The organism is Aliivibrio sp. 1S128, from assembly GCF_001691065.1.
GTDB lineage: Bacteria > Pseudomonadota > Gammaproteobacteria > Enterobacterales > Vibrionaceae > Aliivibrio.
On the sequence record NZ_MAJV01000036.1, the window covers coordinates 57672 to 110769 of the forward strand.

The following is a 53098-nucleotide window of genomic DNA, read 5'->3' on the forward strand; positions in this document are numbered from 1 at the left end:
GATAACACCAGAGCAAGAAACTGCTCAAATATTGGTGTTTGAATTTCAAGATCGTGAAGATGTATTTAATATTGTTGGTAATCTAAAGCAAAAGAGTGGCTTAGAGCCAGAGGTAGCTACAAAAGTGGGCGTAGCATTACGTTTATTAGGCCCAGTGATGATGCAAAACCGTAAACATGAATTGTTTGCTGATTTTATGCCGCACTTTAAAACTTTTATGCAGAACTTGAAGAGTAAAGTGAAAGCGGCATCATCTGTATAGCTGAGTGGGTTATGAAGGGCAAGTAAGCTTTAAATTTTTCGATATATAGCCTCCATACTAGCCGCCAATACGACGGCTAATAATGGAGTGATTTAATTTTTATTTAGACAGTTCAGCCGCCGTATCAACAAAAATACCTTGAATGTCTTTTGCTTCACGCTCTGTTTGTCCGCCATGTTTTAAAAATGCAGAGATAATAGCGGCTGTTTTTTGCTCTTTAGCTCGTTCTAAAAAGTAACGTAACTCTAACTCTGCACCCACGTCTTCATCTTTAATTGATGCCGCAATGATCTCTTTGTACATCACAATATCACGCACTTCTAATGTACTAATCACACCTAAAGTCATTGCTAGAAAGTTATCCATTTCCGCTTTAGGTACAAATTGAGTAATGATATTTAAGTTCTCAGCTTGCTGCGCTGTGAAATCGTTACCCAATAATAGAGCTTGTAATGCTTTGTTTTTGCCCATTCTTCTTGCGAACTGAACCGCACCTTGACCGCCAGTAGGAATATTCACATGAACTTCTGGTTGAGCAAACGCTGCATTCTCAGTGCCGTAAGCAAGGTCACACGCCATAACAAACTCATTACCGCCCCCACGAGCCACGCCATCAACCAAAGCAACAGATACTTGTTTCATCGCCTTGATGTTCATGATCATGTGGTTGAACTCAATAGACGCTGCTTGGCCGCCTTGCGTGCCGTTAATCACATTCAGATCAAGATGCGCTAAAAAGAAGGTTTCATGCAGTGATTTAAACACCACCACTTTAGTTTCTCGGTCATCTTTTAAAGAAAGTACATATTCATTAATTTCGTTGATTAGATTAATGGTTAATACATTCACTGGTGGATTGTTGATAGCAACCGTTGCGATACCATTTTGGTTAGTGATTGATAATGTTTTCATAATGTACTTCCTTTAAATCGCCTATTGGCTAGTTAAATATAATTACGTTGAGAGGGCGTCCTCTCCGTCAGTGAGATAAATATAAGCAATCTATTAGGTGAGAAAAATACCGTTACTGGCATAAGATTGATGCTAATATTGCACCAATACTGTTTTTATTTATTCTCATGAGGCTCATATGGACTTTTCTAATCGCTTACTTTTATTGCTAGAAGTCACTGAACTTGGCTCTTTTACTAATGTTGCCGAGCAAAAGAACCTAGATCGCTCGGTCATATCAAAGCAGATCAGTCGCTTAGAAGAAGAGTTAGGGGTTCGTTTACTTAACCGCACCACGCGCTCGTTATCATTAACAGCAGCAGGCAGTGAAATGGTGAGCCAAGCAAAATTGTTACGTGACTTATTGAATAACACGCACCGTTTAGCGCAAAACTACCATTCAGAGCCTAGAGGGATATTAAAGATCACGAGCTCAATGATGTTTGGCCGTCAGTACGTTCAAGATGCGATCTCTGTTTTTCAGAAGCAATACCCAGATGTGAAATGCGAAATGAGATTAGAAGATAGAGTGGTTGATATTGTGCAGGAAGGCTTTGATATTGGTTTTCGTATTGGTAGACCAAAGAACTCCAGTTTGATCTCTCGTAAGATTGCCCGAAGTCGTTTATTAATTGTCGCCTCTCCAGATTTCATTCAGGAACACGGTCAGATAGAGACAATTGAAACGCTGGAATCACTGCCAGCGACGATTTATGCTGCGCCTGGATTGTTCATTAATAAATTTAATTATCTTGATGAGAACAATATTGAACAGCAATTTCAACTTAATGTCGCTTATAAAGTGAATGATGTTGAGATGGTAGTAAAAAGCGCAGTGGCTGGTAATACGCTTGCTGTGGTAACAGCTCAAATGATAGAGAATGAAATCACTGAAGGGAAGTTAATCCCAATAATGACGCATTTGAATATTGAAGATTTTGGAACCTTTTATGCTGTGTACCCACACCGAGATGCGCCCATCAAAACTAAGTTATTTATCGATGTTTTAAAATCGATTATTGGAGAGGGCTCACCGGTGTGGGAGAAAAATATACCGAATTTTTCAACGCTGTATGGTGGTAATAAGTAAAGAACGGATTAACTTTTAATCATGGCCGGTATGAGTTAATGTGATTTTTAATCATAACTGTGTCACCTTATAGTTAATTCATCAAAGACAAAATGAGTAATCAAAGATGAATGTGATGAACCCTAAGAGAGACATTATGAGCCTTAATATAGTCGAAGTGTCAGCAGATCATGATGAAGAGTTAAGCTGTGTTATTAAATGCGTAGGCGAAGAATACGGAGCCGTCGGTGAGGGCTTTGGTCCATCGGATGCCGAAGTGGATGCAATGAGTTTGTCTTATACTAAAGAAAACCGCAGTCATTATTTGGTCGCGTTATTGGATGGAAAAGTCGTCGGTGGCTGTGGCCTTGCCCCCTTTGGTAATGATGAGAATACCTGTGAATTAAAAAAACTGTTTTTGCTTGAAGAAAGCAGAGGGTTAGGCCTTGGAAAGCAACTTGCTATTGCGTGTTTAGCGTTTGGGAAAGAGCAGGGCTTTACTCAATGTTATCTTGATACGCTTTCTAATATGGTTGCGGCAGTGCGATTGTACGAAAAACTAGGCTTTGAACATCTACCACAACCACTTGAAGAAACACTTCATGGGGCATGTGATGTTTGGATGCTAAAACAGCTGTAAATAAGAACTCAAGGATGAGGCATGAATAACTACAAACTGCTACGCCCGTTATACACCTTGCTACAAACACGAAGTTTGACAGGATCAGCGAAACGCCTAAACGTAACGCAATCAGCAATGAGTAGAACCTTAACTCAAATTAGAACCGCCTTTAATGATCCTATTTTGATCCGAGAGGGGAACCAGTTTGTGGTCAGTGCAAAAGGTGAAGCATTACTGAAAAAACTGCCATCAATATTGGCGACTCTTGATGACTTATATGACGTAGAGATATTCTCTCCTAAAGAATGCAGCCGAGAGTTTACACTGGCTTACACCGCCTTTCTTTCGGAATCGATTGTTCCCGTTATTTGCAAAGAAATAGTGGTTCAAGCACCTAATGCCTCGTTATATAGTCAGCTTTGGCAAGAGCAACACATTCAAGCGCTGTCTGAGAATAAGATTGAGCTTGTGGCCTCAACATTGGATTATTTCCCTGAGAATATTTATGGGAAAAAATTGATTGATGATGAGTACGTTATCATAATGGCTGATTCACATCCCTTAGCTAATCAAGCGGTGAGCCAAGACGTTTACTTTGAATCAAAGCACGTATTGGTTCATGGATTACGAGAAATGAAGCAGTATGTAGGAGAGCTATTTCAGCAACATAAGAAAAAAAGAAAAGTACTCGCAAAGACCCCTTCATTTACTTCAGCCATAGAGCTTATATGCCAGACCGATGCGCTTGTGACTGCACCATTGCATATTGCTGGTCAATTTATCGATAAACTGCCAATTACCATTAAACCGTTACCGTTTGAACTGCCCGTTCATAGTTATTATTTACTTTGGCACAGTAAATTCCAGAATGATCCTGCTCACCGTTGGTTTAGAGATCAAAGTTTCTTACTGCTACAACAGCACCTAAAAGAGACCTATGAAACTGGACGGTTTTTTAGTACCGCTTGAAATGGTAGTCTAAATAGGAACGCAGTTCATGTTCCTAACTTCAATGTTTGATGGAAGCAATCCATCGGAGGCGATGAGGCGTTATTCCGTTTTCCTTGTAACGTGTCTGTATTAACAGAGGCAACTGGCTCGCAGCTTTTGCATGCCGTTCTCACTACAGCACTTATTACCAATAGGAAACCAATATGAAAAGCTTAATCGCTATATCCATTGTAACGGCTCTATTTGCAGGCTCAGCGTTTGCTAATGAGAGCGTTAATGAATCATCCACAAACGTAGATGTTTACAACACTCATGACTTTTTCTTGGAAAAAGGCAACCGCGTTAAACTTCAATTTCCTATTGAACAATCTAAGTTTGCTTGGCAGAACCTAAGCCGTTTCTATCCTACGGCTCAAATTGAACGTGATGGACCTGTCTATCAATTCCCATATCAAATTGACAAAAAAATTGGTGAAATATCAGCGACTGTACACGGTGAAAGCAAAACATTAAATGAACACCTAGATTCTTACCCTGTCGATGCTTTTCTTGTTGTTAAGAGTGGAGAGGTTGTCTTTGAACGTTACAACACGATGCGAAAAACAGACAAGCATAATTGGTTTTCAAACTCGAAAATTACAGCAGGTATAGAGCTGGCTAAATTAGTCAATGAGGGCAAAGTTAACCCTAGTGATCCAGTTTCTAAATATATCCCTGAGTTGAAAGGTTCTGACTGGGATACGGTATCAGTTTCTGATACTGCAAACATGGCCACGGGTTTGAACGCAACAGAGCACGATGAGCCAGAGGCGGACTCACGTATAAACCCAGAACAACCTTGGTTTAAATGGGCGGTTTCCATTGGCGTGTTTGAAGGTGAAGGCAACCAAAGCCCACTTGAAGTACTTGCTGAAATGAAACGAAGAGCGCCGGGCGGAAAAACATTCGAATACAATTCAATTAATACGTTTGTTCTGGCTCGACTTATTGAGAATGTTCGTAACTTACCCATGAATGAGATTGTCAGTCGTGATATGTGGCAGAAAATGGGGGCAAATAATGACGCTTACACTGTCGTTTCTCCAAAAGGGGGATATCCTTTAATGTTTTTCTCAATGAACACCACAATTGAAGATATGACTAAATTCGGTATGTTACTTACTCCGTCAGCCGCAAAGTTGGGTAATGGTGGAGTTAGCAAAGAAGTCATTACGTTAATTCAAGACTCAGGTAACCCAGAAGCTTATGGTGGTGGTTATGTTGGTAAGATGATGGAACACTCTTTCTACAACGACACAAACATCAAGAATGGTTATCAATTTGATGCAATCTTTGAGGATGGCGACTTATACAAGGCAGGTGTTGGTGGTCAAGGTGTGTATATTTCACCAGAAAAAGACTTAGTTATATCTTTCTTTTCAACCAGTAACGGCAAAAACCAAGAAGAAACTTATGCTCGTGAGATTGCGAAATATTTTAGCCGCTAATAATGCTTGGTGGTTGCCACCTAATGTGATCAATCATTGATAGGTTTGGTCATTGAATAGAGTTTTATCTTTTTGTACGCCAGTCGCCTGACTGGCGTTTTTTTGTTTATTCAGTTTCGTTATTGATTGCCTGTGTGCTCGATTAAATATCACGATATCTTTGGTTCATCTCAACATCGCTATTCATTGCAGCCCTTGGTAACGCTTCTATGAATTATAGACATGTAGTTATATATCTACGTAATGGCATAAAGATGTTCACGCGATAACTATCATTACTTGTTTTAGCTCCTTTCTGTTACTCATTGTATCCAGACGATACATTTGAGATCAATATAGCTTGATTCAAACTAAGTCACTCTTGAGCCTATATCGCGCCCCAACACTACGCGCACTACTGATGAGTAGAGGGTAAAACATGTACTAGCAAGCGTAAATAGTTAAGTATCAATTAATAATGACATTGAAATGGGCCGCTAGAATAAGGTTTTGAGTGTTGAAAAAATATGGGATGTAGGCGTAATTTAGTAGAAGTAGAAGTAGAAGTAGAAGTAGAAGTAGATAGTGAATTCAAGGTAAGGTCGAGCTGAATAGTAAATGATGGCTATTTTAACAAAAAAAATTGAGAGGAAGTAAGGAAAAAACTAGAAACAAAAAAAGGCGAATTTCTCGATTCACCTTTGAACGTATTATGGATCCGGGTCGTTTTAAAAGAATACTTTGTATTGGAACCAAACAACCGTGTCGTCAATGTCTAATTTTTGATTGGTTGACTCCATGCTTCCATAAGTATTTTCAACCTTGACTTGCCCCCAACGTGTTTTGTCTGCCGAAAAAGGAGTCGCTGCGAGTAGAGTGGTTTTAACGGTACTCGTTTCAATATCACCATCCATGTACGTAAATTCAGGGTAGGCTGCAAAATAAGTACCATCGGCGCCCGGCTTCCAAACTGCATAAGCAGCGGCCATACCACCTACGATACTATTGTCTGTAACACCGAAGGCACTTGTTGTGCTGTCTGAATATTCACCGCCCATCACTGCTGCACGGCCAAAAAAGGTCAGAGAGTCGATTGGAGTTCTAAAAATAGCGACACCACCTACAGCTGCAGTAGTAAAGCTTGCATTATCAATGATGTCTAATGACGCGGCTACACGAGGTGTAACGGCATTATTTATATTGAATACATGGAAATATTGAGCTCGGCTGTCTTTATATTTCCCCTCATTATCCATCGAACCTTCCAATGTGACCATAGACATCTGTCCGTTGTCATAAGTATATGATAGAGCTCCCGATAGCTTTAGATCACCTATGTTGTTGGTTGCCACATACATATTAGTACTGGCACGAGTCATATCGGATGGGTCGACTTTTTGAGTATCATCAGCAAATGCAGAAATAGAAATGGTAGCAAGTAAAGCCGTAGACAAAGTGGTCATTTTTAGTGTGGTCATTGGACGTTCCTGAGTTATTTAAGTGCAATAACGCAACTTTACATAAGGTTTTTAGACTTATTAACTCTCTAGCGATGGGCTCGAACCATCGCTGTCATCCAAACATCGGTGGGAAAGGGGTATTTCGGTTTTTCGTGGTAAAAAATATTAATTCGTATGTTTAATGTGGACTCTGGTGGTAAGATTTATTATCGAAGATAAGGACTCGCAGGGCATGATATGAACTTTAGTCTTGAACAATTAAATACTTTCGTTGCGGTATATGAACAGCAGGCGTTTAGTAAAGCGGCGATAAAATTAACTAAGCACCGAACAACGGTTGCACAAGTTATCACGAGTTTAGAAGACCAGTTAGCGATCACTTTATTCAATAGATTGAGCCGCAGTGTTGAACCCACGGAAGATGCAGTACTTCTTTATCATTACGCAAAGCAAATACTAGAGCAGGCTAAAACTCTTGATAGATTTGCATTAAGTCTTTCATTTGGCGGGTTAGAGTCGGTGACGATAGCTTATGCGAGCTTTTTACCTCATCACGTTGTTTCTAAAATTCGTCGACAGCTTTATGAAGACTTCCCATCCATGCGCGTTAATTTTTTGGTCAGAACGAAACCAGAAATAAAAGCAGGGATTGAAGATGGAAGTATTCATTTTGGGATTGTGAATATATACGAAAGCAAAGTGATTAATAGTATTGATTTTACTTTTTTGGGGAATATGCCTTTTGTGCCATTTGCTCATGCAGGAAGTGAATTATCGACTAAGCCCTCAAGCGAAGCGCTCTCAACGATGAAATCTTTACGCCAGTTTGTACTCAAATCTATGGTCGACGATAAAATGACGGAGAAGGTTGTTGTTTCTTCAAAACATGAATATGTTGATCAATTAGCGGTCATTATTAAGCTTGTTCAAGATAATTTTGGCTGGGCTCTTTTGCCAAAGTCGATAATCGAGTCTGAATATGTGACTGAAAATTTGGTAGAGATAAAATGTGACGAGATCAAACAAGACATAATGGTTCCCATATCCCTTTGGTGTCCACATTCAAAACAGATTGCACAGGTAAAAAAATCGATCATCAAAGTAGCTGATTATTACATAAATAAATCAGCGAACTGAGGTGTGTAAATTTACATTTTATCGGGAGGACTTATCTGCCAGACAGATGCGCTTGTGACTGCACCACTGCATATCGCTGGTCAATTTATCGATAAACTGCCAATTACCATTAAACCATTAAACCATTAAACGGTTACCGTTTGAGCTGCCAGTTCATTCTGATATTTACTGTGCCAAAGTAAATATCAGAATGATCCTGCTCATCGTTGGTTTAGAGATCAAAGTTTCTTACTGTTACAACAGTACCTAAAAGAGACCTATGACGTGGGTAAACACAATTTACATACGATCAATGGTGATGAGGAATAACGATCAATTAACAATTTATATCTTGCTCTCTTAAATATGCTTAGTTAGACTAACTAAGTATATTTAAGAGAGCATGTAAATGAATACTATTCAGAGTCTGGAACTACTTGAGTTCGAACTATGGCGTCGCTGGCGTTTAAAAATAAGTGATCAAGTAAGTAATGATCTAACAAACAATGAATTAGACTACCTTTATGCACTTAATGGGTTAATAGAAAACGCATCACTTAGCTCTTTAGCCGAGAAGATGAATGTTAGCAATGCCTCTGCGAGCCATATGGTGAGTAAGTTAGAATCAAAGGGATATTTATCTAAAATAAAAAATCATACTGATGGCAGAGGGGTGAGATTAGTTCCAACCGAAAAAACTCAAGCATTGCGTGATTTAGAAGTAGATATCTATAAGCAGGTTGATAGTGAATTTCAATACGCTTTATCTGAGATTGAATATGAGCAACTTAACTCGCTCTTATCCAAAGCTATCGGTGCATTATTAAATCAAGATAGGTTATGAATATAATGAAATTCAATTATTTGGATGTGATGGCTAACCGCCTTTATAGTGATTTATCAAAATATTATGACTATGTAATTAGTCGAGATGATTATCAAGGAGAGGCTCAATTTTGGATAGAACTTATTGAGAATAAATGTGCTACAACGCAACCCAAGTTCCTTGAATTAGCTTCAGGGCCAGGGCACCTTCTCTCATATATCAGCCCTTATGTTGAAGCATTTGTCATTGATTTATCCCCAGACATGCTAACAAAATGTAAGCAATTTAACCCGAATGTGAATGCCATTCAGGGTGATATAACACAATTTAGTTTGCAGCAAGATTTCGACTTTATTTTACTGCATGACAGTATCGGTCATCTGTTTAATGTCGATGATATAAAAGCTACTTTTGAGAACGCTTACCAACATTTAAGATGCGGAGGTATTTTTGCCTTGTCTCCAGAGTTTGATGGGGATAGCTTCAATAAGCCTATTGTTGATCATCGCATAACATCATTACCTGAAAGCGACTTGACCGTCATTGATTATATAGAACGACACCCAATACATGAAAACCGACTTAATATCCTGACTTCGTACTATGAAAAAGATCAAGGAGTCACTCAAATAGAATTTGACCGAATGGAGTTAGGAATATTTAGTGTTGAGTTCTATAAAAAAATTATGGAAGACGTAGGGTTTAACGTTGAACTTTATACAAAACCAGAAAACTCGAGTACCGAATGCCGAACAGCAATTGTAGGTACTCGATTATCTTAAACTAACGTTTTTGTCTAAAAGTACTATGAGATGGAATAACAAATTAACAAGGTAAGACTTATTTTTAGCTACTGAAGTGCCAATCCGAGTTTATATACAAGGTCAATATACTGCGTAACGTGAGAATCAGAGATAAAATTAACTGCATTAGGTGAAGCGAAAATCCAATATGAGTGAATTTTTCACAAATTCTTTTGCTTCAGAGGAAGCTAATTCATATCAATTCTTCGTTTCATTTGATGCGCTTGTTTAAAGTACTTACGCTCTGCGCTTTTTAAATGCATACCAACCTGCACTTAGTAGAGTTTTAAATACCACCCCAAAGGCACTTAATTGAGGATCGGCTTCTTTTCCATCAGCAATACGCCACATTTGGTGTTCATACCAAACAAGCCCAACCATCGCCATTTTATCTAATGCAGGTTTGCCCGTTGTTGGTTCGGCTAGTGGCATTCCATGGCTTGGGTCTTCAATTAGTTTATTAGGAAAATCAGGGTCAACCGCCATGGTTCGTGCAATGCCAATAAAGTCAGTTGCAGAGGTATTTAAGGCTTCATTCATTGCAGGAGCAGTACGAAAACCACCGGTAACAACCAAGGGTGTATTGACCAGTTTTCTTACTTTCTCCATGTAATCCATAAAGTAAGCCTCACGTTTAACGGTGCTTTCTTTTACAGGTTTATTTTTATCTTTGGCTCCCATCATCGATGGACTCTCGTAAGTGCCGCCGGATATTTCGATCAAATCGATGCCGTTATCACTTAGAGTTTGTACAACCTGCATGGACTCATCTTCTGTGAACCCACCTTTCATAAAATCGGCACTGTTAAGCTTAATGCCCACCGGAAAAGCATCACCAACTTCTTTACGGATAGCACGATACACTTCGAGAACAAAACGCAGTCGATTCTCTAATGAACCACCCCATTTGTCGTCTCGTTGGTTGTGTCTTGAGGATAAAAATTGGCTGATAAGATAGCCATGAGCCCCATGAATTTGCACACCAGTAAAGCCAACTTGTTTTGCTAGTTTGGCACTGGTGGCGAACTTATTAATGATCTCATGGATTTCATTATCAGTGAGTTCTCGTGGGGTATTAAAGCCTTTTTCTAATCCGCGTTCTAGTGGGATAGCAGAGGGAGCAACAGGGTCTGCACATAAGAATTTAGGAATTTGTTTACCTGGATGATTAAGCTGCATCCATATGTGTGAGTCGTTTTGTTTTCCGGCATTCGCCCACTCAGTAAATAACGTAAGATCACTTTGTTCATCTAAAACCACATTCTTAGGCTCACCAAGGGCAGTTCTATCCACCATGACATTCCCCGTCATCGATAAACCAATACCGCCTTTAGCCCAACGTTGATAGAGGGTTGCTAAACCAGACGTGGGGTTATGCTGCTTATCGCCAAGCTGTTCACTCATTGCTGATTTGAACAAACGATTTTTAATCACTTGGCCATTGCTAAGCGTAAATGGGTTACTGATATTTATCGAATTCATGCGTGCCTTATGGTTATCTTTTTATGTGTTTGGTCAGTATGCCCTATTTTTTTGATAGTTCCGAATGTTGGCACTAAGTCTATTTCATTATGCTCACCGGTATGATTATTCTGGGGATGTAGTAGAAGAAAGGGTAGTATTCATTACCTTCTAAATTTGGTTGATGTTGTTATGCCTACTTTCTCTTTTTCACTGATCCCGACAGGGGTTAGATTTATGTTTCTTTCTGCACTTGGATTCGCGCTCATGTCAGCGTGCGTAAAATACGTGAGCAATTACGGCATTCCAGTATTTGAAATTGTGGCAGCAAGGGCGTTGGTGTCTTTGATCATTAGCTATGCAGATGTGAAACGAAAAGGCATTTCGATATGGGGGAACAATAAACCCTTACTTCTTGCTCGTGGGACAGTAGGCACAGCAGCGCTTATGTGTGTTTACTACGCAGTAACGACCTTGCCTTTGGCTGAAGCAACCATCTTACAATACGTTCATCCTATCTTTACCGCATTGCTCGGCGTCCTGTTTCTTAAAGAACACATTCAAAAATCAACCATGATATGCATTGCGTTTTGTCTTGTGGGCTTATTTGTTATGGTTCAACCAAGCATGAACAGTGGCAGTACAAGTGAACTGCCTGTTTTTAGTATCCTTGTTGCGTTGTGTGGTGCATTAGGAAGTTCGATTGCCTATGTGATAGTAAGAAAGCTCAGCCAAACAGAAGACAGCTCTGTGATCATATTTTATTTCCCATTAGTGGCACTACCTATCTCAAGCGTACTGATTTGGAATGACTTTGTATGGCCAAGTCTATTCCTTACTATGATCTTGATTTTAATCGGCATCTTCACGCAAATTGGACAATATGGATTGACCAAAGCCATGCAAACCCAAGCCGCAGGTAAAGCGTCTGCGTATTCCTATGTTCAGATCGTCTTTTCTGCGCTATTAGGCGTTTGGGTATTTAATGAGATCCCATCAATGTGGACTTATATCGGTGGTGGTTTGATTGTGACAGGTGCGCTCATTAACGTATTTGGTAAGCAGGCTGTTTCTATTCCTAAGAAAAATAACGCACTTAACTAAGCTGGGCTATGTTTATCCCTTTTATGTAACCAATCAACACCTGATCTTAGGCACATCGTTCCATCTTGTTGTATATTGCGGCGTTAATCTATCGCGCCGCATTCCCCATTTTTCATTAATCCCTTGAGCGCCTAAAAACAGCGCATCCGTGCCATATTTTTGGTTAATACCATCAAATACACTCATCAATTCCGTATTATTTGGGGTCGGGTTTAGCATATCAAATTGCTCATGATCGCCATCGCTTAAGTCCAGCAAACCAACGCCCACTTTGTAATAATTAACACCTGGCTGAAATAACGCTTTAGCAAGAGAGGTCGCGATGGAAGTCAGTTGTGTTGCATCTGCTGTTGGATACGCAAAGTTATGAATTAGTTTTCTATTTACTGGCTTTTCATCAAAAGGGGAGTTAGAAGCAAAACACATCATAATTTTACACAGCGAGCCTTATTTTCTCGCCTTATAAGAAGCAATCGCCGCGTGCTTGGCTAACGCTTGCTGCAGTGATTCTAAATCGGTAATTCGGTTACCCATGCTTCTTGTTGAGAATATCTGTTTCTTATCGGCTCGTGCTACGCCCCATGATTTACAGACTTGGCCATTTAACTCCAGAACCACGCGCTCTACTTCCACATTGAAATTCTTACGCACCAAACCAATCGGCATCGCGCACAATTGCAACGCGGTAAAAATTCCCATTGTGTTCATGCGTTTTGATAATTGGCGACCAATTCCCCATACATCACCGACGTCTAAAACCCCCAATACTTTTAAACGCTCTTGCTCTGAATCTAGAACGCAAACCCCATTGTATTGTTCTATTGTTATAACTACCATCTACAAATGGATATAATTCAAAATCACTTTTTAAGTACTTCTTTTGAAAGCCCATCAAATGGGCTTTATTCGCACCGAATTTTTGATAATTGGTAAACATCCCGTTCACGTAGAATATTTTAACTTTATCTACGTTTTCCTCACAAGATGCTGCGTAAGAAGAGCTAATAGAAAAAAGTGTGATAAATATTGATGCTAATACTTTATTCATTTTGAAACCCCTTCTAAGAACACATTACAATCAATCTCATAAATATCAGGCTCGTTTCCTTGTAAAGCTTTATACAGCTGAGTTGATGCTTCGTTACTTGCAATTGCACGTTCGATTGTGTCGTAATATAAGTCGATAGGGTTTACGAAGTCAGGGTTGGCTTGCTTGTAAATATCAATACAGTATTGAATTGTAATACCATCAATTGCCATTAACTGAGCATCTTCTACCGTAATTTCAATGTTATTTTCACTAAATTCGAGAAGTTTTCCGAACTCTTTACCAGCCTGAGTAGCTAGTGCAACTTCTTGTGTATTTGTATAAGTTTCTTCGACGGTAACTGCATAGTCGTCACGTAAGCCATCTCCATCACTATCTTTCCCAATTACATTTCCGTCGTCAGGAGTAGGGTCTGGGCTAGGTTTTCCCCCAACATCGAGATCTAATCTTTGCCACTCTGCTGAATCACTAGGAATCGAATTATTATTCCACCATTTTGCAATATAATACCCAACATTATATTCAACAACAGTACCACCATTGTACGGGGTTGATTGTTGCCAACGTTCAATCTCCTCAGTATTGATTGTTATCCAACCGTCCCAGCTTACTTTGTTATTTAAAGGTTCAGTGCCTTGAGTCCAGTGCGACGATATATATGTCAAGTCTTTCCACTGAACAACATCACCAGAATTGTATACTTTCTTTTCATCCCACTCTTCGGCTGAAAGGGCGACGTTAGGCAAACTAAAAATCGAAAGTAGAATGCCGAACTGAATAAACTTGTTTTTCATAAACCACTATGTCCTTAAAAGAAAATTTCCATTTGTTCCTTAGAAGATGAATAAGTTACTTCATCCAATAATTCTTCATATTTATTTAGTATTCTTATAGTGTCACCATTGTTGTTTAGTGTTACTCCTGATTGAATTTTATGAATAATTGTTTGTTGTTTAGCTAGATCGATTTCAATTACTTCATTTTTAAGTGAAGCATCTTGGATGATAATTTTTCTTGAAAACTATTACCGAAATTTTGGATTTTGATTAATTCGTTACCCGAGTCTGAGTCTAAAGGGTTAGGGAGCAACGCTGTGATTCTTAACTTAGGTGCATCACAATCAGGGCAGTGAAAATCCACATAAACAGGAAGGTGGTCTGAAGCTCGCGTGTCATCATTTCCATCAATACCAACGACTTCATCAAATATTTTGGCTGCGGTAGGTTGACTGAAAAGAGTAATTAAGGCGGGTGAAACTAAGATTTGGTCGTACAAAGCCTTTCTTGCTGGTATGTCGTTTAAGAAATTATCAATATTTTATTTTCTTGAACCTGGTATCGATGGATTGACTAATCTTACAGATAGAATCTGTCTTATCGAGGCTTTTTAGACCAAATGAAACATGTTCTTTTAACGTTAATGGCTCGGTAATGTTAATAAGAAAACTGCCATTAACATTCTCTATTTGCATAGGGGAGTCGATGCCACGTTCTAATGTGTTAAGCGATCTATCATCTGGTGTGTCGTTGAAGTCACCTAAAAGAGCAGCATATTCAGTAGGAGCTTGATATATATAATCAATAAGGTCTAATGCTGCATTTGTCCTCTGCTCATCCGTAATCATTCGACCGTTATAACGAGATTTTGCATGATGATTTAACAATAAAATTTCTTTACCTTTATACGAGATGAATAATTTTAAAACTCTTCTTTCATCAATAAAATTTGGGTTCGACTTAGGAAAGGCAAAGTCTATGTTTTTATCCACGTTCTTCAAATTCCCAGAATCCAATCTATATTGAAAACCTTTTCGGATGGCGAACGCCAAATTCATATCATCTGTGCTGTCATCATCGATAATTATGTTCCAATCTGTTGCGGGGAAATATCGTTCTACAGCGTACCGATCTCTAACTTCCTGCAGTGCCACAACATCAGCGTTCAGATTGTTTATAACGCTTTGATAATTAATGACACGTACCTTGTTCATACAAGCAGGCAGGAATTTTGAGTTGTACGTAGCTAGTCGAAGGTTTTCACTTGATATGGCATATGGGGTAACGATTAAAAGACAAAGTAAAATAATTTTCATAAGTGCAGTTATATAAAAAATAGATATGAAAATAGTATCGTAATTATATTTAAATTTGCTAATTCGCCAATTATTTTTCGATTAGACTCACCTCACTCACTCCTGTATGGACAATGATTTCAGCTGATTATGTGATTTTAGTTGCTCAAAATCAGGGTTGCATAAATGCGGTTTGAGAGCATTGAACTTATCTGTAGGCCAATCGTAAACTTTAAAAGATAACAGCTCTTCTATCGCGGAAGGCTCAAAGCGATATTTCACGTGTTTTGCTGGAGAGCCTGCAACCACGCTATATGGCTCAACATCTTTGGTGACGACTTCATGAAGTAACTGAAACTTTGACCAGTGCTTTTCTTGCATAATAAACCTTTAAACGTATATAAAAATAATGCGGTTGGCATTAATTTAAAATAAGTCAGTGGATTCTAGGCTGTTTACAGTGGTTTACTTTTGAGCATGTATAATTCGTAACGTATTAAAATATAAAGAAACATTACTCTGATATGTTGTATTACTTTAATAGTCAACTACACTAATACAACTTACCAACTCATATGGATATTTAGCTAATGAACACCAAAAAAAATCATGTCATTTCATTTTTATCAGTACTGTTTTTGGTTGTCGGTTGCTCGCCATCATCTGATGTACCTTCTACGACTATTAGCGATTACAGTGGTTCAGCAAGTATTACGCAAGGTGCCGCCAAAGCGGTAGAGTCGGATATTTTTGAGTGCAAAAATGGGCGCAGCCGAGTTGCAAGTATTGGTGATATCACTGATTTAGAAGGTAAGGTTTGGCGCGTTCCTGCAAAAAATAATTTTTCCACAGGTCCTAAAGCTGTCGATCTATATGAAGAATGTGCAAATATCACGCCTTCAAATATTTCTAATGTAGATGAAGCTTCAGTGCCTGTTGTCGTTATTGATCCAGACGGTGAAGAAATTACGGGGTATATTTTTGCTGATAACTATTTTGAATTGTATATCAATGGTTCTCTTGTCGCGGTAGATACAGTGCCGTTTACACCGTTTAATTCTAGTATCGTGAAATTTAAAGTTAAGAAACCTTATACGATAGCGGTAAAAGTTATTGATTGGGAAGAAAACTTAGGTTTGGGAACAGAGAATAACCGTGGAAAGAGTTATCACCCAGGAGACGGTGGTTTTATTGCTAGCTTTAGCGATGGTACTGTTACAGGCTCAGATTGGAAAGCTCAAACATACTATACGTCACCTATTTATGATCTTACGTGTCTAAGTGAAGTGGAAGAGGTACGCCTGTCTGAAACTTGTACTACAGAAGGTACAGATAATGGAGAGAATGCTTACGCCGCTCATTGGGAAACCCCAAATAACTGGATGGGTAAAGAGTTTGATGCAACATCTTGGCCTCAAGCAACGTTATATACAGAAGGCGACATCGGCGTAAATAACAAGAAGGCGTACATGAATTTTATTGATAAATTTAGTGGTGCGGGAGCGAGTTTTATTTGGTCAACGAATGTGGTGCTTGATAATGAAGTATTACTTAGATATGAGGTTAAGTAATATTTCTGGCTCTGTGTAACTATCTTTTAGTTATCTCAGGTATAGGCGATTTTGATAAAAAAACAAAAAAGGCGTTAGCAAATTATTCTCTGCTAACGCCTAAATCATTATGTATAACGAATATGGAACGTTTACTGATTATGCTTAGTTTAAGTCTTAATCAACGTTACATTCAGTACAACTTTGTAGTACGATTTCATGTTCAAATACTGCTGTATCATTACCGTCTTCTAGTAACTCAGCTATTTCATCCGCAACTTCTTGCTCATCTTCCGCTTTAACTTGATCTGCTAGTTGTTCTTCTGAGTAACCGTAGAAATTCAGCAATAAGTAATCACGAGCTTCTGCTTTAGTACAAGTTACGTTCACAGAAAGCTCTGACTCTGCGCCTTCTTGCGCGATAATTGCAGCCGCTTGTGCTACGACATCATCTTTCATCGTCGCCGTTAACCAGCCAAGATCCGTGTTTACTTTGGTTTTTTTACAGTTAAAACAAGGCAGTTGTTGAAAGTAATATTGAAAATTAGTCATGGGTAATCTCTCTTTGAGTTCTGTATAGCAAGATTATGCGTATTTTGGGGTAAAATACTATCTTAATTAGGTTATTACCCCGAAACTAATTATTTGCGGACTCAAAGATAAGCAAGTGAGCCTTTAGGGCGTTAATCTAAAGATGCCGATACTTTACTGTGACACTCTTGCTGTCACTAAAGGATAAATGCGCCATAAGTGTGACACTTTCATCCAGAAAAGTGTCACAATTAAAAGGGTATCTGTCATGAATAGGTTTGAAATTAAACGCAATATCGAGCGAAGATAAAGAAGATTGTTAAACAAGTCATACTGACGCCGGAATCTCAACCTCTTGATATAATTGAATCGTTTATTAGCAATGAACAAGAAACGGATAAGCAAAACATTATCGCCCTTGTATTAGAGGAGCTAGGACGAATTCACGAGGGAGTATTGGCACGATACGGCCTAAGACTGTCTCAGCTAGAAAAGTGGCGTTAATTGCATGGGTAATGAGCAACAAGGCAAGTGTGCAAGCGGGACAATAACCATGCGCAAAAAGCACAAACAACGTGCTTATTGCGGCCACGTTCCGCAACAAGTTCCATTGAAATGGTTTAATTCTTTGAATTTACTTTAATTTATTGTTTAACCTATACTAACATTCTATGAGTTTGAGTATATTAGCCATACCTTTCAGCCAATCCCGCTCTATCTCGCTAACCTTCTTAAAGCAAACAACGCTTAAACTCGATGGCTCGACAATGAAAGTTTCACCGCGTACGGTATTAGTAAACTGGTCTGAATCGAACCACTTAAAGATGACCGAGAAATGGATTTTGAAACCTTCTAAGGCATTGCATTACAAGCCGCGCTAAATAACCCAGAAGACGGTTATGATAAAACCAATATTGCGTGACGCTTGTTAGGCGACGGTGTTGAATAAAGTGTGAATAGGTTATTTATCTATGAATTTTTGCAATATGCTCATACTTATCGACTACGGATAATCCTAGTACATTTTTTTGTGCGGTTAATGCAACCTTTTGACCAATCGATATTTCCTGCCAAAATTTCTCTTTAACTCGTAGTTCTAACCGAGGGTAATTAACGGGTTGTACTGTAATGGTGTAATAGGCGCTTCGGCCACTACGGTGTGCTTTTTCAATGACAGGGGTATTGATAATAAAAGGAGAGCCAATTAAGGCATGCATGTTAATCGCCCCAACAAAGCCAATGCAAAGCACCATATAGATAGAACGGTATTTAAAAATATAGAACGGATGTTGGCGAACTTTACTGTTGTGATTTAATTTCTGAATATCATTGTAATGCGTTAATACTAACCAACCAAGTGCATAACCAAAAATAGCCACGGCAAGCATGAGGTAATAACCGTAAAAAGTTGTGTTGGTGGTTTCTAAGAAAAACCAACCACAAATCATAAGCGGTACGAACCAAGGGTGACCTATTGTTTCTATTATTTTATTCACCGGATTCTGTATTCCAAAAATAGAGAGCATTAAACAAGATTACCCCAAAATCATCACAAGAACACAATAAAACTGAAGTATAACTGTCATCTTCAATCCCTACTATGAGCATCACATTAACGGTTACTCATACTAAATCATTAGGGAATAAGATGAAAAAGCAATTGATAACAGGTGTTCTAGCGTCGTTACTTTCAACGACAACCATGGCAGAAACCAACATAACGTGGTGGCATGCAATGAGTGGTCAGCTAGGCGAAACAGTCAATACTATTGCTCGTGATTTTAATGCGTCACAAGATGAATACAAAATTACCCCAGTGTTTAAAGGCTCATACGTAGAAACCCTCACCGCAGGCATTGCCGCTTATCGTGCCGACCAAGCGCCGAACATTCTGCAAGTGGCCGATGTGGGTGCCGCAACCATCATCAATGCCCCTGGGGTTGCAAAACCTGTCGAAGATATTCTCGTTCAATCTGGTTATTCATTTAATAACAAAGACTACATTGCAGGGGTTCGTAACTTCTACGCAGACAGCAATGGAAAAATGATCGGTATGCCATTCAATAGCTCAACCCCAGTGCTCTATTACAACAAAGACATTCTTGCAAAAGCAGGGGTCGAAGCGCCTAAAACCTATGAAGAGCTAGAACAAGTCGCGAAAAAATTAAAAACGCAAGGCTACGCCACTTTCTCACAATCTTTAACGCCTTGGATCATGTTCGAAAACTTCAAGTCTCGCCATAACCTTCCTGTTGCTAATAAAAACAATGGCTTTGATGCGCCAGCGACCAACATCATGATTAATACGCCAGACATGGCAATGCACTTTAACAAGCTAAAAGAGTGGTCAGACAAAGGGTATTACAAGTATTACGGCTCAGATTGGGATGCAAACCAACAACCATTTGAGAAGCAAAAAGTAGCAATGTGGTTAGGATCATCAGGCTCGTTTGGTGGGTTACGTAACCGTGTTGATTTTGAGTTAGGTACAACGTATCTACCATATTGGAAATCAGTCAATAAAGAGGCCGGTCGCACCTTTATTGGTGGCGCTGCGTTATTTGCCATTGATGGTAAGCCAAAAGAAGAAGAGCAAGCCGTTGCAGCCTTTTTTAGTTATTTAACAAGTCCTGAGACACAAATGTTTTGGCATAAATCAACGGGTTATGTGACGGTTACCAAAGCCGCTTATAACATGACTAAACAATCAGGTTATTACCAAGAACAGCCAGATGCAGAAGTAGGCGTAAAACAGTTGAGCTTACCGGGTGGCGAATGGACGCGTGGTTACCGCTTAGGTTTCTACTCACAAATCCAAGAGGTAATGCATAGAGAGTTTGATAACGTATTTGCAGACCGAATTACGGTAGAAAAAGCACTCGCCAATATCGATAAAGAAAGCCAAGTGATGCTAAACCGTTTCGCGCGCTCAGTGCGATAACAAGGGTTCACTGTGGTTGATTTAGGTTAGCCACAGTGATTTTTTTCTTTTTAATGTAGTAGGTTATAACAGTGGAACAACGACAACAATTTACCCACTCGGCATTACCTTATGCGCTTTTAGTGCCACAAATCGCCATTATTGCGGTGTTCTTTTTCTATCCTGCAGCCGAAGCGGTTTATCTCTCCTTTATGCTAGAAGACCCTTGGGGGTTATCATCAACCTTTGTCGGTTTAGAGAATTACGACATTATTTTTAGCTCGGCAGAGTATTTAAGATCGATCTTTTTTACGGTTGGCTTTGCCATTGTTGTGTCATTTTTATCATTAGCCATCGCGCTTTTACTGGCGGTGAAAGCCAATAATATTTTGCATGGTAAGAGTGCTTATAAAATCACGCTCACTTGGGTATATGCGGTTGCTCCTGCGGTGGCCGGTATTATGGGCGGCTTTATTTTCAATCCTCATATTGGTGTTTTTACCGATATTTTTGCCAGTCTTGGTTGGGATTTTAGCTTATACACCAGTCCTTTTGATGCGACGTTAACCTTGGTTTTGGTCTCGGTGTGGAAGCAAGTCTCGGTTAACTTTATCTACTTTCTTGCTGGGCTACAGTCTATTTCCTATGCGGTGAATGAAGCGGCAATGTTGGATTGCGAGAGTGATCGCCGTCGCTTCTGGACTATTACTTTTCCACTGCTTGCTCCTACAGGCTTTTTCTTATTAGTCATCAACTTAACCTATGCCTTTTTTGAAACCTTCGGCGTTATCGATACTTTAACGTCAGGCGGTCCGGGTGGGGGAACGACCTCATTGGTTTATAAGATTTATCGTGATGGCTTCATTGGGACAGACATTGGTGGCAGTGCGGCGCAATCGGTGGTGTTACTGGTTTTAGTCTTAATGCTGACTTGGGTGCAATTTAAGTTTATTGAAAAGCGTGTGCACTATTAATTCAAAGAGATGTATTGGTACACAGCAATGATGAGAATTTTATTATGAAACAGAATCAATGGTTCGATCATGTGATCCTAATAGCAGGGGCGCTTTTTATGATCATCCCTATTTGGCTAATTTTCGCCAGCTCTACCCACAACCCAAACACCATTATTAGTGATGGATTGCAGTGGTGGCCGGGCGGTAACCTTTTTGAGGTTTACGGTGAAGTGTGGGACAAGAGCATCGGCTTTAGTACGGATGTGAATGCAAAATCGATGATCATTAACTCAATGGTGATGGGACTTGGCTTTGCCATTGGCAAGATCATTATTTCGATGATGGCAGCTTATGCCTTGGTCTATTTTCGTATGCCTTTTGCTTCGCTGTGGTTTTGGCTGATATTTGTCACGCTATTGTTGCCATTAGAAGTGCGCATCATTCCTTCTTATGAGGTGGTTGCGAACTTAGGGATGTTAAACAGTTTTTCTGGGCTCATTTTACCGCTAATAGCTTCAGCGACAGCGACGTTTTTCTTTCGTCAATTTTTTAGAACTATCCCAAATGAATTACTAGAAGCAGCGCAACTTGATAACGCGGGACCAATTCGCTTTTTTCTCGATATTTTATTACCGTTATCAAAAACTATGATCGCTGCGATTTTCATCATCATGTTTGTGGTGGGTTGGAACCAATATTTATGGCCAATCATGATGACCACCGATGAAAGTTACAACACTATCGTGATGGGCGTGAAGCAGTTATTGAGTGACATAAGCCAAAGCAGTCAACCGCGTTACGACCAAGCCTTTGCTCTGGTTATCTTCGCCATGTTGCCACCGATTTTAGTGGTTATTATTTTTCAGCGTTGGTTTGTGAAAGGCCTTGTTGAAACCGAGAAATAACCGTGCTGATGCGGCTATGAAACCGCATTGCCAATACCTAATTTGTGAAGAGATAGACTATGTTAGCACTTAAAAATTTAGTAAAAACCTACGACAATGGTCACCAAGCGGTAAAAGGTGTTTCTCTTGATATTAAGCAAGGTGAGTTCATTGTATTGGTTGGTCCGTCGGGCTGTGGTAAATCCTCTATCTTGCGCTCTATCGCAGGGTTAGAGTCGATCACTGGTGGCGAAATTGAGTTGAATCATCGTCGTATTGATACCGAAAAACCTGCCAGTCGTGATATCGCTATGGTATTCCAAAACTACGCGTTATATCCGCACATGACGGTTTACGAGAATTTGGCCTACGGGTTAAAAAATCGAGGTGTTGATAAGGCTACGATCACATCAAAAATTAAAAAAGTTGCTGAAACACTCAAAATTGCAGAGTATTTAGATCGCAAGCCTGCAAAGTTATCAGGTGGTCAGCGTCAACGTGTTGCCATGGGACGTGCGATTGTGCGTGATCCACAGTTGTTCTTGTTTGATGAGCCATTATCTAATCTAGATGCTTCACTGCGTGCCCACATGCGTTTAGAAATTAAAAAGCTGCAACGAGAGCTAGGCGTAACCAGTGTGTATGTGACTCATGATCAAGTGGAGGCGATGACCTTGGCGGATCGTATTATTGTGCTAAACCAAGGTGAGATTGAGCAAATCGGCACGCCATCTGAGGTGTATCACCAACCAGCAAGTACGTTTGTGGCGAGTTTTATTGGTAGTCCTGCGATGAACTTCCATCAAGCGGAAATTGTGAATGGGGTGATTAAGTTTGATCAACAAAGTGTGTTTCTGGCTGAATACGCCCATCTACCTGCTCAGACAATACAGCTTGGAATTAGACCTGAACACGCCTTGTTAGAGCCAGTAAATACAGGGTTAAGCTTTCCATTAAGTGTGCAAGCAGTTGAACCGTTAGGGCCGAATCAGTTAGTTCATGGTTTGGTTGGAGGCAAAACATTTACCGCGTTAACGCCAGAGTTAGACTTTGCCACTCAAGAATCACTGACGCTTAACGTTGCAAAGCAGCACTTGCATTTGTTTGATGAGGCGGGGAAGCGCTTATTGGCTGATACCAATGTGTTAGCGCAAGCAAGCTAGATCATTCGTTTCAGATTAGCTCACTTTAGCTGATGGTAGAGTGAGCTTAACAAAAATAGGACTTTATTTTTTCTCGTAACCACCGCAATGCAATTACTAGTAGAAACCATAGACATTAGTGACACAAGAGACGTACATTCAACCGCTCTATTGTGGGTAATGTAATGCCAGTCAGTTAAGTTGACTGGCATTTTTTAGTTTGATGAAGCAGAGAGAGGCGCTTATTGGCGATACGAATATGTTAGTGAAAGCAAGTTGGATCTCTCGTTTCATATTATCGAACTATAGTGTTAACTTAGGTTGAATAAAATCAATAAATGCTGAGATACGTTTTGCAACAGATGATGATTTATAGAACACCGCATTAATTTGTTCTCTCCCTGTATTTGTCAGCTTCTCACTCTCTAATAGCGTAATTAACCGTCCTTCTTCAATATCTTTCTTAACCATAAAACCTGATAAACAAGCGATACCATTACCAGCTAAAGTTAGTTGTCGAACCGTTTCTCCATTACTCGATGTCAGTATGGGATTTAACGATTCAAAACCTTTCAAAGGCCAGACATTGAGAATTTTAGGCCCTGCGAATCCAATTGTGTCATGCTTAACTAAATCACTGCATTTCTTTGGAATCCCCCTATGTGATAAATAATCAGGCGTAGCAACAATATATAATAAACTGCGTCCAAGTAATCGAGCATGAAGTGTCGAGTCATTGAGATCACCAATCCTAATCGCTAAGTCGGTTTTCTTTTCCAATAGGTCAACAAAACCTTCATTAGAAGTGAGTTCCAAATCGATATGTGGGTATTCTTGGTTAAATGCTTGTATTAGAGGTATGAGCTGATGGAAAACAAATGGACTGGCCGCATCTACTCGTAAGCGCCCTCTTGGTAACTCGCCGCGAGTGATGATCTCTTCCTCTGCTAGTTGGATCTTAATTAATCCAACTCGTACCGACTCTACAAATTGACGCCCTTCGTCCGTTAACTCTACTCGCCTAGTTGTTCGGTTAAGAATCGAGACCCCAAGTTGTTTTTCTACCTTACTCACCGCTCTTGATACACGAGCAACTTGAATATCTAATGCCTCTGCAGCTGCCGTAAATCCGCCACTATCGACTACCGTCAACAATATTTCTAAATCGTCAGACCGAGTTCTCATATCATTCCTTTTTCTGTTTTTTACTGTCTTTTATTGCATATATAACAAATATCTTTTGTTAAAGCCTCTATTTTTCTCAACTATTGTTCCAAGCATAATGCCTTCATTGAAACAGAACGCGGTATTACAGGTAATCAACTTCACCTCATATCGCTCTATATAATACTAAATATAAGTGAGTAAATTATGCCCTTAGCACTTCTTGCATTGACGCTCAGCGCCTTTGCTATAGGAACAACAGAATTTGTTATTGTTGGGTTGCTTCCAACAATGGCTACCGACTTAAACGTCTCTTTACCATCCGCAGGGCTTTTAGTTAGTCTTTACGCCCTTGGTGTTGCCATTGGCGCGCCAGTTTTAACTGCGCTTACGGGTAAATGGAATCGAAAGCACGTATTACTAAGCGTCATGTCTCTTTTTGTCGCAGGTAACCTACTCGCATGGCAAGCTCCTAGCTATAGCACCTTAATCGCAGCCCGAATTTTGACGGGTTTAGCACATGGTGTGTTCTTCTCTATTGGTTCAACTATAGCTACAGGTTTAGTTTCTAAAGAAAAGGCGGCCAGTGCCATTGCTATTATGTTTACAGGTTTAACTGTAGCATTAGTCACTGGTGTTCCACTTGGTACTTATATCGGTCAAGCTTTTGGTTGGCAGTCAACGTTCCTTATTGTGGCCGTTTTAGGTTTAGTCGCGTTAATTGGTAGTGCTTTCTTAGTACCGAATAACCTTAAACAACCTCCAGCGTCAAAACTATCTTCACAACTGAAGGTACTAACACAACCCCGATTATTATTGGTCTATGCCATCACGGCATTAGGCTACGGTGGTACATTTACTGCATTTACGTTCCTTGCCCCTATTTTAGAGCAAGTGTCAGGGTTCAACCCTAGCGCTATCAGTTTAATTATGTTGGTGTATGGTGTTTCTGTCGCTGTTGGTAACATTTTTGGTGGGAAAATGGCGGATAAAATTGGTCCAATCAAAGCGCTGACTATCATTTTTTCAGGTTTAGCTGCTATCTTAGTCGTATTTAATTTTACTGCAGTTCACCCTATTGCAGCGGTGGCGACTATCTTAGTTTGGGGAGCGTTTGCCTTTGGTAATGTTCCAGGACTGCAAGTGTATGTCGTAAAACTAGCAGAGAAACACACTCCTGATGCTGTTGATGTAGCTTCTGGACTTAATATTGCTGCTTTTAATGTGGGTATTGCTCTTGGTTCTTGGGGAGGCGGCTTGATTGTTGCGAAAGCAGGACTTATGCATACGCCATGGGTTGGCGCTGTTATTGTTCTTATTGCACTAGCTCTCACTCGTTATAGTGGTCGACTAGACCGTCGTAATGAAGAAAAATGCGAAGCGCTTAAATTAGCGTAAACAAAATTCTTCAAATTTGACTATCGTTTGTTGTTAATTTTGCAAGTGGAGTATGAGGAGGTGTTCCATTTTTAGTGGATAACAACTCTAAGCTATTTTGGGGTAGTGGCAGGTTAGCTATTACCCCGAAGCTTACATAATGTTAACCCTACACCTCTCCAGCCACCGCGCATTGGCCTTCAATCACTACCTTCTGTTTCTTCTCTAGCATTTCAAACACAATCAGCAACACAGCAGCTATAACTGCACCAACAAAGCATAAATACAGTGCGCTGTAGTAGTTGTATAACTCACCCACTACACCCACCATCACGCTTGATACCAAGACACTGATGTTCAACATGTTTGAGAAAAGGGTAGAGGCCGTGCCTAATCGGTCTTTCATCATGTCTTGCAGTGCGACCATTCCTAACGTTGCACACACACCAATGAAGAATCCATTAAGTATTTGAGCAATCAGCATCCCTGTAAAACTGGTGGTTGATAACATAACAAGAAAGAACATGGCACCAGATAAGACACCAAGCGTCATTACTCTGGTTGTGCCTAGTTTTTCTGCCATTTTACCTGCTCCTAGCATAACCGGAATTTCAAAAGCTGCCGCCATACCAAACATTAAGCCTAACCAACTGACATCAACTTGCAGCTCTTGTGAAAGATACAAAGGCATACTGGTGATGTATAAATTATTGGCAGAAAAAGCACACACAATAATAAAGCAATAAAATACAACCATGCGTCCTAACGGTTTATTCTCAACCGTTGCCGCCGTTCGTTCTTCTTTTGTTACCACATTATCGGGAATGAATTTAGCGACGATGAATATAGCGATAGATACAGTTATGGCAGATACCGCAAATGTAGCACTAAATCCAAATTGTGCTTTAAGCATAAATGCCGCAGGTGGGCCAAATACCCAAGCAATGGCAAGGCCTGCACGCATCTTCGCTAAAAAACTGGTGCTGTTAGCAACGTGTCTGTCGCCATATTCACGGCCTAATGCAAACAGTTGGCCGAAAGAAGCCCCACTAATACTGCCAAACCCAACAGCTATCGCAACGGCTAACCAATAGTCTCGAATAACGGTAAAACTAGCGACTAAAATTAAGTAGCTTGCTAATGAGGTGATAAGGATAGTTTTACGGTTCCAATGCGTGTCTGAACGTTTTGCAATAAAGTGAGATACGATCACTGAACTGCTGACAGCAAGTGTCATATACAGACTTAACATCATTGGTGACGCGCCCAGCTCCTCTACAATGAATAGACTTGATAGTGGGTAAAAAAACGCACTGCAAAGTCCTGTAATAAAAGCGGTAAAAATAAACAAAAATGACTTTTTGTTGTGTGGCATAGTAAAACTCCAGTGTACGAAATAGGTTTTTATTAACGATTTTATTTATGCGTAGTCTACTCAATGATTGTGGGGGGCATTGATGTTATTCGAGCTACATCTAATACTATTCATTCATTTTATCATCTTCCTTTGACAGATAATGCTTACCGGATTAGCCTGAGAGACTACTTAATCGTTGGGATAAAGAATGAAACCGTTTAAAGAGCACGTTCAAAATGTGCCGAGTTTTGATTGGATTGTTAGAGAGTTTCATTGTCGTGTAGAAGACAGTGAATTTGCTTGCTCTTGGCATTATCATTCTGAATATGAATTGGTGTTGTATCTTGACCCCGGCGAGGCATTTCAAGGCAGTTATTTTGCGGGAGATGCGATTGGCGATATCAATCATAATACCTTGTTACTTTATGGGCCCGGCTTACCGCATATGGTGGCAGGACGAAGTGTAAAATCAGTTAAAAATAATCATCATACGCTTATTGTGTGGTTTGCTCATCATTGGGTAGAGCGATTACAAACGTTGCTACCAGAGGCGAGAAACCTTAAGCGTTTATTAGATAACTCGGCTTACGGCCTCTCTTTTAGCACCGAAACCGCCCAAAAGGTATCGGCATTACTTAATGATGTGGAGCAACTAGATCGCCATTATCAAGCCATTAAAGTCATTGAAATATTGGTCAGTCTTTCTGATGATAGTAAAGCAAAAACCTTATCAACGACGCCTTATCGTAGCAGACCAATTTCAGAAGATACGGAATTAAACCAACGCTTTGAAAGAGCAACTCAGTATGTTGAAAAGTATTATGGTGATGCGATTAAAATATCCGATTTGTGTAAGAAACTGCACATGAGTGAAAGCTCGGCATATCGAATGTTTGAGAAGCATTATGGGATGAGTTTTTCTGATCATTTAAAGCAATATCGAATTGGTAAGGCATGTGAACTGTTAGCGAATACCTCCTTACCAATCGCTCTTGTTGCAGAGAAGACAGGGTTTAAAAATATCTCGAATTTTAATCGACAATTTAAAGAGCTAAAAGTCATGACACCAACGGAATTTCGACGTCGATTCAATTAGGTAATTATTCAGAAAATTATTAGGAGGAAGGTAAATGAATTTAAATTTTATCAAACATTTTCTTGCAGTGTATGATTTTGGTAGTGTCACAAAAGCCGCGGTTCATTTAGATATTACCCAGCCTTCAATGAGCAGTGCGATTAAAAAATTTGAAGAGAGTTATGGGCAGCCGTTATTTTTAAAAGTAGGGCGATCTCTAGAGCCAACAGATGCGGCTCATTCATTGGCCTATCAGGTACGTCCGATAATGGAGCAACTGGTGGTAGCTTTGGAATCTCCACGTCGTTTGATAATTAGTGCGCCAGAGATCGTATTGCAATCTCTGCCTGATATGGACGATGCTTTGCTGACAGAAAGCCCTGCGGTTGAGTATCAAATGCTTGATAAAATTCGTTCAGGTGAAGTTGATATCTTGATTGATGATATTACCGTGACTGACTACACCTTTGTGAGTGAGAGTTTAGGTAAATTGGATATCGCTTTTGCGTGCCGATGCGATCATCCAAGCATTACGGGAAATTCATTAAGTTTAGAGCAATTTAACCAAGCTGAGCATGTCATGCTTAAATTGAAAAATGAGAACATGGGCGCATTTGAAACCCGTCCTGATGAGATATTTGAGCGTAACATTGTTCGTGAAGTGAGTGGGCCATCTAATTTATTGTTAAGTGTTAGACACACGGATGCGATCTGTATTGTGGCTGAAAGTATGTTTGGGTTAGCCCAAGAGCTCGGCTTAAAAGTAGTAGAGTCACCTTTCCCACTTCAACCGTATGAAATTAAACTTATTTATCATCGCCGTAATATCACGAATAAAACACACAAATATATACGTGAGCAGATTAAGGCAAGATTAAGTTAAGTAAACGGAATGCTATGATATGTTAAGCAGTAAATGCATAGGTAAAAACTATGCATCACATAGCCAGTGACCAATAGTTTATCGTTATCAACCATCATAGTATTACCTGATTAGAGTCTAATTTATTAATATGTAATGAAAAATTAGATTTATTTTAACTACAGGTAAACCGGAGTTATTTGATGAAACTTGATAAAGATGTTGTTATTCCTCGTGTATTGATTGCCACCATTGTCGCAGTTTTAATGCTTGTACCTAATGTATCCTAGTGTATAAAGTAGGCAAGACATAAATGTATTGTCAGCGGTACAAGTACAAGTTAGTGAGCTAACAGAACCCCCCTCTACTTGACCGCTAAATTCCTTAATCTACAGTTTAATCTTCTTTCTTCTTTCTTCTTTTCTTATTCATCTTGAAATCCTTTCTTGATTGACTCACTAATCATCAATTTTAACCAACGATGAGGTGAACTAGTAAGTGTTCTTCTGTGTTCAATTAAGTAAAGATCAACAGTATATGGCTTGCTATCAAACGTTTTTATTACTTTAAAGCTTGAATCTAAAATTGAGTCTTTTTCTAATAAATGCCCACCAATAATAAGACGATCTGTGCCTTTAATTGATTCGATAAGCGTTGCTAGTTGCCCTGATTTTAACGCTACATTCCTGCATTTACCTTGCTTTCTTAATTCCACATCGAGTGGGTTTAGGTATTCACCTGTGGATCGAATATCTAGCGATAAATCTACAAAGGCGTATTCAAGGCAATCGTCTATCGTGATGTGTTTCTTTTGTAATAAAGGATGGTCAGCAGAACCATAAATAACAGGGTAAGTCTGCCGAATCTTCTCTGAGTGATATTCATCACTAACGACGGTATCTTTGATATGTATAGAGAAATCAACGTGACCTTCTTTTAGTAACAAAATAGGGTCAATAGCAGAGGGGTACTCTTCAAGAGTTACTTTTGGTGCAGCATCATAAATTGCTTTGGCTAATGGGGCAGTAAGCAGTTTACTCATGAGTGGTGGTGTTGATATGCGAAAGGCTTTTTCACACAACTCAGCAGAAAAAGTGGAGCTGTTTATTAAGCTATCAATTGAAAATAAAATCTCATCAAGTTGCGACTCTAACTCTAGTGTTTTAGCGGTAGGTTGTAAGCCATTTGACTCACGATAAAAAAGAGGATCATCAAATAGGTCTCTAAGGCGGCCTAAAATTCGACTCATTGCTGGCTGGGAAAGGAATAGTTTTTCTGCCGCTCGTGATACATTTTTTTCTTTAATTAATACACTAAGAGAAACGAGTAAGTTGAGATCAATTCGAGAAAGCGCTTGTTCAAGTGTTTTCATATATATCCTTAATTGTATTAATAACAAGCAATGATATTACATCATAGCATATCAGTTATGTGATCTTATGATTTCTATAAATGCATTTTTAAGTCTATTATTTAATCAATCCAACAGAATTGAATAACAGCTTAGGAGCTATTAAATGAAATTTTCCCTAATAACTAAAAGTGTTTTACTGAGTGCAATGGTTACGGCAACTTGCGTTTCGGCTTCTCAGCCTACGACAAGTCTAGATGGATTTTTTACTGCTGATGGAAAAATGGTGACAGCGCAGACGTACCCAACCGATGAAACGGCTCACCAAATTTTGAAGAATCAAGATCTTGTAGGGGTTAATGAGTTTTTACATAAACGCCAGCTTACCCCAACAGATGCACAGCCTGTGGTTCGCATGAACCGTGATACTTATTATTCAATGGCTGTTGTTGATGTATCAAAAGGAGCTACAGTGACAATGCCTGAGATACCAGAAGGCAAATACATCTCTGTGCAACCCATTACAGAAGATCATCATATTCAACCAATGTACAACGGTGGTGGGACATTTAACTTATCGACTCATACGGGTAAGCATCTTTATTTAGTGATCCGTCTTGATGCTACTTTTACAGAGCAAGAAGCGGCGATGTATCAAGACCAAATGAAAATTAATGCAAATAGCGCAGAGTTGTTTATTTCTGAAAGTGTAAATCAAACATCATTTAAAAAAGTGGAAGATGAGCTGAAGGCTAAAATGCCAATGATAAATGAACGTGATGGCAGCGCAGCATTAACAGGCATGTTTACTGGGTTTAATGATGAATCGACGACATTGTTTACTCAAGAAAAATATGAAGTTGGGGCAGCTATTGGTTGGGGTGGTGCTCAAATGATAGATAATATCTATGAAGTATCAGGCAATTACCCTGCGGATACGTGTTATCAATCAACGTTTGAAGATCCTAAAAACAAAGCGTTTTGGTCTATCACGGTTTATGACAAGTCAGGCTTTATGTTTAACGATGTAGCGAACGTAAGCTCTAACACCGCGACAGTAAATAAAGATGGGACTTACACAGTCAGCTTTGGTTGTGGTGCAGATGCCCCAAATAATATTGAAACAGCGAACGATTCGGGTGTATTTAACTTAGGTATTCGCCATTACCAACCAAGCGATAAAGTTCGAGTGGATGGTTACCGTATTTTACCAACAGTGAAAGCGAAATAATTGGTATAAATTGAATTAAATCATAAGCCGCTAGATATATTCTAGCGGCTTTTTATGGTTTTGTTTTACGTAATTCTCAATTAAAGGCTCTGGCTACACGACCATGACTGCTTAATATATAACTACCGATATAAGCTGGGATAAAAACAGATTGTCCCTTAGCCAATACCATTGTTTCTCCATTTTGGCTGCGTAATTCTAACTCACTGTCTATTGCCATTACTATTTCAGCACCGTGGATCTTAACGTCGGCCTCTTTTGGCGAATGTATAATGCCGAAATTAAAGTCGTTTACTGGAATGTCGTAGTTATCACAGAGCCCTTCTTTTTGCGGTGACAAAATCAGATCATCAAAGGCGATAGGTACAAAGTGAGTACATTCAACAAGTTCATCCACATCAATGTGTTTTGGTGTTAACCCTGCACGTAATACATTGTCGGAATTTGCCATTATTTCTAATCCCGTTCCTTTTATATAAGCGTGTGGTGTATTGGCACTTAAATACATCGCTTCGCCTGGCTGTAATGTAATCACATTAAGAAGCAGTGGAGAAAAGAGCCCGACATCATAAGGGTATTGATGGTTTAACTCTATGATTAAGGCAAATTCAGCTTGATCTTGATGAGCTTTGGCATAGGTCAGTAGTTGGTCTAATGCATTGTGTTGTCGTAACTCACTTAGGGTTAATAAACCGTTGAAAAATGTCTTTAATCCTAGGGGGGTAAGTGTGTGGCTAAAATCCATTACTAGATCTGTTAATTCAACAATATGTAAGGCAGCAAAGAACCCCATAATTTCATCGTATGCACGAAACCCATTCATCGCTTGGTAGTCAGTGAGCGCGTAAACCAATTCCGGTTTATGATTCGTATCTTTATAATTTCTATGATCGGCTGTTAGGGAAATGCCTGCTTGTTCTTCTTGTTCAAACCCTTTCTCTGCTTGGCTTTTGCTTGGATGAACTTGAATTGATAACGCTTTATCGGCGGCGAGAATTTTAAATAAAAAAGGAAGATCGCCAAATTCTTGGGCAATATCAGAAGATAAGTAAGCCGATTTATTGGAATTGATTAGCTCTGATAAAGGGATTAAATGCTTATCAAACGTCACCATTGAACAACCTTTAGGATGAGTTCCCATCCAGACCTCAGCTTGTGGTTGCTGTGATTCATTTTCAAAACCAAATAGATCATGAATAGAAGAGGTGCTTCCCCATGCATAGGTTTGAATTTTGTTTTCCATTGGGAAGAAGGAGTGACGTGATAAATGGCCTGATGACATGAATTTTCCCGTAGTTAGCTTTTCTAATCGATTAGAAAGAAAGTGATTTCAGTGGTATTTGATTACTTGAAATACTAGGGAGTAGGCAAAAAAATGCATGAGAGAGGGTCTTAGAATTATTAGGAAAAATTCTTAGAAATGGCGTGGAGATATAAAAAGCGTGAAAAGAGTCACATTGTTGATGGGGCGTAGAATTAAAACTGTGTCATATCGATTGTTAATTAACCAACTTGAGTGAATCGTAAATCAGGCTCGATATACTCAAGTTGGTGTAAATATTGACGCAGTGTTTATAAACGATACCTTGTATCAATTGTTTTCTGAGGTGATTGAGCTTGCAAGAAAGGCAAGAGAAGAAGCCCGATCACGGCAGCACAAGTCGAAATAGTAACGAAAAATCCAGTCCAACCGTAGGTTTCTAAAATGAGAGCCAGTGGATACCCAGATAATGCGGCACCCATATAAGCGAAGAGACCAACAAAACCAGTGGCTGCCCCTGCGGAATCCTTGTGTGAGCATTCTGCTGCTGCCATACCAATTAACATTTGAGGACCAAAGACAAAAAAGCCTATACAGAAAAGCCCGGCGGCTTGAAAAACAAAATTAGTCAAAGGCATCAGCCACAATGCAGACACCGACAAGAAAATCCCGATAGCAAACAAGATATTCATTGGTCCACGGTTACCTGCAAATAACCGGTCAGAGCCCCAACCCGCAACAAGTGAGCCAATAAACCCACCAATTTCAAATAGAGATAACGCAGCATTAGCGTTAATTAAACTGTAGTTATGCTCTTCAGTTAGATATAAATTACCCCAATCATTAACCGCGGTTCTTACGATATAAACCAACACATAACTAAAAGCGAGTAACCAAATATACTTATTGCTAAATACATAGGTTTTTAATATCTCTCGATAGCTTAGTCCTTGTCCATGGTTCTCTTGTGCTAATTCTAAAGGGTCATTTCGCCATTGTCCTACGCTAGGTAATCCCATGGTTGTTGGCTTATCTCGTAAACGCCAACACACAATTAACCCAATAATAATGCCTATGACGCCAGGCCAAATAAAGCCAGCTCGCCAGCTATAATGCAAAGTAAGGTAACCCACTAGAATAGGGATAAGGGCACCACCAATATTATGTGCGGTGTTCCATGTTGCCCAACGAAACCCACGCTCTGATCGTGAATACCAGGTGGTTAACAGTTTGGAACATGAAGGCCATCCCCAGCCTTGAAACCACGCGTTCAACATCCAAAGAGAGATAAAGGCCATTAAAGAGCTAGAAAAACCAAACGCGATATTAATAATCCCCGTCGCTATCAAGCCAATACCCATAAAATAGCGTGGGTTTGAGCGATCCGAAATCGTGCCGGAGATAAATTTTGATAGGCCATAAGTAATATAGAAAAGCGTACCAATTAAGCCTATGTCCCCTTTATCTAAGCCCAAATCGGTGATCATCGCTGGGGCGGCATAGTTGAAGGTCTTACGAGTAAAGTAAAATCCGGCATAACCTACGTACATTCCTAGCATGATATGCAAGCGCCAGTAACGATAGCTTTGATTAATCTTTTCCTCACTCAATGGCGTGGAATTTGAAGTCGTCGAGCGTAAAAATCCAAACATATTTATACTCACACTTTAGGTAATGCAATGCTGATTTTAGTACCAGAAAGCGGGGTGTTTGAGTCAATTACCATCTTTCCTCCAAGAGCTTGAACCCGTTCTTGCATACCGCGAACCCCCATTCCGTTCATTAAATCTTGTGCTTTAAAACCAATGCCATTATCAGAAATTAAGAGGGTCACTTGGCTATCTAATATCAACGTAATGTGGATCTCATTGGCCTCTGCATATTTATAAGCGTTGTTTAATGATTCCTGACATAAACGAAAAATGGTCACTTTAAGAGTGTCACTTAAGCACAGGTAATCACCCTGCCAATTCAAGTTGATATCAATACCATGATCAGAAAATTCCATTTCTCGAATAAGCTGCTCAACAGATTCTTTGAGATCGAGATCATCAAGCATTTTGGGTCTTAGTTTCGTTAATAATCGTTTAGTGGTGTCGTATACGTTTAGAGAAAGTGTTTCTATTGTATCAGCACAACGAACGCTCATTTCAGCCGCATCAATGCGTTTTATGATGTTTGCCTGAGTTCGAATTGCGGTAATGTTTTGACCAATCTCATCATGTAATTCACGAGCGATATCACGACGAACTGATTCCTCAGCCGTGATTAATTGACGAGATAGGTTTTGATTGCGAGAGAGCTCGCTGCGTAATTTATGGTTTAAATCTTTTTGTTTTTGCACCGCTAAACCAAGCAATATACCGGTAATTGTTTGTGCAGAAAGGGATAAGAGTAGATCGGTAATTTCTAATTTAGAAACACCACTGTGGGCTGCAATTAATGCGACGCTATTAAATAATGTGGCGAGTAATGCACCTTGCCAACCGTAACGAACGGCAAGCAATATAATCGGGATCGCCATACAAAAAGGAGCAAATCGTCTTAATTCTTCAGGCAAGCTCGTCTGTATAAAAATACTGGCAATAAATAACAGGCTATACAGCGCAATATGACGAATTTTAAATTCAACAACGGTATTAATTAAGTAAGAACTGAGTGGCGCCCATTTGTTTTGGAAGAGGTAATTCCAGACTAAATAACACATAGGAACCAACATTAAACCGCCAGTGATACTGACGAGCCACACCATATAAATCGAAGGTACATGAAAACCAACGGCAGAAAGATTAATAAAAGCCATGATGATGATGACGCTTGTCATGACCAATAGATGGCGATTCTGATCACCGTAGTAATAGCGTTTAGCCAATAAAGTAACCGGAATACTCAATGCACTGGCAATGAGGACAGTTAACCATTGTGGTTCATTTAGCAAAAGAGCTAACGCAATCGTCAGACCCCACTCCGCAATGTAAATGGCTGGCCAGTATCGTGTTCGTGTGTGCAGTGCTATCCCTAATCGTAAAGAAAAAGGAAACAACAAAATAGCCAGTTCAGGATCGTTAATGAAATAGTAGGCAATGACCCACAAACAAAACCATGAACACCCAGCCATAAAAATGCCACAGACAGAAGTGGCTAAATAAGTTCGCATTAGTAAGCGTCTTGGGAGAACAGTTTGGCTAACTCAACGTTGTTTTTAACACTCAATTTATCCATGGCATTAGCTCGATGTACATGCACCGTTTTATGGCTTAACCCCAATTTTGTTGCGATAGACTTAACATCTAATCCATTAGCAAGTAATTGACATACTTCGTTTTCTCGACGAGTTAGCTGGCTAAGTGATGTGTTTCTTTTTACTGGTGTAGCAAGTTTTATTGCAATGTCTGGGGTGAGATAACAGCCCCCATTTGCTCCTGTTCGCACGGCTTGGATTAGTTCATCAGGACTGCAACGTTTACTTAAGTAGCCTTTTGCTCCTAGCTCTAACGATTTTTCAACCATAGCGGGAGAGTCGTGAACACTGAGCATAATACTGGCGATGCCGGAGGGGATATCTTCGAGCAGACTTAAACCACTTTCATCTTGCATTGAAATATCTAGGATAACGACATCTGGGTGGCAACTCGGAAGTCCGCGACGTGCTTCTGCCGCAGAGCTGAATTGACCAACCACAGAGATATCAGATTCTAGGCTGAGTAATTGAGCAAAACCAGAACGGACAATGACGTGGTCATCAACAAGTGCAACATTAATCATGATATTAACCAGAATGTAGAGTGAGAAACGAAATAACTCCCAATGATAGGAGCGATAAGAGAATCAATATTAAGACTGAATAATGATACTTAATTGATGGGATGATTTGTATGATCTCGCGCGCTTTACGTAAGTTAAGCGCGCGAAAATTGATTACGCTTGGTTTGCAGCTAAGTGCAGTTTTTTAGCGTGGCGGATCTTTTTCTCTTCAGCGATAGCAACGAAAAGAAGTAAGACAATACAAATCGCGGCGGAGGTATCTAATGCGGCGAAAGTACCTTCCCAGCCCGTTAAGCCAAAGATAGGCGTACCATCGGCAATCATACCAAGGCCTAGTTTTGCAAAGCTGTCACCAATTAGATAAGCGAAAGTACCTTTAACGCCGTCGGCAACACTGATTGCTTTTTTCGGAACAAAACCAACCGCAGCAACACCAATCAATAGTTGAGGACCAAACACTAAGAAACCAAGAATAAAGAGTGAACCAAGGTACATGAATTCGCTGGTTGCATTTTGGTAGAACTCAAGCGATACAATGATTAAACCAAGAGACACACAAGCCACCAAAGCACGACGACCATTCGCGAGATCGGATAAATAACCCCACATTAGCGTACCAACAAGTGCTCCGACTTCAAACAACGTGAAACCTGTAATCGCCGTTTCTTTTGATAGGCCAAGCTCTTGGTATGCGTAAACCGTTGACCATTGGTCGATACCAATACGAACAATGTATAAGAAAATGTTAGCGAAGCAGAGTAACCAGATCACTTTGTTTTTAAGTACGTACTCAACAAAGATCTCTTTTTTCGTCATGTGGTTTTCTTCAGCGATCGTATCTTCTTCACTGATTTCTTCGTCAAAAAGCTCTTCTACTGTACCTAGACCGTAAGCTTCCGGTGAGTCATTACCAAAACGCATTCCAATAAAACCAACGATGATCGCGATGATAGAAGGGAAGACGAACATGCCTATAACGTTGCCATCAAAAAAATAGTTAGCACCAAATAAAGCGACACCAGCAGCACCTGCACCACCCACATTATGAGACATGTTCCACAAGCCTAAATATGACCCGCGTTTATTACGTGGTGTCCATTTAGTGATGGTGGAATAGCTTGAAGGGCCACCCGTACTTTGGAAGAAACCGCTGAGAGCGTAAAAGGCTATCATCATGAATAAGCTAGCACTGCCGCCGCCCATACTGAAGCTGAAACCTAGCATAGCTAAGCCTGAAAGAATAAGCATGAAAGGCAAAAATTGTTTGGTATTTTTCCCATCGGCATAATAGGAAACAACCGTTTTACCAATACCGTAAGTGATTGAAAAACCAAGACCAATTAAGCCAAGTTCTGTCATCGACAATCCGTAAGTTGAAATCATGTCGTTTTGTGCGACATTGAAGTTTTTACGAATCAGATACATGGTTAGATAACCAATAAACACGACCAAGTAAGATTGTAGGAAAGGTTTAAACCACATCTTTCTTCTGACTTCTACCGGAAGATCTAGTGTCGGTTTTCTAACCTGTTCTAGGAACTTTAACATTGTGAACTCTCTTATAATGTATGAGGGTATGCATGAGGGGTTAACTCTCAATGCGCTCTTTATATATTGGATTGATTGAAATAGTAGAGAGTGGGAAGGGAGCTTGCATGAGAGAGGGTCTTAGAATGACTAGGAAAAATTCTTAGAAATTAACAAGCTGTATAGAAAGCGTGAAAAGAGTCACATTGTTGGGCATAAAAAGGAAATGAAGCCGTTAACGTGAGTTAGTTGGTTATTTATTAAATGGAAAATCGTCAATATTTAAGTTGAATAACATCAAATTCAATTGTTCAAAGAACATATAATGGTTCTATTAGGGGAATGTTTTATAATTTAAAATATTGAATTTTATGGTTAAATTCAGAAAAGAAAGAAATAAATAATCATGCAGATTGATGCTATAAAAGTAATACTTTCGATGATCCATTCTTTGTCATCCCAGCCGAGCATTCTAATTTCTGATGGGGTGAAGTTGATTTCTAAGTCTTCAAAATCTTCATTTAAATCGCACATAACAAATCCTCTTAAATAGTCAGTAAAAAGAGGTTATCTGCTTTTTTAGTTTAGTTAAATTTAATAATGTAAAACGAGCGTTTAAATTTAATTAACCAGTAAGTTTTGTTATTGGTCCATTTTAATCATAAAAAAAGATGAAAGAGAGGCTCTTTCATCCTTTAAATTGAGGCTTTTTATTGGCTAGCTATCTTGATTAAAATCCAAATTTTCCGTTAGTGTTTTTCCATTCTGTTTTTTCAGGAATAGCTTCAACCGTGTCCCAATGTTCTACGATCTTGCCGTTATCTAGGCGGACGCGGTGCGGAGCTTCTGGATCATGAGAGAGGGAGGTTCTTTCATACAAAGAAGACAGTTCGATGATCTCTAATTCAGTATTATTGCTTTTGTCGTGATTAAAACCAACATTAGGGATATTCATAACTGTCCTTTTTATCAGTGACGTTTTGCAACTAAGGTAAATTTGTAATCTCTTGGCGAGATAAAGTTACGGCTGTATTCAAAAACGATGTCACCCTTTAAATAGCCTCGGCTGCGTTTTTCAATAATAGGCACGCCTTCTTCCGTATTCAGATAATCGGCAATATCTTTACTTGGCAGAATTGGTACTAGTTCTTGCTCACTACGATCAATAGTTAACCCTTTCGTGTTCTCAATAAAATCGTATTTAGACTGTTGCATGACTTGGTAAGACAGATCCGGGAAGAGAGCAACAGGTAACCACGTTTCTTCGACAGCAATCGGATTGTTATCAATATAACGCACACGCTTTACGTAAAACATGTGTTCATTCTCTGCTATGTCTAAATGCTCAGCCATTACGAGTGATGCTTTTTGGATTTCAAACGCCAATACATCGCTGTGGGTTGCCACATCTAAATGTGCCCACTTTTCTTGAAAGCTCGATTGTTGGTAAATATCGTAATTTACCTTGTTCTCTTTTACGTAAGTGCCGCTGCCTTGCACACTTTCGAGCTCATCATTTTCTATTAATAGTTTTAATGCCTGACGGATAGTCACTCGACTAACAGAAAACAGTTCTCGTAATTGCGCTTCACTTGGAAGTGCTTCACCGACTTTATATTCGCCTTGGCTGATCTTCTCTCGGATAGCATCAGCAATTTGACGATACATTGGGAGCCTTGCCATTAAAACCTCGTAATTTTACTGTAAAAATTGTCTACACTAACTTGTATCATACGAATAAAAGGTAATAAGACAAGTTTTAATGCCAATTTGAATTTAATACATATTTAATACAAGTTGTGGTGGTTGTGATAGTCATCACAGATAAGTTGTATTAAAAAGGTATTATTGTCTCAGTTACCAAATACAAACACTCATTCGTGACATGGGACAAAGGTTATGAAACTGACTACTCTTACAAATAAGTCGCTCATTAATCTGCAGACGACATTTAATAGCAGAGAAGAAGCGATTTATGCACTTGCTGACCAATTAGAACAACAAGGCAAGTTACATAATAAAGATGAATATTTAGAGGCTGTATTTGCTCGTGAAGCAGAAGGCCCAACTGCGTTAGGTGAAGGGTTAGCAGTACCTCACGGTAAAACAGATGCGGTAAAAGAAGCCGCATTTGCTGTTGCAACCTTAACGCGAGATCTAAAGTGGAAAGGCGTTGATGAAGATGAGGACGAAGACGTAAACCTTATTTTCTTAATTGCGATCCCTAATGCAGAAGCGGGTTCTACCCACATGCATTTACTGACGGAATTAACCACAACCTTAGTGGATGATGATGTTCGTGAAGCCGTATTAAATGCCACCACAGCAGAAGAGATTTTTGCTCTGTTTGATGGGCATAAAGAAAAAGACACTGAATCATACAACTTAGATACAAATGCGCCAACAATTGTATGTGTAACTGCGTGCCCTGCAGGCATTGCACACACGTATATGGCTGCGGAATACCTTGAAAAAGCAGGGAAAAAACTTGGTTATAACGTCCATGTTGAAAAACAAGGCGCAAATGGTATTGAAGATCGTATTACTGCCGAGCAACTAAATAAAGCCGTCGCGTGTGTTTTTGCAGCGGAAGTTGCGATTAAAGACGTTGAGCGATTTAAAGGCATTCCACGAGTTGAAACGCCAGTAGCAGAGCCTATTCGTCATGCAGAACGCATTCTTAATGACGCGATAGAAGAAGGTAAAAAAGGGCGTTCTGCCGATTTTGTGGAAGCAACAGACGACAAACCTAAAAAATTACCACTGAAAACAGAATTAAAACAAGCCCTACTAAGCGGTATTTCGTTTGCCGTACCATTGATCATCGCTGGCGGTACAGTGCTTGCGGTTGCTGTTCTTATTGCTCAAATTTTTGACTTACAAGAACTGTACGCGACAGATGGTTCATGGTTATGGATGTACCGTAAATTAGGTGGTGGCTTGCTTGGTACGCTAATGGTTCCAGTACTGGCAGCGTACACGGCTTACTCCCTTGCAGATAAACCGGCGTTAGGTCCAGGTTTTGCTGCGGGTCTTGCGGCTAACTTGATTGGTGCGGGTTTCCTTGGTGGTGTTGTTGGTGGTTTATTAGCTGGCTATGTCATGCGTTGGGTGAAAGAAAATATTCGCCTAGCGCCTGCATTCAACGGTTTCCTTACGTTTTATCTTTATCCTGTGATCGGTACTTTGGTCGTTGGTAGTTTAATGTTATTCGTTATTGGTAAGCCAGTTGCGTTTTTAAACCAAGGTTTAACGGATTGGTTAAACGGTTTGTCAGGTACTAATGCCATCTTACTTGGTGCGGTACTAGGGTGTTTCGTTTCATTCGACTTAGGTGGTCCTGTCAACAAAGCCGCTTACGCCTTCTGTTTAGGTGCAATGGCGAACGGTGTTTATGGTCCTTACGCCATCTTCGGTTCAGTAAAAATGGTATCAGCCTTTACGGTAACGGCGTCAACCATGATAGCGCCTCGTTTGTTCAAAGATTTTGAAATCGAAACGGGTAAATCAACATGGCTACTTGGCCTTGCAGGTATTACTGAAGGTGCGATTCCAATGGCGATTGAAGATCCAATTCGTGTTATCGGTTCATTCCTTGTGGGTTCGATTGTAACGGGTGCAATGGTTGGTGCCGCAGGTGTTGGTTTATCTACACCAGGAGCAGGCATCTTCTCACTCTTCTTATTGCAAGATGGTGGTATGGGGTCATTCATGGCAGCAGCTGTTTGGCTAGGCGCAGCTCTGGTTGGGACGGTGATTTCAACATCAATTCTTATTATGTGGAGAGGCCACGCAGTAAAGAAGGGAAAGCTTGAATTGCAAAAATCTGAAAAAGTAACAGCAGCAACTCAGAACTAACAATAAAACGATTGGAGTATCGGGTTTCCCCCTAAAGTTTCTCGATACTCCTCTCATCTAAACCTCCTAGGTTATCGATACATCATGGGGTTTTAAATGAGAGAGGCTCCACACTCGATTTATTTAAACGACATTAATTTCATTATTGCGGCTGTAAAAGCGGCGAGAAAATCAGGTAAAAAATTATGACTACTACATCACGCGTTCATATTACTCCACACATGCACTGGGATCGTGAATGGTATTTCACAACAGAAGAGTCTCGCATTCTTCTTCTTAATAACATGGAAGAAATCATGACCCGTCTGGAAACGGATCCAGACTACAAATACTACGTATTAGATGGTCAAACTGCGTTATTAGAAGATTACTTTGCGATTAAACCAGAACACAAAGAACGAGTAAAAGCGCTAGTTCAAGCCGATAAATTGATTGTTGGCCCTTGGTATTCTCAAACCGATACGATGCAAGTATCAGGCGAATCGATTGTTCGTAATATGATGTATGGTCTACGAGATTGTTTAGAATTAGGTAACCCAATGAGAATTGGTTACTTACCTGACTCATTTTCGATGAGTTCTCAACTACCAATGATTTATAACGCATTTGGAATTGATAGAACCATGTTTTGGCGTGGTTGCTCTGAGCGTCACGGAACAAATAAAACAGAATTTTTATGGCAATCAAATGATGGCAGTGAAGTAACGGCACAAGTATTGCCATTGGGCTACGCGATTGGTAAGTACTTACCTGAAGATGAAGAAGCACTACGCAGCCGACTAGATACTTATTTTAAAGTATTAGAAAATGCGTCAGTAACCAAAGACATTTTATTGCCAAATGGTCACGACCAGATGCCAATTCAAAACAACATTTTTGAAGTGATGGACACATTGCGTTCGGCTTACCCTGATCGTGAATTTATGATGAGTCGTTTTGAAGATGTGTTTGAAAAAATCGAAGGCATGCGTGATCAACTTGATACCATTAAAGGCGAGTTTAATGATGGTAAGTACATGCGTGTTCACCGCAGTATTTCTTCAACGCGTATGGACATTAAACTTATTCATGCTGAAGTTGAGAATAAGATCGTCAATATTCTTGAGCCATTAGCGTCTATCGCATGGACATTAGGGTTTGAATATCACCACGGTTTGATCGAGAAAATGTGGAAAGAAAGCATGAAAAACCATGCGCATGACTCGATTGGTTGTTGTTGTTCTGACAAGGTTCACGCTGAGATTTTAAACCGCTACATTTTAGCTGACGACATGGCAACTAACTTAATCAATTTCTATAAGCGTAAAATTGTTGATCACATGCCTGCTCGTGAAGGCTGTGACAAATTGGCGTTCTTCAACTTATCGCCTTACGTTCGTGAAGAAGTGATTAACACGACCATTACTATTCGTGCTCAAGAGTTTTCTATTTTTGATGATGAAGGCAATCAAGTTGAGTACTTCATTCAAGACCAACGCGAGATTGACCCTGGTAAAATTGACCGTCAAATTGTGCATTACGGAAACTACGACCCGTTTATTGAATACGACATTCAAATTAATCAAATGGTACCAGCAATGGGCTTTACGACCCTTCATATTCAGGCAAATGAAGAAGGGCGTGTAAAAGTTGCAGCGCAAAAAGATTACCTTATGGAAAATGAGTTCTATCGCATTGATGTGAACACCAACGGCACATTAAGTATTTTCGATAAAGAAACAAAAGAGACGTTTGAGCAAGTATTGCGTTTAGAGGATGGCTCTGATGATGGTGATGAATACGATTATTCACCTTCTCGTGAAGAATGGTTGATTCACTCTGATGAGTTTACCGCAGAAACAAGCATTAAACATGAAGGTTATCAGTCAGTTGCTTCAATCAAGTTACGTATGCAAGTGCCTACTAACTTAGAAGCGCGTGAATCACGTTCAAACCAAGATGCATTCGTTGATATGGATTGCCAAGTGGTATTGAAGCAAGGTTCTCGTCGTATTGAAGTACGTATGGAGATGGATAACCAAGCGGATGATCACCGAGTTCGAGTGTTAATTCCAACGAAATTTGTTACCGACACCGTTGTTGCAGATAATCAATTTGGGGTTATTACTCGCCCAACGAATGATCCTGCGATGGAAGTATGGGAAGAAGAAAAGTGGAAAGAAGCACCAGTCCCTATTTATCAGCTAATGAATTTTGCAGCGCTTGAAAATGGCACCGCAGGCATGGCCGTAATGACCAATGGTCTGCGTGAGTTTGAAGTGATTGCTTCACATAGTGAGCAGCGTGACACGTTAGCATTGACGTTATTTAGAGGCGTTGGCGTGTTAGGTAAAGAGAATTTACTTACTCGTCCAGGTCGTCCATCGGGTATTAAGATCCCAACACCAGATTCTCAAACACGTGGAAAAATAGTGTGTGAATTTGCATTGTTTGGTTTTGCTGGCAATCACATTGATGCAAATGTAATGGCAGAAGCGCGTGATAACGTGACCCCAATTCAGTGTTATAACAAGATCCCATACAACGCAATGAAGCTTAATGTTGGTGAGCAAAATCTACCATTAACATTCAGCTTATTAGAGAAAGAGAAAAAAGGCGCGGTATTAAGTGTGCTGAAAAAAGCAGAAGATTCTGATGCATTAATTTTGAGAGTCTACAACCCTGCGGAATCGGGATCACTAGAAGATAATGTTCGTTTTTCTCAAGATGTGATGTTCTGGAATCAAGTAAGAATGGATGAAGAATTATTAGAGGTACAAACACCGATAGAGCAATTTGGATTGATATCCCCTTGTCAGGCTAAATCGTTCAAAGTGACTTTCTAAGGTTTTTCATTTGAAAGTAAACCTCTTCTTTCATGTTTTGGGAGGAGGTTTACGATTACTTTTCATCATCATTAGAGTAGTAGGCATATATAATGCAAACCAACATATTTAAACTCGACAATGTGATTCAAAACTACGCATGGGGCAGCCAAACCTCTATCCAACAATTGTTTGGAATAGAGAACCAAGAAGGCTTGCCTCAAGCAGAAATTTGGATGGGCGCACACCCAAATGGTTGCTCAAAAGTGGAAGCAACAGGTGAGTTGCTGTCAGAGCTAATTAGAAAATATCCGATTGAAACGTTAGGTCGTTATACGCATCAACGTTTTGGTGATTTACCTTATTTATTTAAAGTATTAGCCGCAGATAAGCCATTATCGGTGCAAGTTCATCCAAAGTTGAGCGATGCAAAGTTAGGCTTTGAAAAAGAAAACCAACAAGGTATAGAGCTGGGCGCGTTTAACCGTAATTACAAAGACGCGAATCACAAACCAGAGTTGGTGTATGCACTGACGTTTTATAGAGCAATGAATGGCTTTCGTCCTATTGCTGAAATGGTGTCTATCTTTGAGCAAGCGAATGTCTCGGTATTATCAGAAGCGGTCACTCAATTAAAAGCCTCGCCAACAAGCAGCAGCTTACAAGCTTTCTTTACTACGGTAATGAGTTTGACAGGTAAAGACAAAACCGATGCATTAGCGCAATTGATTGAAGGCTCTGATACTAAAGCCAAAACCAAAGTAGCGCGTGAAGCGTTTGGTATGGTTGCGGAATTTAGTGAAGAGTTCTCAGACGACATAGGGCTGTTTTCGCCATTAATGTTGAATGTGATTGAACTTGAACCGGGTGAAGCGATGTTTTTACACGCCGCAACACCACACGCTTATGTTCAAGGCACAGGATTAGAGATCATGGCGAACTCTGACAATGTACTAAGAGCAGGGTTAACGCCGAAACACATGGACATTGAAGAGCTGATTTCTCATACCGAGTTCCATTCTATTCCATTTGATGACATTCGTTTACACCCGATAAAAAAAGAGCGTAAACACAGTTACCCAATCCCTGTTGATGATTTTGGTTTTGAAATTATCGAAGTGGTTGAAGAGAGTGCTGAACAATATGTTCGTGGTGCTGAAATTCTCTTTTGTATAGAAGGGGAAGTGATTATTGAAAGTGATGACTCGGTAACGACATTACACGCGGGACAATCGGTCTTTGTGTGTAATAACGCAGATGTTTATAGCTGTAAGGGTAAAGGTACATTAGCCCGAGCATATAACTAGGTATTACGTGTATTTCTAGTTTATGATTTTTAATGTAAAAAGGCTTCTAGTGATAGAAGCCTTTTTATGTTTATAGCATTATTATTCTTGTTTTAATGAGCACTCAACATCAATCAATAATTCACTAAGGTGAGTTGGGCACAGTATATCGTCTTTAGCTACTGAAAACTTAGCCGCCATATTTTGATTAAATAGATTCCAATGTTGCAGTAGCAGTTTTTCATGGTTATCTGCAAATTGTGGCCAGGTTTCAGACATCATTGGCGTTAAGCTTGATGCACCATGAGCAAAAATTAACATTTGCCATTTGGTTTCCCAAATATCGAGCTGCCCATCTGGATTTGCTTGGTTGTACTCTTCAAAAAGATCTTTAAATATCGCTTCAAATTCACACTTAGTTTTTAAGAAGTACTCAAGTAATGCATTGTCATCTTGGCGAATGGCATCAGCAATCATTTTAATTGGCTGTGGGTTCATCAAGGTAAAAGCGGACAGCTTAATAATGAATAGATAAATGCGATAGCTGGGTGTTTTATCGGTTGGTAGTGACTCGATAATCGCATCTAAGTAGCTTTGCATATGTTTATCACAGGCATCACAAATCGCCTTCCAAATCATATCTTTACTACCAAAGTGATGACGAATAAGACTGTGAGAAACGCCCGCTTTTTCACTGATATTACGCAGTGATACACGCTCGTAACCTAGCTCGCCAAACATCGTTGCCGCAACCATTAAGATTTGACATTTTGTTTGTTCAGCAGCTTCGGTACTTCTTTTTCCCTGCTTTTTCTCTGTCATTATTCACCCTTAGTTTGTGCTATTAATTACCAATATATACGTATTAAGTGTTGCTAATAGTTCTGATTTCTGTACAGCCTAATGCGTATTGATGGCCTAAGCATACCAAGTTCAGCACCTAACGCGTACTTAAAAATTCACTTTTCAATTGTTTTACTGCACAAGTGTAAAATATATTGATCTACTTCAAATTAAAACTATACTGCACAGCTGTGTAGTAAATAAAATGAGTGGAGATACTTGTGCGAAAACTAAATATAAAGCGCACATTCCTAGGTGCTGTAATGGCATTAAGTCTGTCAGGAATGCTAACTGGTTGTGAAAAAGCGATATCTGAAACCACAGATATGACAGTTAAGCCTGTAAAACTATTATCGATAAAAGATCTCGCAGTTGCTGATTCTGATGCGTTTCTTGCGCGTATTGATGCGACGTATCGAGCACAATTGTCATTCCAAGTAGGTGGTGCAGTCTCTGATATCAAAGTAAAAATGGGACAAGCCGTAACTAAAGGTGAGTTATTGGCATCACTAGATCCAAATGATTTACAACTGGCATTGGATGCAGCGAAAGCACAGTTCTCATTAGCGAAGACACAATGGAGTCGCGCGAAAAGTTTGTACGGTAAGAAGCTTATTAGTACCAATGATTACGATCAGCGTGAGACACAATATCAAGCGGCATTGGCAAATTACGAGCAAGCAAAAACGGATTTAAGTTATACCGAAATTCATGCGCCGTTCTCTGGCATTATTTCGTATACCTACGTAAAACCACATCAAATTGTGGGTGAGAAACAAGAGATTTTAAATCTGATTGATAATTCAACATTGGATGTGTCGGTGACATTACCTATTAGCTATGTGGATTCAGTTTCTATTCCGGCATTAATCAGCAGTGATATGTGGGTAACCATGGATAATGAGCCTAACAATCAAATTCAAGGTAGATTTAAAGAGATCTCAACGCAGCCTAATTTAGACACGAACAGTTATGAAGCGATTGTAACGATGGCCTTACCTAAAGGGCGTAATCTATTAACGGGTATGACGGGACAAGTTCATATTCCAAAACAGAAAAGCGCTGATTATTTGCAACTACCCCAAAGTGCGTGGGTAAATAAAAACACCAAGCAAGGGCAAGTGTGGTTAATGAATGATGAAACAAATACGGTCACTAAAGCGACGTTACCGTTAAACGAGCAAGGGTTGGTGATATCAGGCTTGAATGCAAATGACTATGTTGTGATTGCTGGCGTTGATAGCCTTGTTGAAGGTCAAACAGTAAAAGCATGGCAACGTGAGGAAGGTATTTAATGAAGCGTTCATTATATTCATTATTGGTACTGAGCCTCTTTATGCTCACGGGCTGCCAAGAAGAAGCGGTAACAGAAACCAGTGAGCCACTTTATATTTCAGGCTTTGCAGTTGGCGCGCCTGTGACTCAACAATTTCGCTCTTTTAAAGGCCAAGTGGTTCCTGCTGAGCAAACCCCGATTGCGTTTCGAGTTACTGGTGAGATCCAAGAGGTATTAGTTAAAGCTGGAGATGTGGTTAAACAAGGCCAACTCATTGCAAAACTAGAAGATAGCAAGGCAAAACAAGCGGTTAATGATGCTAAGGCACAGTATTCGTTAGCGTCAAAACAGTACCAACGCGGTAAAGAATTGAACCGTCGCGCTATGATTTCAAAAGCGGAACTTGATGAATTATTTGCGAATAGAGAACTGGCGCAAGCGACGTATCGTTCAGCAAAAAATCAATTAACGTATACTCATCTTGTTGCGCCATTTAGCGGCAAAGTGCTTGATGTTTATAAAGAGCAGTTTGAACGTGCAGCGGCAGGCGAGCCCATTCTGAATTTGTATCAAAACGATAAAGTGTACGTGCGTATTGATCTTTCAGATAACGTGTTAGCCATGATAAATCCTGAAACCAATCGAGATTCTTACCATCCGGTGACTACATTTGTAGGTTTATCAGGCTCTTATTCTATGGAGTATTTAGAGCACACTAGTGAGCCAAATGCTCAAACTCAAACCTATGAGATGTACTTAACCATGCCTCAACCGAGTACTGAGATTTTGCCTGGCACCAGTGCCACGGTGAATGTGGACATGGTAGAAGCCGGAATAACCTCAATTGATGGCTACCATGTACCCGTAACGGTATTGCAAGCGGGTCAAAAAGCAGGTCTGTTTTATGTGTGGATCATACGTGATGGGCAAGCGGTTAAAGTGCCAGTGACTATTCGCCAAATTAACGGTGAAGGAGCAATTGTGGCTTCTGGTATTACTCAAGGTGATGTTCTTGCCAACTCAAGTTTACGAAAATTACGTGAAGGCAAAAAGGTAACGTTAGTGGAGAATCAACAATAATGAACATTGCTGAATATTCAATAAAAAACAAAGTCATTAGCTGGCTATTCATTGTTATTTTAACTATTAGTGGAATCACCTCATTTTTAGATTTAGGCCGTTTAGAAGACCCAGCTTTTACGATTAAAGATGCGATGATCATCTCGACTTATCCGGGGGCAACCTCAAAAGAAGTTGAAGAAGAGTTAACGTATCCGTTAGAAAAAGCGATCCGTAAATTACCTTATATCGATAAAATCACATCGACTTCCTCTAATGGGATGTCGCAGATCATGGTGAGCATGAAGATGGATTACGGTCCAGATGAGTTGCCACAGATCTGGGATGAAATGCGTCGTAAAATTAATGATTTGAAACCAACTTTGCCTCAAGGGGTTCAATCTTTACAGATCATTGATGATTTTGGTGACGTGTTTGGCGTAATGATGATGCTGACGGGTGACGATTATAACTATGTAGAGTTAAAACGTTATGCGGACACATTAACGCGCGAATTAGAGCTGATTGATGGGGTCGGTAAAATCTCTATCGCGGGTGATCAACAAGAAATGCTGTTTGTTGAAATATCACTCGATCGCTTAGCCGCACTGAATCTAGACATGAACACCGTGGCTGGCCTATTAAACCAACAAAATAACGTGGTTCAGGCGGGTGAAGTATTGGTGAATGGCGAGAGCTTAACCATTCGTCCAAGCGGTACGTTAACCACGATTGAATCGTTAGAAGACTTGATTATTCATGGTCGTGATACGGGTAATTTGATCCGCTTAAAAGACGTAGCGACCATTAGTCGTGGCACACAAGAGAAACCGAGTAATGTGATCCGATTTAACGGGAAAGATGCATTAAATATCGGTTTATCGTTCGCGTCTGGTGTAAACGTGGTCGAAGTTGGTCAGCGTGTTCAAGAAGAGCTAGCGTATTTAGAATCAATAAAACCTGCGGGACTTGAGTTAAGTTATTTCTATAACCAAGCGCAAGAAGTAGATACGTCAGTTCGTGATTTTATCATCAGTTTAGGTGAAGCGGTCGCGATTGTTATTTTGGTTTTATTGTTCGCGATGGGTATGCGAAGCGGCATCATTATTGGTGTTGTTTTATTGTTGACCGTGTTTGGTACCTTCATCTTAATGAGCTACAACAACATTGACCTTCATCGTATCTCATTGGGGGCATTAATTATTGCGCTAGGGATGTTGGTTGATAATGCCATTGTAGTGGTTGAGGGGATTTTAGTTGGCCTCAAAAAAGGGCGAACCAAAGTTCAAGCAGCTGCGGACATTGTAAAACAAACACAATGGCCTTTATTGGGCGCAACAGTGATCGCGATTGCCGCGTTTGCTCCGATTGGTCTGTCTGAAGACGCCACTGGTGAGTTCATGGGCGACTTGTATTGGGTTCTATGTTACTCACTGTTTTTAAGTTGGGTAACGGCTATTACAATCACGCCATTCTTAGCTGACTTGCTATTGAAAGAAGAAGATAAAAATACAGGTGAAGAAGAAGACGCTTACAAAGGGTTCTTATTTACTGCGTTTGGCTCATCACTTAAATTAGCGTTACGCTTCCGTTGGGTAACGGTTGTCTCGCTAGTGGGTTTACTTGTCGTTGCGGTAATGGCGTTTGGTAATGTGAAGCAGCAATTCTTCCCTGCATCAAACACGCCAATGTTCTATGTCGATATGTGGATGCCAGAGGGCACTGATATTCGTGAGACAATTAAGCAATCAGAAGCGGTTGAGAGCTACATTAATAAGCAAGACAACATTGAGTTTGTATCAGCGTCGATTGGTCAAGGTATGCAGCGTTTTGCTCTGACGTATCAACCAGAAAAAAGCTATGAAGCGTATGCACAATTTCAGATCCGAACGACCGATCGTGATGCGATGTTCAGCTTATTAGAAAACCTAACTAATTCATTAGATAAACGTTTTGATAAACCGACATTTCAATTCAAAATGATGGAATTTGGTCCTTCTCCTGCGTCTAAGATTGAAGTGCGTATTTCAGGGCCCGACCCTCAAATTCTGCGTGATTTAGCGACTGATGTTGAAGATATTCTCGCGACAGATTCAGGATCAAGAAACATTCGACATGATTGGCGTGAACGTACTAAAGAGCTAACGCCTGAGTTTAATGAATCGAAAGCGCGTCGTTTAGGGATCTCAAAAGAAGACTTATCAAATACGCTGCAAATGGCATTTGGTGGTAATACATTAGGAATGCTGCGTGATGGCACACATACTCTGCCAATTGTGGCACGTTTGCCAGAAGTAGAGCGTGTGGATTTTGAATCACTGCAAAACGTGAAGATCTGGAGTCCATCATTGCAAAGCTACATTCCAGTAGACCAAGTGATTGATGGGGTGAACCTAGATTGGAGTGATCCTCTTATTCAGCGTCGCGACAGAAAACGCACCATTACGGTAATGGCCGATCATGATTTATTAAGTGATGATACACCTGCAAGTTTGTTAGCGCGTGTTCAACCAAAAGTGTTGGAAATGCCGTTACCTGAAGGGTATGAAATTACTTGGGGTGGAGAATATGAATCATCAAAAGATGCACAAGAGTCTCTATTTGGTTCATTACCAATGGGTTACTTATTCATGTTTATCATTACAATGTTGCTGTTTAACTCGTTTAAAAAGCCGTTAGTGATTTGGTTTACGGTTCCGCTGTCCATCATTGGTGTTGCGTTTGGTTTATTGAGCACCAATATGCCGTTTAGCTTTACCGCGTTCTTAGGTTTATTAAGCTTGAGCGGTATGATTTTGAAAAACGGGATTGTCTTGCTTGATCAAATCAACATTGAATTGGCCTCAGGAAAAGATCCGTACATTGCGATAGTGGACAGTGCGATCAGTCGTGTGCGCCCTGTGAGTATGGCGGCATTAACGACAATATTAGGGCTTATCCCACTATTGTTTGATGCCTTCTTTAGCTCAATGGCAATCACTATCATGGCGGGTTTAGGCTTTGCGACTATTTTGACACTGATTGTAGTGCCGGTAATGTACGCGATTTTATTTAAGATTAAGCCTGCAGAAAGTAACGCATAAACGAATACTGTCTTTGAGTTTATTTTTACTCACCAATCACAATGGCCTTAGGGTTTATTGTGGTTGGTTTTTTACGTTATAATCACCCTAAAGATAGTTACTTATATTTCACGGGTTAATGCTATATTTTGAGTGATAACCCTGTATAATCCGCCGCCTATTTACTGGTAATATCATTGTCTCTCTAAGACAATCATTCACGCGTTAGTTAAACTTAGGAATTCGTTATGACTGAAGAAGAAAGAATTGAACTGCAACAGAACAACCCATTACACGGTCTTAAGTTAGAAATCTTACTGCAAGAGTTGGTTGATCATTACGGATGGGAAATTCTAGACACCGCAATGCGTTTAAACTGTTTCAACACAAACCCGTCAATGGTGAGTAGTGTGAAATATTTGAAGAAAACACAATGGGCAAGAGAGAAGGTTGAAAACTTCTATTTATACCGTTTTAAACGTATGCCTAAAGCGTCTGATCTTGAATATCAAATGCCTCCACGTTCACGCACATTCGCTCATGGTCTTGAACCTCGTGAACCAATGGAATTGACGATTGAATCGATTCTGCTTTCTCAAGCTAAATCAGCGTCAGCGCACCAAGCCCGCTCTCAAAACCGTGGCGGTAACTATCGTCGTTAATAATTAATATAATTTAGTAACAAAAATAATTATATTAACAAACATAAAAAGCCAAATAATATTAAATTATTATTTGGCTTTTTTA

General features: G+C 39.8%; 45 protein-coding genes and 2 pseudogenes (1 of these 47 running past the window's edge). 25 read left to right on the forward strand and 22 right to left on the reverse strand.

What is annotated here, in order from left to right:
• On the forward strand, nucleotides 1-262 hold the 3' portion of the coding sequence (locus tag A6E03_RS06940; protein WP_065600497.1) for a DUF3861 domain-containing protein. Its footprint begins 50 nt before the window's first position; 262 of the gene's 312 nt are visible here — the last part of the coding sequence; its start codon lies beyond the left edge, outside the window; it ends in the stop codon at nucleotides 260-262.
• A 99-nt stretch (nucleotides 263-361) separates the two neighbouring features.
• Here A6E03_RS06940 and A6E03_RS06945 read toward each other — a convergent pair whose 3' ends face one another.
• Nucleotides 362-1174: an enoyl-CoA hydratase/isomerase family protein gene (locus tag A6E03_RS06945; RefSeq protein WP_065600498.1), complete on the reverse strand. Its 813-nt coding sequence runs from the start codon at nucleotides 1172-1174 to the stop codon at nucleotides 362-364.
• Between the two features lie 178 nt (nucleotides 1175-1352).
• Here A6E03_RS06945 and A6E03_RS06950 point away from each other — a divergent pair, with 178 nt between their 5' ends.
• From A6E03_RS06950 to A6E03_RS06965, 4 genes are all read left to right on the forward strand, one after another.
• Nucleotides 1353-2303 carry a LysR family transcriptional regulator gene (locus tag A6E03_RS06950; RefSeq protein WP_065600499.1) on the forward strand — a complete coding sequence of 317 codons (951 nt, stop codon included), beginning with the start codon at nucleotides 1353-1355 and terminating at the stop codon, nucleotides 2301-2303.
• A 136-nt stretch (nucleotides 2304-2439) separates the two neighbouring features.
• Nucleotides 2440-2922, forward strand: coding sequence for a GNAT family N-acetyltransferase (locus A6E03_RS06955; protein WP_065600500.1), 483 nt, complete (start codon nucleotides 2440-2442; stop codon nucleotides 2920-2922).
• A gap of 21 nt (nucleotides 2923-2943) precedes the next feature.
• Nucleotides 2944-3873: a LysR family transcriptional regulator gene (locus A6E03_RS06960; RefSeq protein ID WP_065600501.1), complete on the forward strand. Its 930-nt coding sequence runs from the start codon at nucleotides 2944-2946 to the stop codon at nucleotides 3871-3873.
• A 185-nt stretch (nucleotides 3874-4058) separates the two neighbouring features.
• Nucleotides 4059-5342, forward strand: coding sequence for a serine hydrolase (locus A6E03_RS06965; protein WP_065600502.1), 1284 nt, complete (start codon nucleotides 4059-4061; stop codon nucleotides 5340-5342).
• Between the two features lie 707 nt (nucleotides 5343-6049).
• On the opposite strand, the gene A6E03_RS06970 is transcribed toward A6E03_RS06965, so the two are convergent.
• Nucleotides 6050-6799 (reverse strand): hypothetical protein, encoded by a 750-nt coding sequence (locus A6E03_RS06970; protein WP_065592319.1) that lies wholly within the window; start codon nucleotides 6797-6799, stop codon nucleotides 6050-6052.
• Between the two features lie 219 nt (nucleotides 6800-7018).
• Here A6E03_RS06970 and A6E03_RS06975 point away from each other — a divergent pair, with 219 nt between their 5' ends.
• The 3 genes from A6E03_RS06975 (at nucleotide 7019) to A6E03_RS06985 (ending at nucleotide 9505) form a co-directional block, all read left to right on the forward strand.
• Nucleotides 7019-7918: a LysR family transcriptional regulator gene (locus tag A6E03_RS06975; RefSeq protein ID WP_045103437.1), complete on the forward strand. Its 900-nt coding sequence runs from the start codon at nucleotides 7019-7021 to the stop codon at nucleotides 7916-7918.
• A gap of 388 nt (nucleotides 7919-8306) precedes the next feature.
• Entirely contained in the window at nucleotides 8307-8741 is a 435-nt protein-coding gene (locus A6E03_RS06980; protein ID WP_065592320.1) for a MarR family winged helix-turn-helix transcriptional regulator, read from the forward strand.
• Between the two features lie 5 nt (nucleotides 8742-8746).
• Nucleotides 8747-9505 carry a trans-aconitate 2-methyltransferase gene (locus tag A6E03_RS06985; protein WP_065600520.1) on the forward strand — a complete coding sequence of 253 codons (759 nt, stop codon included), beginning with the start codon at nucleotides 8747-8749 and terminating at the stop codon, nucleotides 9503-9505.
• Nucleotides 9506-9763: 258 nt separating this feature from the next.
• Here A6E03_RS06985 and A6E03_RS06990 read toward each other — a convergent pair whose 3' ends face one another.
• Nucleotides 9764-11008 carry an NADH:flavin oxidoreductase/NADH oxidase family protein gene (locus A6E03_RS06990; RefSeq protein ID WP_065600503.1) on the reverse strand — a complete coding sequence of 415 codons (1245 nt, stop codon included), beginning with the start codon at nucleotides 11006-11008 and terminating at the stop codon, nucleotides 9764-9766.
• Nucleotides 11009-11179: 171 nt separating this feature from the next.
• Between A6E03_RS06990 and A6E03_RS06995 the strand changes: the two genes are divergently transcribed.
• Nucleotides 11180-12091 (forward strand): DMT family transporter, encoded by a 912-nt coding sequence (locus tag A6E03_RS06995; RefSeq protein ID WP_083201849.1) that lies wholly within the window; start codon nucleotides 11180-11182, stop codon nucleotides 12089-12091.
• A gap of 33 nt (nucleotides 12092-12124) precedes the next feature.
• On the opposite strand, the pseudogene A6E03_RS07000 reads toward A6E03_RS06995, so the two are convergent.
• From A6E03_RS07000 to A6E03_RS07020, 5 genes and pseudogenes are all read right to left on the reverse strand, one after another.
• Nucleotides 12125-12913: pseudogene (locus A6E03_RS07000) on the reverse strand (DUF4113 domain-containing protein); the annotation flags it as partial.
• Between the two features lie 222 nt (nucleotides 12914-13135).
• The gene (locus A6E03_RS07005) at nucleotides 13136-13933 is read right to left on the reverse strand and encodes a hypothetical protein (protein ID WP_065600505.1); all 798 of its coding nucleotides are present in this window, start codon (nucleotides 13931-13933) and stop codon (nucleotides 13136-13138) included.
• Between the two features lie 178 nt (nucleotides 13934-14111).
• Nucleotides 14112-14414: a hypothetical protein gene (locus tag A6E03_RS07010; RefSeq protein WP_065600506.1), complete on the reverse strand. Its 303-nt coding sequence runs from the start codon at nucleotides 14412-14414 to the stop codon at nucleotides 14112-14114.
• A 34-nt stretch (nucleotides 14415-14448) separates the two neighbouring features.
• Complete coding sequence (locus A6E03_RS07015) at nucleotides 14449-15129, reverse strand: endonuclease/exonuclease/phosphatase family protein (RefSeq protein WP_141677238.1); 681 nt, start codon at nucleotides 15127-15129, stop codon at nucleotides 14449-14451.
• A 198-nt stretch (nucleotides 15130-15327) separates the two neighbouring features.
• Nucleotides 15328-15561 (reverse strand): annotated as a pseudogene (locus tag A6E03_RS07020) (hypothetical protein); the annotation flags it as partial.
• 239 nt (nucleotides 15562-15800) lie between these two features.
• Here A6E03_RS07020 and A6E03_RS07025 point away from each other — a divergent pair.
• Complete coding sequence (locus tag A6E03_RS07025; RefSeq protein WP_141676939.1) at nucleotides 15801-16781, forward strand: hypothetical protein; 981 nt, start codon at nucleotides 15801-15803, stop codon at nucleotides 16779-16781.
• Nucleotides 16782-16937: 156 nt separating this feature from the next.
• On the opposite strand, the gene A6E03_RS07030 is transcribed toward A6E03_RS07025, so the two are convergent.
• Together A6E03_RS07030 and A6E03_RS07035 are read right to left on the reverse strand one after the other, a co-directional pair.
• On the reverse strand, nucleotides 16938-17312 hold the full coding sequence (locus A6E03_RS07030; RefSeq protein WP_065592331.1) for a hypothetical protein: 375 nt from the start codon (nucleotides 17310-17312) through the stop codon (nucleotides 16938-16940).
• A 944-nt stretch (nucleotides 17313-18256) separates the two neighbouring features.
• Nucleotides 18257-18787 carry a hypothetical protein gene (locus A6E03_RS07035; RefSeq protein ID WP_141676938.1) on the reverse strand — a complete coding sequence of 177 codons (531 nt, stop codon included), beginning with the start codon at nucleotides 18785-18787 and terminating at the stop codon, nucleotides 18257-18259.
• A 152-nt stretch (nucleotides 18788-18939) separates the two neighbouring features.
• Between A6E03_RS07035 and A6E03_RS07040 the strand changes: the two genes are divergently transcribed.
• From A6E03_RS07040 to ugpC, 4 genes are all read left to right on the forward strand, one after another.
• A complete protein-coding gene (locus A6E03_RS07040) occupies nucleotides 18940-20232 on the forward strand; it encodes an extracellular solute-binding protein (protein WP_065592333.1) in 1293 nt (430 codons plus the stop codon).
• Between the two features lie 71 nt (nucleotides 20233-20303).
• Nucleotides 20304-21185, forward strand: a complete 882-nt coding sequence (locus tag A6E03_RS07045; RefSeq protein ID WP_065592334.1) for an ABC transporter permease subunit — start codon at nucleotides 20304-20306, stop codon at nucleotides 21183-21185.
• A 44-nt stretch (nucleotides 21186-21229) separates the two neighbouring features.
• Nucleotides 21230-22072: a sn-glycerol-3-phosphate ABC transporter permease UgpE gene (gene ugpE, locus A6E03_RS07050; RefSeq protein WP_065592335.1), complete on the forward strand. Its 843-nt coding sequence runs from the start codon at nucleotides 21230-21232 to the stop codon at nucleotides 22070-22072.
• 59 nt (nucleotides 22073-22131) lie between these two features.
• Nucleotides 22132-23214: a sn-glycerol-3-phosphate ABC transporter ATP-binding protein UgpC gene (gene ugpC / locus A6E03_RS07055; RefSeq protein WP_065600507.1), complete on the forward strand. Its 1083-nt coding sequence runs from the start codon at nucleotides 22132-22134 to the stop codon at nucleotides 23212-23214.
• 282 nt (nucleotides 23215-23496) lie between these two features.
• On the opposite strand, the gene A6E03_RS07060 is transcribed toward ugpC, so the two are convergent.
• The gene (locus A6E03_RS07060; RefSeq protein WP_065592337.1) at nucleotides 23497-24378 is read right to left on the reverse strand and encodes a LysR family transcriptional regulator; all 882 of its coding nucleotides are present in this window, start codon (nucleotides 24376-24378) and stop codon (nucleotides 23497-23499) included.
• 186 nt (nucleotides 24379-24564) lie between these two features.
• On the opposite strand from A6E03_RS07060, the gene A6E03_RS07065 reads away from it, so the two are divergent.
• Nucleotides 24565-25755 carry an MFS transporter gene (locus A6E03_RS07065; protein ID WP_065592338.1) on the forward strand — a complete coding sequence of 397 codons (1191 nt, stop codon included), beginning with the start codon at nucleotides 24565-24567 and terminating at the stop codon, nucleotides 25753-25755.
• 148 nt (nucleotides 25756-25903) lie between these two features.
• On the opposite strand, the gene A6E03_RS07070 is transcribed toward A6E03_RS07065, so the two are convergent.
• On the reverse strand, nucleotides 25904-27109 hold the full coding sequence (locus tag A6E03_RS07070) for a sugar efflux transporter (RefSeq protein ID WP_065600508.1): 1206 nt from the start codon (nucleotides 27107-27109) through the stop codon (nucleotides 25904-25906).
• Nucleotides 27110-27299: 190 nt separating this feature from the next.
• Here A6E03_RS07070 and A6E03_RS07075 point away from each other — a divergent pair, with 190 nt between their 5' ends.
• Entirely contained in the window at nucleotides 27300-28187 is an 888-nt protein-coding gene (locus tag A6E03_RS07075; protein ID WP_065600509.1) for an AraC family transcriptional regulator, read from the forward strand.
• A 34-nt stretch (nucleotides 28188-28221) separates the two neighbouring features.
• Complete coding sequence (locus A6E03_RS07080) at nucleotides 28222-29049, forward strand: LysR family transcriptional regulator (RefSeq protein ID WP_065600510.1); 828 nt, start codon at nucleotides 28222-28224, stop codon at nucleotides 29047-29049.
• Between the two features lie 403 nt (nucleotides 29050-29452).
• On the opposite strand, the gene A6E03_RS07085 is transcribed toward A6E03_RS07080, so the two are convergent.
• Entirely contained in the window at nucleotides 29453-30400 is a 948-nt protein-coding gene (locus A6E03_RS07085) for a LysR family transcriptional regulator (protein WP_065600511.1), read from the reverse strand.
• 187 nt (nucleotides 30401-30587) lie between these two features.
• Between A6E03_RS07085 and A6E03_RS07090 the strand changes: the two genes are divergently transcribed.
• A complete protein-coding gene (locus A6E03_RS07090; protein WP_141676943.1) occupies nucleotides 30588-31610 on the forward strand; it encodes a DUF1254 domain-containing protein in 1023 nt (340 codons plus the stop codon).
• Nucleotides 31611-31686: 76 nt separating this feature from the next.
• Here A6E03_RS07090 and manA (A6E03_RS07095) read toward each other — a convergent pair whose 3' ends face one another.
• From manA (A6E03_RS07095) to A6E03_RS07125, 8 genes are all read right to left on the reverse strand, one after another.
• Entirely contained in the window at nucleotides 31687-32892 is a 1206-nt protein-coding gene (manA, locus tag A6E03_RS07095) for a mannose-6-phosphate isomerase, class I (RefSeq protein ID WP_065592344.1), read from the reverse strand.
• Between the two features lie 290 nt (nucleotides 32893-33182).
• Complete coding sequence (locus tag A6E03_RS07100; protein WP_065592345.1) at nucleotides 33183-34523, reverse strand: MFS transporter; 1341 nt, start codon at nucleotides 34521-34523, stop codon at nucleotides 33183-33185.
• Between the two features lie 8 nt (nucleotides 34524-34531).
• On the reverse strand, nucleotides 34532-36028 hold the full coding sequence (uhpB, locus tag A6E03_RS07105) for a signal transduction histidine-protein kinase/phosphatase UhpB (RefSeq protein WP_065592346.1): 1497 nt from the start codon (nucleotides 36026-36028) through the stop codon (nucleotides 34532-34534).
• Nucleotides 36028-36636 (reverse strand): transcriptional regulator UhpA, encoded by a 609-nt coding sequence (gene uhpA / locus A6E03_RS07110; protein ID WP_065592347.1) that lies wholly within the window; start codon nucleotides 36634-36636, stop codon nucleotides 36028-36030. The genes uhpB and uhpA overlap by 1 nt, the downstream gene beginning before the upstream one ends.
• A gap of 153 nt (nucleotides 36637-36789) precedes the next feature.
• Nucleotides 36790-38184, reverse strand: a complete 1395-nt coding sequence (gene uhpT, locus A6E03_RS07115) for a hexose-6-phosphate:phosphate antiporter (protein ID WP_065592348.1) — start codon at nucleotides 38182-38184, stop codon at nucleotides 36790-36792.
• Nucleotides 38185-38544: 360 nt separating this feature from the next.
• On the reverse strand, nucleotides 38545-38697 hold the full coding sequence (locus A6E03_RS20230; protein WP_175365422.1) for a hypothetical protein: 153 nt from the start codon (nucleotides 38695-38697) through the stop codon (nucleotides 38545-38547).
• A 196-nt stretch (nucleotides 38698-38893) separates the two neighbouring features.
• On the reverse strand, nucleotides 38894-39118 hold the full coding sequence (locus tag A6E03_RS20435; protein WP_065592349.1) for a hypothetical protein: 225 nt from the start codon (nucleotides 39116-39118) through the stop codon (nucleotides 38894-38896).
• A 14-nt stretch (nucleotides 39119-39132) separates the two neighbouring features.
• Nucleotides 39133-39846, reverse strand: a complete 714-nt coding sequence (locus A6E03_RS07125; RefSeq protein WP_060991947.1) for a GntR family transcriptional regulator — start codon at nucleotides 39844-39846, stop codon at nucleotides 39133-39135.
• A 216-nt stretch (nucleotides 39847-40062) separates the two neighbouring features.
• On the opposite strand from A6E03_RS07125, the gene mngA reads away from it, so the two are divergent.
• From mngA to manA (A6E03_RS07140), 3 genes are all read left to right on the forward strand, one after another.
• On the forward strand, nucleotides 40063-42021 hold the full coding sequence (mngA, locus tag A6E03_RS07130; RefSeq protein WP_065600512.1) for a PTS 2-O-a-mannosyl-D-glycerate transporter subunit IIABC: 1959 nt from the start codon (nucleotides 40063-40065) through the stop codon (nucleotides 42019-42021).
• Nucleotides 42022-42206: 185 nt separating this feature from the next.
• On the forward strand, nucleotides 42207-44846 hold the full coding sequence (gene mngB / locus A6E03_RS07135) for a mannosylglycerate hydrolase (RefSeq protein WP_065600513.1): 2640 nt from the start codon (nucleotides 42207-42209) through the stop codon (nucleotides 44844-44846).
• A 92-nt stretch (nucleotides 44847-44938) separates the two neighbouring features.
• Complete coding sequence (gene manA, locus A6E03_RS07140; RefSeq protein WP_065600514.1) at nucleotides 44939-46132, forward strand: mannose-6-phosphate isomerase, class I; 1194 nt, start codon at nucleotides 44939-44941, stop codon at nucleotides 46130-46132.
• Between the two features lie 81 nt (nucleotides 46133-46213).
• Here manA (A6E03_RS07140) and A6E03_RS07145 read toward each other — a convergent pair whose 3' ends face one another.
• Nucleotides 46214-46933, reverse strand: coding sequence for a TetR/AcrR family transcriptional regulator (locus A6E03_RS07145; RefSeq protein ID WP_065600515.1), 720 nt, complete (start codon nucleotides 46931-46933; stop codon nucleotides 46214-46216).
• Between the two features lie 242 nt (nucleotides 46934-47175).
• Here A6E03_RS07145 and A6E03_RS07150 point away from each other — a divergent pair, with 242 nt between their 5' ends.
• From A6E03_RS07150 to A6E03_RS07165, 4 genes are all read left to right on the forward strand, one after another.
• Complete coding sequence (locus A6E03_RS07150; protein ID WP_065600516.1) at nucleotides 47176-48249, forward strand: efflux RND transporter periplasmic adaptor subunit; 1074 nt, start codon at nucleotides 47176-47178, stop codon at nucleotides 48247-48249.
• Nucleotides 48249-49310, forward strand: a complete 1062-nt coding sequence (locus A6E03_RS07155; RefSeq protein ID WP_065600517.1) for an efflux RND transporter periplasmic adaptor subunit — start codon at nucleotides 48249-48251, stop codon at nucleotides 49308-49310. Before A6E03_RS07150 ends, A6E03_RS07155 begins: the two co-directional genes overlap by 1 nt.
• On the forward strand, nucleotides 49310-52372 hold the full coding sequence (locus tag A6E03_RS07160; RefSeq protein ID WP_065600518.1) for an efflux RND transporter permease subunit: 3063 nt from the start codon (nucleotides 49310-49312) through the stop codon (nucleotides 52370-52372). Before A6E03_RS07155 ends, A6E03_RS07160 begins: the two co-directional genes overlap by 1 nt.
• A gap of 227 nt (nucleotides 52373-52599) precedes the next feature.
• Nucleotides 52600-53013, forward strand: a complete 414-nt coding sequence (locus tag A6E03_RS07165; RefSeq protein WP_065592358.1) for a VF530 family DNA-binding protein — start codon at nucleotides 52600-52602, stop codon at nucleotides 53011-53013.
• Nucleotides 53014-53098 lie beyond the last annotated feature (85 nt).

Excerpts from the sequence above, each read along its gene's own strand:
- mngA (WP_065600512.1), top strand. The coding sequence starts at position 40,063 with ATGAAACTGACTACTCTTACAAATAAGTCGCTCATTAATCTGCAGACG.
- A6E03_RS07155 (WP_065600517.1), top strand. The coding sequence starts at position 48,249 with ATGAAGCGTTCATTATATTCATTATTGGTACTGAGCCTCTTTATGCTC.
- A6E03_RS06975 (WP_045103437.1), top strand. The coding sequence starts at position 7,019 with ATGAACTTTAGTCTTGAACAATTAAATACTTTCGTTGCGGTATATGAA.
- A6E03_RS07080 (WP_065600510.1), top strand. The coding sequence starts at position 28,222 with ATGAATTTAAATTTTATCAAACATTTTCTTGCAGTGTATGATTTTGGT.
- manA (WP_065592344.1), bottom strand. The coding sequence starts at position 32,892 with ATGTCATCAGGCCATTTATCACGTCACTCCTTCTTCCCAATGGAAAAC.
- manA (WP_065600514.1), top strand. The coding sequence starts at position 44,939 with ATGCAAACCAACATATTTAAACTCGACAATGTGATTCAAAACTACGCA.
- A6E03_RS07145 (WP_065600515.1), bottom strand. The coding sequence starts at position 46,933 with ATGACAGAGAAAAAGCAGGGAAAAAGAAGTACCGAAGCTGCTGAACAA.
- ugpE (WP_065592335.1), top strand. The coding sequence starts at position 21,230 with ATGAAACAGAATCAATGGTTCGATCATGTGATCCTAATAGCAGGGGCG.
- A6E03_RS06955 (WP_065600500.1), top strand. The coding sequence starts at position 2,440 with ATGAGCCTTAATATAGTCGAAGTGTCAGCAGATCATGATGAAGAGTTA.
- A6E03_RS20230 (WP_175365422.1), bottom strand. The coding sequence starts at position 38,697 with ATGTGCGATTTAAATGAAGATTTTGAAGACTTAGAAATCAACTTCACC.
- ugpC (WP_065600507.1), top strand. The coding sequence starts at position 22,132 with ATGTTAGCACTTAAAAATTTAGTAAAAACCTACGACAATGGTCACCAA.
- uhpB (WP_065592346.1), bottom strand. The coding sequence starts at position 36,028 with ATGCGAACTTATTTAGCCACTTCTGTCTGTGGCATTTTTATGGCTGGG.
- A6E03_RS06980 (WP_065592320.1), top strand. The coding sequence starts at position 8,307 with ATGAATACTATTCAGAGTCTGGAACTACTTGAGTTCGAACTATGGCGT.
- A6E03_RS07030 (WP_065592331.1), bottom strand. The coding sequence starts at position 17,312 with ATGACTAATTTTCAATATTACTTTCAACAACTGCCTTGTTTTAACTGT.
- A6E03_RS07085 (WP_065600511.1), bottom strand. The coding sequence starts at position 30,400 with ATGAAAACACTTGAACAAGCGCTTTCTCGAATTGATCTCAACTTACTC.
- A6E03_RS07025 (WP_141676939.1), top strand. The coding sequence starts at position 15,801 with ATGAACACCAAAAAAAATCATGTCATTTCATTTTTATCAGTACTGTTT.
- A6E03_RS07060 (WP_065592337.1), bottom strand. The coding sequence starts at position 24,378 with ATGAGAACTCGGTCTGACGATTTAGAAATATTGTTGACGGTAGTCGAT.
- A6E03_RS07070 (WP_065600508.1), bottom strand. The coding sequence starts at position 27,109 with ATGCCACACAACAAAAAGTCATTTTTGTTTATTTTTACCGCTTTTATT.
- A6E03_RS06990 (WP_065600503.1), bottom strand. The coding sequence starts at position 11,008 with ATGAATTCGATAAATATCAGTAACCCATTTACGCTTAGCAATGGCCAA.
- A6E03_RS07165 (WP_065592358.1), top strand. The coding sequence starts at position 52,600 with ATGACTGAAGAAGAAAGAATTGAACTGCAACAGAACAACCCATTACAC.
- A6E03_RS07075 (WP_065600509.1), top strand. The coding sequence starts at position 27,300 with ATGAAACCGTTTAAAGAGCACGTTCAAAATGTGCCGAGTTTTGATTGG.
- A6E03_RS06945 (WP_065600498.1), bottom strand. The coding sequence starts at position 1,174 with ATGAAAACATTATCAATCACTAACCAAAATGGTATCGCAACGGTTGCT.
- A6E03_RS07160 (WP_065600518.1), top strand. The coding sequence starts at position 49,310 with ATGAACATTGCTGAATATTCAATAAAAAACAAAGTCATTAGCTGGCTA.
- A6E03_RS07090 (WP_141676943.1), top strand. The coding sequence starts at position 30,588 with ATGGTTACGGCAACTTGCGTTTCGGCTTCTCAGCCTACGACAAGTCTA.
- uhpA (WP_065592347.1), bottom strand. The coding sequence starts at position 36,636 with ATGATTAATGTTGCACTTGTTGATGACCACGTCATTGTCCGTTCTGGT.
- mngB (WP_065600513.1), top strand. The coding sequence starts at position 42,207 with ATGACTACTACATCACGCGTTCATATTACTCCACACATGCACTGGGAT.
- A6E03_RS06995 (WP_083201849.1), top strand. The coding sequence starts at position 11,180 with ATGCCTACTTTCTCTTTTTCACTGATCCCGACAGGGGTTAGATTTATG.
- A6E03_RS07125 (WP_060991947.1), bottom strand. The coding sequence starts at position 39,846 with ATGGCAAGGCTCCCAATGTATCGTCAAATTGCTGATGCTATCCGAGAG.
- A6E03_RS07040 (WP_065592333.1), top strand. The coding sequence starts at position 18,940 with ATGAAAAAGCAATTGATAACAGGTGTTCTAGCGTCGTTACTTTCAACG.
- A6E03_RS07015 (WP_141677238.1), bottom strand. The coding sequence starts at position 15,129 with ATGAACAAGGTACGTGTCATTAATTATCAAAGCGTTATAAACAATCTG.
- A6E03_RS06950 (WP_065600499.1), top strand. The coding sequence starts at position 1,353 with ATGGACTTTTCTAATCGCTTACTTTTATTGCTAGAAGTCACTGAACTT.
- uhpT (WP_065592348.1), bottom strand. The coding sequence starts at position 38,184 with ATGTTAAAGTTCCTAGAACAGGTTAGAAAACCGACACTAGATCTTCCG.
- A6E03_RS06960 (WP_065600501.1), top strand. The coding sequence starts at position 2,944 with ATGAATAACTACAAACTGCTACGCCCGTTATACACCTTGCTACAAACA.
- A6E03_RS07005 (WP_065600505.1), bottom strand. The coding sequence starts at position 13,933 with ATGAAAAACAAGTTTATTCAGTTCGGCATTCTACTTTCGATTTTTAGT.
- A6E03_RS07100 (WP_065592345.1), bottom strand. The coding sequence starts at position 34,523 with ATGTTTGGATTTTTACGCTCGACGACTTCAAATTCCACGCCATTGAGT.
- A6E03_RS07065 (WP_065592338.1), top strand. The coding sequence starts at position 24,565 with ATGCCCTTAGCACTTCTTGCATTGACGCTCAGCGCCTTTGCTATAGGA.
- A6E03_RS06970 (WP_065592319.1), bottom strand. The coding sequence starts at position 6,799 with ATGACCACACTAAAAATGACCACTTTGTCTACGGCTTTACTTGCTACC.
- A6E03_RS06965 (WP_065600502.1), top strand. The coding sequence starts at position 4,059 with ATGAAAAGCTTAATCGCTATATCCATTGTAACGGCTCTATTTGCAGGC.
- A6E03_RS06985 (WP_065600520.1), top strand. The coding sequence starts at position 8,747 with ATGAAATTCAATTATTTGGATGTGATGGCTAACCGCCTTTATAGTGAT.
- A6E03_RS20435 (WP_065592349.1), bottom strand. The coding sequence starts at position 39,118 with ATGAATATCCCTAATGTTGGTTTTAATCACGACAAAAGCAATAATACT.